Raw genomic sequence first — 56,219 nt, forward strand, 5'->3', positions numbered from 1 at the left:
TTCGACGGTGGCACGCGGCACCGGGTCGGCGCGAAAGCCGCGGCAGCTGCGGCGACCGGCGAGCCAATGCGCCAGCACGTCGGCGTTCGATGCAGTCTCCTGCGTCATGGGCGGACTCCTCCTGTGACCCGCGGCCCCTCCCCGCCCTGGCGGGTGCGGCGCGCGAGCGCCGATTCCAGCACATGCCCGGCGCCGGCAGGGATGGCCAGCGTGAACCATTTTCTCGCCCGCGTGATGCCGGTGTAGACCAGTTCGCGCGTCAGCACGCGGCTGGCCTCCTGCGGCAGCAGCAGCGCCGCGTGGCCGAACTCCGAACCCTGCGACTTGTGCACCGTCATCGCGAACACCGTCTCCACTTCCGGCAGCCGGCTCGGCAGGATCCAGCGGATCCCGCCGTCGCTGGCCTCGAAGGCCACGCGCAGCATCGTGCGTCCGGGCTCGCCGGCGACCGGCAAGGGCAACGTGATGCCGACATCCCCGTTCATGAGGCCCAGCGCGTAGTCGTTGCGCGTCACCATGACCGGCCGGCCCGCGTACCAGCCGCTCGCTGCGGGGGTGAGCTTCTCGGCGTGCAGCAGGGTGGCGATGCGCGTGTTGAGCCCTTCCACGCCGTAGGGTCCGCGGCGCACCGCACACAGCAGCTGGAAGCTGCCGTAGGCCTTCAGCACCGAGCGCGCCCACGCATCGAACTGCTCGCGCGGCGCGTCCGGCGCCGGCGGCTGCGCAGCCCCTTCCAGGTAGTGGCGATAGCCCTCGAGCACGAGCCGGCGCAACACGGCGTCGCGGTCATCGAGTTCCACCCAGAGCACGTCGTCGTGCCCAGCGCGCAGGATCCGCTGCGTATCTGCCGCGTCGCCGCGGTTGACGGCGTCGGCGAGCTGGCCGATGCCGCTGGCGGCATCGAAGCGCCAGCTATGCCGCAGCTTCACCACGCCCTGGTCCAGCGGCTCGCCCTGCGGGTCCACGAGTGTGGCCGGAATGGGCTCGGCGGTGAGCGCCTCGAGCCATTCCCGCGTGGCCGGCCGGTAATGGCCATCGTCGGCGCGGGCGCACAGTTCGCCCAGCACGTTGCCGGCTTCCACCGAAGCGAGCTGGTCCTTGTCCCCCAGCAGCACGAGGCGGGCGTGCCCTGGCAGCGCCGCGACCACGGCCGCCATGGTCTCCAGGTCCACCATCGACGCTTCGTCGAGCACCAGCACGTCCAGCGGCAGCGGATTCGACGCGTCGTGGCGGAAGCGCCGCGTGCCGCCGAAGCTCCCCAGCAGCCGGTGCACCGTGCTCACGTCGGTCGGGATGGCCTGGCGCACGGCTTCCCCGTTGGCCAGGCGCGCCAGCTTCAGGACGCCCACCGCGTTGGCGATCGAGGCATTGAGGCGCGCCGCCGCCTTGCCGGTGGGTGCCGCGAGGCGGATGCGCAGGCGGCGAGCACTGCCGTCCGGCTGCGAAAGCGCCAGGTGCTGCAGCAAGGCCAGCAGCCGCACCACGGTCGTCGTCTTGCCGGTGCCCGGGCCGCCGGTGACGATGGCGAAGCGGGATCGCAGCGCGATGGCGCAAGCAACCTTCTGCCAGTCCGGTTGCGGCGGGGGCTCCTCGCGTGCAAACAGTTCGGCGAGCGCCACGCGCGCGCGCTGCAGCGCCTCCGCGCTCCAGGGCTCGACGCTCGCGAGCCGCTGCGCGATGCCGGCGCGCACCGTCTGCTCGTGCTCCCAGAAGCGCCGCAGGTACAGGCGCGTGCCCTCCAGCACGAGCGGCGCACTGCCCTCGCCCCCGGTGACGAGCCGCGGATCGGCGAGGACGCGCTGCCAGTCGCCCAGCGTCACGTCCTGCAGCAACGCCACCGGCTCCAGCGGAGGCGCCACCGGTTGCGGCGCCAACGCGTGCTCCTCCGGCGGCAGGGCCAGCGCTTCGGCCGGATCTCTCACCAGCGCGGCGAGTTCGAGCGCGACGTAGCCGCGCCCCAGCTGGTGGCTCGCCAGCGCCGCGCCCAGCAGCAGCAGCGGATCGGCGCCGGCCACTTCACGCGCCAGGAAGGCTGCGAACACGAGGTCCAGATCGCGCAGCCAGCCGGCCGCCACCCAGGTTTCGAGCACCTGCAGGCACCCCTCGCGCGTGCGCAAGGCTTCGTTCATGCGGGCACCTCCTGCGTGAACAGGCGGTCCAGCGCCTCCATCAGCGCGAGCGGCGGCCGCTCCAGGTGCAGGCCTTGCGAGGGCGCGGCATGCCCGCGCAGGAACACGTAGACCGCGCCGCCGACGTGACGCTCGTAGTCGTAGTCCGGCAGGCGCGAACGCAGCAGGCGGTGCAGAGCGAACAGGTACAGGCAGTACTGCAGCTCGTAGCGGTGGTGCAGCACCTCGTCGCGCATCGCTTCGATCGTGTAAGCGGCGTCGCCGGGGCCGAGCCAGTTCGACTTGTAGTCGACGACGTAGTAGCGCCCCTCGTGCTCGAACAGCAGGTCGACGAAGCCCTTGAGCATGCCATTGAGTTGCTGCGCCTCCAGCGGCGCGCGCGCCAGGCCCTGCAGCGTGTGCTGGGACACCAGCGCATCGAGGGCCTGCGCCTGCACGTGCGAGGCCGCGAGCCAGAACTCCATCTCGGGCTGGATGGCCTGCAGCTCGCGCGGCGCGACCGGACGCGCGCCGGGGGTGAGGCGCCGCAGGTCCAGCGGCGTGGCGAGCCAGCGCGTGAGCCATTCGCGCAGGGCTTCGCGGTGCGGCGCCCAGCGCGCCGGCCGGCAGCGGCGCGCCAGCAGGCGCTCCATGTCCGCGTGGCCGTCGGCTGCCGCGGCGAAGCCTTCGCGTGCGGCCCATTCGAGCACCCCGTGCAGGAAGCTGCCGGCGGCGGGCCCGCGCGGGAAGTCGTGCAGCGTGCCCGCCGAGGGCGGCGGCGCCCCATCGGCCCGCCGTTCCTCCGCCGACTCGAGGTACGTTTCCTCCTGCGCCGTCTCGGGGATGCGCTGTTCGCGCACCACGGCCCCGGCCACGCGCCGCAGCCGCGAATAGCTGGCGATCCACCAGGGCTCGGGGGCCTGCGGGGGCAGCGGGCGCGGCAGCGCGAGCTGCAGGGCCGGCCCGTCGGCCCGGTACGACTCTTCCGAAGGCTGGGGCGCCGGCGTGACCGCGATCCCCGGCTTGCCTGCGAGCGCCCCTTGCACCGCCGCATGCACCTGCCCCGGCGCGACACCGTTGCCGCCGGCCAGCAGGTAGCCGAGCGCGCTGCCTGCCAGGTGCTCGGTGGGTGCCACCGCGATCCAGGTGGCGAAGCGCGCGCGCGTCATCGCGACATAGAGCTTGCGCAGGTCCTCGCCCAGGCGCTCGCGCTCGGCCCGCGCCACCACTTCGTCGCTGGCGCGCAGCGACAGGCGCAGCACGCCTGCGTCGTCATGCCACTTGATCGGCAGGTCCTCGGGTTTCACCGGCCGGCAGGCGCAGGCAAAGGGCACGAACACCAGCGGGTACTCGAGCCCCTTGGACTTGTGCACCGTCACCACCTTCAGCAGGTCCGCATCGCTTTCGAGCCGGAGTTGCCGGCTGTCCGCGGCGACCGTGCCCTCGGCGCGCTGCTCCGCGAGGTGGCGCACCAGCGCATGCTCGCCATCGAGCAGCATGCTGGCCTGCTGCAGCAGTTCGGCCAAGTGCAGCAGGTCGGTGAGCAGCCGTTCCTCGCGCAGCGCGATCAGCCGCTGCGGCACCTCGAAGTCGTGCAGCAGCCGCCGCAGCATCGGCAGCACACCCTGCCGCTGCCAGCAGTTGCGGTAGCCGCGGAACTGCTCCAGCCGTTCTTCCCAGTGCACCTCGTCGTGGTTCAGGCGGTCCAGCGCCGCCCAGTCCTGCGCCAGCAGCGCTGTCGCCAGCGCCGCGCGCACCAGGGCGCCGTCGTCCGGCGAGGCACAGGCCTGCAGCAGCCGCTGCAGCTCGCCCGCCGCATCGCTGCAGAACACGTTGCCGCGGTCGGAGAGATAGACGCTGTGCACGCCACGCTCGCGCAGCGCCTGGCGCACGGCGTCCGCTTCCTTGCCGTCGTTGACCAGCACGGCGATGTCGCGCGGGCACAGCGCCTGCAGCCTGCGCTTGTCGTCGACGAAACCCGCCTTGCCCTGCTGCGCCAGGCGCAGCAGGCGCACGATCTCGGTCGCGGTGGCCGCCGCCATGGCCTCGCGGTATTCGCCGGCGCGCAGCACGTCACCCGCGTCCAGCCACCAGCAGCTCAGGGCGGGTGCGTCCGCGCCGGACACGCGCCAGCGCTGCTCGCGCCCGTGCGCCTGCACGGGCAGGAAGGGCAGCGGGTTCTCGCGCGCCGTGCGGAACAGGAACGCACCCTCGCCCATCGGACGCTGCTCCGCCTGCAGGAACAGGTGGTTGACGGCGTCGACCATATCCGTGGTGGAACGGAAGTTGGTGCCGAGCGTGGTGTGGTGCCCCGCCGTATCGCGGCGGGCCTGCAGGTAGGTGTGGATGTCGGCGCCGCGGAAGGCATAGATCGCCTGCTTCGGATCGCCGATCAGGATCAGCGCGACGTCCTCGTGCCCCTGGTACACGGTGCGGAAGATCTCGTACTGGACCGGGTCGGTGTCCTGGAATTCGTCGATCAGCGCCACCGGGAACTGGCGGCGGATCAGCGCCGCCAGCCGCCGGCCGCTGTCCGGCCGCCGCAGCGCATCGCGCAGTCGCGTGAGCAGGTCGTCGAAGCCCATCTCCGCGCGGCGATGCTGCTCGAAGACCATGCGCGCGGCGACCCAGCGTGCCGCGTGGGCCAGCACCGTGTCCCTGCATTCGGGCAGGCACCCGAGCTGGCCGCGCAGCAGTTCCAGCGCCTCGAGCGCCTCGTGCCGCGGTGCGTCGTCGGGCACCCTCCACGCCTGGCGCAGGCCGGCATGCGTGAGCCGGTCCCACGCCGTGGTGCTGAGGTCGGGAACCGGCTCGGTCCCTGCGCACCACTCCCGCAATTTCTGCAGCCAGCGGTGGTAATCGGATTTCTTCAGTTTGCGGCCATCGACCTTGCGCGCATCGACGGCTTCGTCCAGCAGCGCCTGCAGCGCGTCGCACCAGCTCCCCCAGGGGCCGCGCAGGTCGGCGAGTTGCTGCGCCCGGGCCTCGCGCGCCTCGCGCAGCGCGGTCGCCGGTTCGGGCGCATCGTCCACGCGCTCGGCCTGCGGCAGCAGCTTGCGCAAGGCGAGCCGCAGCGCATCGGGCGTCTTCCACCAGCCGGCGACGCATTCGGCGTCTTCGGGCGGCAGCGGATAGAAGAAGGTCCGCCAGTAATCGCGCACCGCCTCCTGTTCCAGCTCGGTCTGGTCCGCCTCCAGCGTCTGGCTGAACAGGCTGCCGCTGTCGAAGGCATGCTCGCGCAGCATGCGGTGGCACCAGCCGTGGATGGTGGAGACGGCCGCTTCGTCCATCCATTCGGCCGCCAGCCGAAGGCTTTGCGCGCAGGCCGGCCACTCCGCCGCGGGGTAGCTCGCACGCAGCTCGCGCAGCAGCGGCTCGGCCTCGCGCTCGCCATCGGCGAAGGCCTCGGCCGCTTCAGCCAGGCGCGCGCGGATGCGGTCACGCAGCTCCTTGGTCGCGGCCTCGGTGAAGGTCACCACCAGGATCTCGGGCGGCGTGAGCGGGCGGGGGAAGGCCGCCTCGCCACCGTGACCCAGCACCAGCCGCAGGTACAGCGCGGCGATGGTGAAGGTCTTGCCCGTGCCGGCGCTCGCCTCGATCAGCGCGTTGCCGCGCAGCGCAAAGCGCAAGGGATCCAGCAGCGCGGGTTTCATGGCGCATCTCCCTTGGGCGGCGCGCCGACGGCGTCGCGCAGCGGCCGCAGCAGCGTCACGGCCCAGTGGGCGAATTCGTCGCCGTGGAACGCATCGAAGTCGGGGAAGGCGCGCGCCAGGTAGGGGTCGCGGCCGCATTCGGCTTCGTGGCACTTGCGCGCCTCCTCGCGTGCGCGCTCCGGCGCCGGCTCGCCCTTCTCCGGCGCGATGAAGCGCAGCCACGCCGCGGCGCTGTCGACGCAGAACGGCAGCGGCCTGCGCATGCCCTCGCGCCAGGCCTGCAGCAGTTCCTGCCACCACGCCAGTGCGGCGGCGTGCGCCATGGCCGGCAGGGTCGCGCAGCCGGCTTTGCTCACCACGATGGTCGTGAGAGGCTGTCCGGCGAGATGGCCTGCAACGTGCGCCACCCAGTGCGGCAGCAGCCGCGCGAGGCGCCAGCGCCTGTCCTTCACCAGGCCGCTGCTTTCCAGCACCAGCCGGCAACGGGCACCGTCACCGTTGCCGCGCAGTTGCGACAGCCAGTCCTCGAACAGCAGCGGCGGCGGCCCGCCTCGATCGGCAAAGGCCAGCGGTTCGTCGGGCAGCACGCGCGGCCAGTCCTGCAGGAATTGTGCGTAGCGCGCGAACAGACTGTCCATCGGCTCGGCAAGCTGCGCCGCCACCTGCGCCGCGAAGGCGCCGTGCGGCAGTTCGCCGCGGGCCGCGAAGCGTGCCAGCCGCTCCTGCAAGGCGGGCTCGCGCGGCGCGCCGGCATCGATGGCGGCCCGCTGCACGCGGATCAGTTCGTCCTGCAGGCTCCAGTTCTCCAGGGCGTCGAGGCCGAACGGTTCCTGGTCCTGCGCCGCCACGTCCTCGTCGGCGAAGCGCACGGCCAGCCGATGTTCGAAGAACGCACGCACGGGATTCCTGGCGAAGCGCCCCAGCATCGCGAGCGTGAGCGTCGCCTGCGCCGGCGCCGCATCGAGGACCCCCCCGCTCGCGCCGGCGGCGGGCGCCTGCAGGCTGCCGCCCCATTCGCTGGCGTAGCTGAAAAGCCGCGGGTCGCCGCCGTCGAAATACGCGCGATGGAAGGGCTGCAGCCGGTGCTGCACCGTGAGCGCCGCCACCAGCTCGCGGCCGGCCTTGTCCGGCTTCGCGCCCTTGGCGCGCCAGCCGGCGGCAAGGTGGTCGCGCAACTGCGCCACCAGCACCGAAGGCGGGCGCTCCTCGTTGTCGTGGATGCTGCGCCCCACCCAGCTCACGTGCAGGTGCTCGCGCGCGGACAGCAGGGCTTCCAGGAACAGGTAGCGGTCGTCCTCGCGCCGGGACCGGTCGCCGGGCCGGTACTCGTGCGCCATCAGGTCGAAGTCCATCGGCGGCCGCGAGCGCGGATAGTCGCCGTCGTTCATCCCGAGCAGCGCGATCCGGCGGAAGGGGATCGCGCGCATCGGCATCAGCGAGGCGAAGGTCACGCCGCCGGCGAAGAAGGGCTGGCCCAGGCCCGGCGCTTCCAGGCTCTGCAACCAGTGCTCGCGCACCACGGACAGCGGCAGCGGCTGTGCGAGCTGCGCCTCCTCGCAGGCGAGCTGCCAGTCGTCGAGCGCGGATTGCGCGCGCAGCAGCGTGAGGCCGTCCACGCTGCCTTCCCGCGCGGCGAAGAAATCATCGAGCAGCTGCTGCAGCCGCGCCACCCACACCGCGGGCGGCGCCGGCTGGTCCAGCAGCGCCCAGTGCGCCTCCAGCTTTTCCATGAGGCGCACCAGCGGCCCGAGCAAGGCGGCGTCGAGGCCGCCCACTTCGGCCAGCGGCTCGATGCCGTTCCAGGCTTCGCCCTGCCCGGCGGCGTATCCGAGCAGCATGCGGCGCAGGCCGAAGCGCCAGCTGTTGCGCTCCAGGTCCGGCGGCAGGCCCAGCGAGGCGCGGTGCTGCGCGTGCAGCCCCCAGCGGATCCGCGCCGAGGCGATCCAGGTGTGCAGCAGCGCCAGGTCGTCCTCGGCGATGCCGAAACGCGAGCGCAGCGCGGGCACGTCGAGCAGGTCCAGCACTTCGCTGACCGCGATGCGCTCGCGCGGCAGGTTCAGCAGCTTCTCCAGTGCGCCGAGCAAGGGGTCCTGCTGGCGCTGGCCCTGGTCGGCGACGTTGAAGGGAATGTGGCGCGGGTCCTTGTCCTCGGCCAGGCCGAACACCGCGCGGATGTGCGGCGCGTACACGGAGACGTCCGGCACCATGACGATGACGTCGCGCGGGCGCAGCGTCGGATCCGCGGCGAAGGCCGCCAGCAGCTGGTCGTGCAGCACCTCCACTTCGCGCTGCGGGCTGTGCGTGACGTGGAAGGCGATCGAGGTGTCGCGGGCCGGGTCCACCGGCGGCCAGCGCGATTGCGTCTCGGCGATCGGACGCAGGTCGAGGATGTCGTCCTGCAACTGCCGCAGCAGCGTGTCGCCCGCGGTGCGCTCGAACAGGTCGATGCGCTGGCCGATCTCGCCGAAGCGCTGGCGGTAGGTGTCGGGGCGGTCGTATTCCTCCAGCAGGCCGACGAAGTCGCGGCCCTGCTTGCCCCAGGCGGCGAGCAGCGGCTGCGTCTGCAGGTGCAGGGCATCGAGCCCAGGCTCGCCGCGCAGGCCCGGGCGCGGCTGGTGCCGGCGGCGCCGCATCGCGTCCTGCGGCGCGACGATGCCGGACCAGTCGTGCTCCGAGGGGTTGTGCACGAACAGCAGCACCTGGCTGAAGCGCGCCAGCGCCGCCAGCGCGTCGAGTGCCTGGCGCGGCAGCGAAGAAATGCCGAAGACGCTGATGCGGCGCGGCAGGCCGGCGGGCGGCGCGCCTTGCCAGCCCTGCACCGCGTCGAGGAAACGGCGATGCACCTCGGCCCGGCCGCCGGCAGCGCCTTCGTCGCCGACATCCGCGAGCAGCGCCTGCCACAGGCGCGGCTGCCAGCGCAGGGTCTCCGGCACCGGCGCCAGGCCGCCGCGCGCGAGCGTCAGCACGGCGTCGCCCGCGGCCCAGCGCGCCAGCCAGTCGGCGCGGTAGACCTGGTACTGGTCCAGGAGGTCCGCCACCCGCAGCGCGAGCTGGTGCAGCTTGCGCCGGTCCGCGTCGTCGTGCAGGAAGCCGCGCAAGGGCGCGAACTCGGGTTCGGGCAGCAAGGCGGGCAGCAGGCGCATCAGCCGCCAGACCACCCGCGATTCGTCGAGGGCCGAATCGCGCGGCACGGCGTCGGGCCCGAGCACCGCGCGATAGGCGTCCCACAGCGCATGGGCGGGCAGCTGGGTGCGCAGTGCCGCGGCCACCCCGATGCCGCCCTGGCGCGGGTCCGCGGCCAGCGAGAGCTTGAGCCACTGGGCGACGCCGTTGCTCTGGACCAGGATGCGTTCGTCTTCCAGCGGCGCCAGCGGGTGCCGCGCCATCCAGGCGACCATCAGGTTGCGCAGGGCTTCCGGATGGTTGCCGTGGACCACCATGAAGCCGGGGGGAAGGGACTGCGGGCCGTCGTTCATCTGCCTGCGCGACTTTACTTGCTCTCGAGCCAGGCCCACCCGCGCGAGGCCTGCGACGAAGACGCGGCAGCGCCGGCGCGGAAAATGTTCCGCAGTCCGTCAGCGCGCGCCAGCGTGGCTGCGCGGCATGAACAGCACGTGGCAGCCCTGCATCTCGTCGGCCTCGCCCGCGATCACGTCGGCGTAGCCGAGGTCCCCCATCGCGAGCGCAAGACGCTGCACCTGGACGAAGCTGGCCACCATCGCGCCGGCGCGCACCGTGCCGGCGTCATCGCAGATCCCGATGCGAAAGCCCGGGCCCGGCTCCGGACATCGCTTGACGCGGCGCAAGGCGGCCGCGACGTCGCGCAGCGAGGGGATGGCTTCGGGAAGGGGGTGCGCCCAAGCGGCGCCAGGCGGGGTGTGCTGCAAGCTCAGCATGGACCCGCAGTTTAAGCCGTCAGGCTTACAGCCGCCACCCCGCTGCTTCAGGACCAGGCGCTCAGGTGCTTCCGAGGACGGTCATCATGCCGTCGTCGTCGTCGAGGTCGTCCAGCAGGTGCAGTTGCACCAGCCGCAGCCGCAGGTAGCGCAGCTGGCTCGGCCCGTACAGGAGCGCGAAGCGGTACATCTCGCCGGACTCGTTGCGGAACGCCACCAGCACCGGCTTGCCGGAGACCGGCATGGCGCGGGCGCCCTTCAGGGCCGCCGCCAGTTCATGGTCGCGACCGTGGGCGCTGCGGTTCACGTAGCGTTCCGAGTGCATGCGTACTGTTTCCACGGAACGCATTCTGGGGTGGGCCAGGCCCTCGCGAGGGGGCGGGGAAACAATCATTACCCGCCTATGGCGTTCTTGCGCCCGGTAGCGGCTGGAAACGTGTTTCCAACATGGACGGCGCACGACGGCGTCAGTCGAACGCGCCGCGTTGCGCGAAGCTGTCGGCCGCGGCCCGCATCGCGGCCAGCATGCGGGGATCCGTGGCCTGGTGCCCGGCGCCCTCGACCCAGTGCACGCGCGCCGCGCCGCCGGTGTGCTGCTGCAAGGCCGTTGCGCCTTCGGGTGGGCAGATCGCATCCTGCGTTCCGTGCACGATGCACAGCGGAATGCCGGGCAGGCCGTGGCAGCGCTCCAGCAGCGGCGGAGGGTCGAGCCAGCACGCGTGCTCCAGGTAATGGCTCTGGATGCGATAGCGCTGCACGAGGCGGGGCACGGTTGCATCGTCGGGCATCCGCTCGGGCTCGCCGGACAGGCGCTGCTCCCACCGGGCCCAGGCGGTGGCCATCGTCCGCTGCTGTTCGCTGGTGCCGGCTGAAAACACACCGGCGAGTTGCGTGAGCAGCGGCACGCCTGCCTCGCGCGCGTGCTGCGCGAGCGCCTGCCAGGGCGCGCCACCCTGCTGCACCGCGCGCGCGAAGAACGCATCGATGTCGCTGCGGCGCGCCAGGAACACGTTGCGCAGCAACAGCCCCGAAACCGCCGTGGGGTGATCGAGGGCGTGCGCCAGTGCCAGCGTCGCGCCCCAGGAGCCGCCGACCACGAGCCACTGGCGCACCGCCAGCGCCGACTGCAGCAGGCGCAGGTCGGCCACCAAGTGGGAGAGCGTGTTCGATGCGACGGACCCGGCCGGCGTGCTCTGCCCTGCCCCGCGCTGGTCCGGGCAGAGGATGCGGTAGCGGGCGGGATCGAGAAAGCTGCGCAGTGCCGGCGACTGCCCCGATCCCGGACCGCCGTGCAGGACCAGCGCCGGGATGCCGTCGGGATCGCCGTGCTCCTCGACGTGCATCGCATGGCCGTCGCCGACCGGCAGGCGATGCACGATCATGGCGGCGGCGCGCCCGCGCGTTCCCAGAGCGTCCACGACCTGCGCTCGGTGGAACGCTCGGCCTGCGCGAATGCGTCCGTGCGAAAGCCGGGCAGCCTGCGCTCGAGGGCCGGTACGAGGGCGTGGCTCTTCGCCACGCTGCCCGGCACGGCGACACCGCTGCCTTGCGTGCCGTACAGGAGCAGCAGGAGATCCTTGCGACCGGCGCCGGTCTCGTTCGTGAGCACTTCGACCTTGACCAGTTCGTCCCAGCGCACCGATTCCGTCGAGGTCTTGCGCAGCCTGGAGCCATGCTGGCGCGAGACGCCCTCCTCGGAGAGGAACAACTCGTCGCGGTAGCGGTCGACGTGGGCGAGCAGGCGGGTCCCGATGGCCAGCGCCGCCACCACGGCCCACACCCAGAACGGCAGCGCACCCGCCTGGACCAGCAGCAAGCCGCTGGCGACGAGCGCAGCCAGCATCCAGGTCTTCCTGGATCCGGAGAAATGGGGTCTCATGGCGTGGGCGTCGCGCGCTGCAGTGAAGCGCCACGATACCCGAACGGCGCCGGTTTCAGCGCTGGTGCGCCTCGTGCTCCTCGTGCGCGTCGATGAGCGACTTGGCCTCCTCGATCGCGGCCAGGGCCAGCTTCCGGCGGCCCCACAGCGGCTTGCCCGCATAGTGCGTCAGCGCGGTCACGCGCTTGAGCACGGTGCCCTCACGCCGGATCGTGTAGCTGCCATGCCAGTCCGCCTCGATCTCGTAGCTCGGGCCGGTGCCGTTGCGGCTCACGTAGTCCACTTTCATCTTCACTTCTCCGCCGCGGAACGATGTCCGCTCGCCGGCTCAGGCCAGGGCCGGCGTCTGTGCGCCCATCATGCGCAGGCAGCGGGCCCGCAGGCCTTCGACCGCCGCCAGGTGTTCCTGCAGAGCCGCGAGCACCGAGCCGCTGCGGCCGCACAGCGAGCGCAGCAAGCGGTTGCGCGACACCATCACGGCCACCCAGGACACCGAGAGGCGCGGCAGCGCCGCGCCCAGGACGCGCATCGCGCCGAACTCCTGCTGCAGGCGCCGGAATGCGTCCGCATCGAGCCAGCCCTCCGTGAGTGCGCGCAGGTCCAGTTCGTACTGTTCCAGGGCGGCGGCAAGCTTGAAGGTCACCACGCGCGGCGAAAACTCCTTGATGTTCATTCAATACCCTTTCGCGCCGCGAATGTAGTCCAGGAATGCGGCCGCGCCGGGACGAAAACGTGCCGTTACGGCTCAGGATGTAAACGGCCATGCACAATGGGCGCGCGTGAAGAAAGGGCGACCCATGCGCAAGATCGGCCTGATCGGCGGAATGAGTTTCGAGGCATCGGCCATCTACTACCGGCTGATCAACGAGGCGGTGCGCCAGCGCCTCGGCGGCCTGCATTCGGCCGAGGTTCTGCTGCACTCGGTCGACTTCCAGCCTATCGTCGAACTGCAGCAGGCCAGTGACTGGGCGCGGGCCGGCGAGCGCCTGGCCGATGTCGCGCGCGGACTGGCGCGCGCCGGCGCGGATTGCTTGCTGATCTGCGCCAACACCATGCACCTGGTGGCGGATGCGGTGGCCGCGGCGGTGGACCTGCCGCTGATCCACATCATCGACGAGACCGCCGCGCGCCTGAAGGCGGCCGGCCGCCAGCGGCCGCTGCTGATCGCCACGCGCTACACGATGGAGCACGGCTTCTATGGCGAGCGCATGCAGCGGCACGGCATCGAACTGATGGTGCCCGACGCGCAGGGCCGCACCGTCACGCACGACATCATCTTCGACGAACTGTGTGCGGGCAAGGTGGTGGATGCCTCGCGCGAGGCGCTCCTGGCGCTGATCGCGCAGGCAACATCGCAGGGCGCGGATTCGGTGATCCTCGGGTGCACGGAGCTGTGCCTGATCCTCGACCCGGCGCGCCTGCCGGTGCCGGGTTTCGATTCGACGGCGATCCATGCGGAGGCGGCGGTGGAGTTCGCGCTGGGAGCGCGCGAGGGCGGCACTCAGGCGAGGTAGCGCTCGCTCCAGGCCGCAATCATGTTGGCGGCGTAGGCGGCGTCGCTGCGGCGGGTGAGCAGGTGGTCGGCATCGGCGAGCGAGACGAAGCTCTTGGGATGCTGCGCGTTGACGAAGATGCCCGTCGCGTTGCCGATGGCGACTGTCGCGTCCACGGGCGAATGCAGGATCAGCAGGGCGCGCCCGAGTCCGGCGATCTTCTCGCGCAGGTTCTGCTGCCCGATGTCGGCCAGGAACTCGCGCCGGATGCGGAAGGGCCGGCCCGCCAGTTGCACCAGCGCCTCGCCGTGGGCTTCGATCTCCGGCACGTGTTCGCGGAACAGGCCCGCGACGTGGCTGGGGTCGCTGGGCGCCCCGATCGTGGCCACCGCCCGCACTTCCGGGATCGCTTGCGCTGCGGCGAGGACCGCGGCGCCGCCCAGGCTGTGGCCGATCAGCAGGGCAGGTGGCTGCTTCGTGTCGCGCAGCCAGTCGGCCGCGGCAACGAGGTCAGCGACATTGGAGGAGAAGTTCGTGTTGGCGAACTCGCCTTCGCTGTGGCCGAGGCCGGTGAAGTCGAACCGCAGCACCGCGAGGCCGTGCTCGACCAGTGCCTGCGAGATGCGGCTGGCGGCGAAGATGTCCTTGTTGCAGGTGAAGCAGTGGGCGAAGAGCGCGAAGGCGCGCGGGGCTGCGTCGGGGGTGTCGAGCCGGGCGGCGAGCAGGCTGCCGTGGGCGCCGGGGAAGGAGGCGTGCTCGGAGGGCATGCGGCATTGTGCGCCACAGGGGGAGCGAGGGTGGTAGGCCGTGCTGGACTTGAACCAGCGACCAAGGGATTATGAGGGCGGCTGGCGTTTTGAGCACTGGCGCGGGTTTCCGGTCCATTCTTTCCGGCATCAGTATCCGAGAACGACCGCTCTTGCGAAGACTTTTTGCGGAAACGCTTTGCGTCGCGGCGAACTCGCCAAAAGCCGAACGCCGCGCAACGCCAAGGCGCAGAGGATCTGGTGCCCATTGCGCTACAGCGGCTTGAAAATCGTCGCCCCGCTCTCCTTCAGCCGAGCGTAAAACTCCACCGCGTACCTGTCCGTCATACCGGCCACGAAGTCGCAAACCAGCCGGTGGCGCGCACCGGCATCCTGCAGACGTGAATAGGCCTCCTTGACGTCGTCCGGCAACAGTAAGGGCCCTTGGGAGGACGTTAGCGTTGCGAACAGTGTCTGAACGACGTCATATCCCCGGTACTCCACCACCTTGAGGCGGGGAGACATGATGGTCAGCAAGTAGTTGAGATGCTTCAGCGCCTCGATCTTGATACGCGTGCCGCGCTCTACCGAAAGGGATGCGAAGGTCAAGCCCTCCGGATCTGAAGGCCCCACCGAGACCCCGCGCATGAAACCGCCAACGAGCTCTGATGTGAACTTCGAGCGCAGGACCGAGCTAGACGCCACCATTTTTGACTGTACGTATGCCTCAATCGGTGTCGAGTTATCTTCATACAGCTGCAGTAGGTCCACAAGCGCCTGAAAGACCTCCTCACGCGCGACATCCGAAACCTCGCGCTTCGTCTTCGCGGTGATTTCGTCCAGAAGCTTTTCGTCGCCGACTTGCGCGAGCAGATCGAGAGGATGCGTGAACCCGCCCTTCATCGCATCTTCCAGGTCATATGTGGAATAGGCGATGTCATCCGCGATGTCCATCACCTGGCATTCAATGGTCTTGAACGGCCTGCCCTCCGGAGGCTTTCCAACACTAGCCTTCACCTTCTCCACAAGGTCCTTCTCTGACACGTAGTAGCCCTTGCACAGTTTCTCTCCTTCACTCCGTTGGGCTGGAATGAGCGAGTCATACTTGAGAACGGCAGCCAACGAGCGGAAGGTGAGATTGAGACCGAGGCGGAGATCCCTTCCGTCTTCCGCGATCGGGCACGGGTCATCTCCAGAGCCAGCCTGTGTGTCGTAGACCTTCTTTTCTACCCGCGACACGATCCTGAGCGTTTGAGCATTGCCCTCGAATCCTCCATGCTGCTTCATGCAGTCATCGAGAGCCCGCTCGCCGTTGTGCCCGAACGGCGGGTGCCCTAGATCGTGAGCAAGTGCGGCGAACTCCACCAGATCCAGGTCGATCGCGTTTTCACCTTTAAACCGACCATCGGTGGTGTTGATCTGCTGCGCAATCCCTTTCGCGATCTGGGCCACCTCCAGCGAATGCGTCAGACGGTTGCGAAAAAAATCGGATTCATGGCCCGGGAACAACTGCGTCTTGCCCTGCAAACGTCGGAAAGACGCTGAATGCAACAGCCGACCGTAGTCTCGTCGGAATGCGGAGCGTCCGACGTCATTCTCTTCTTCTTCCTTCTGAACGCGCTCGAGGTCGCCAGGCTTGTACAGCACGATTCCTCCCAAAGAAAAAAGCCACCCGCAGGTGGCTCGCAGTGGCCCGTGGCCCTTACTTTTTTTGATTATTGCCTTGGCCCTGCCCCGGCTGATGTGGCTGGGGCTTGCTGGGCTGGCGCGGACCATGCGATCGACTCGCCTGATGCATAGAGTGAAAAAAGCTCAGCTTCTTGTCCGTCGCGCGTCGTGCATCGGCCACAGATTGAAAATCCGCTGCTTTCATGTAGGCCCCCAAGAGTCACGTCATTCTATGAGGTTAGGGCTCCTCGTCAACGAACTTGTCAGCCTCGAGCGACATTGGCGGTAGCCAGCTAGCCTGCTGTCGGCGAGCGACGCGAGCCAAGTGCCGACCACAGGCGTCGCGAGCGGAGACGTGCCAGTGAAAGGAACCTTACCGTGTTAGCTGTGTTTTTGAACAGTATACCACCTTCGACGGGACTGACGCCACTAGGATTACTTAAGCCCTGCCTGTGGTGCTCCTGGGTTGATAACAGGGCCTATAGCCACGAAAACGCCGGCGCTCGCGCACGCGAGGCTCGGAACAACGGGGGCCACCTACACGTCGACTAAGGGTCAGGAAGCGTCTGCGCCCGCTCGATAAAGGTGCCGCTGGAATCCGACGAATACCTGTCGCACCTGTTCGGGCCGGCCCAGTTCGGCGAAAGCATCTGGTAGCGCGCGGTACTTCAGTTTCAGCAGGGAAGCCAGTTTTTCCTGCTCCAGTTCTTCTACTCCTTGCGCCACGTACTGCGCGAGGACGAAGTCAATGAACGCACGCTGCTTGTCACTCAGTTCCGTTGCCGCCGCGTGGCGCGCCGCCTCGGCGCGGGCTTGGCGTGACAGCGGCCTGGAGGCAAACGCCACGTAAGCCAGGACGTCGTACAAGTCGCTACCCTCCGCATCAATGATGCGCTGCATCTCAGCCAAGGGGTCTCTTCCAAATCCGCGATCCGCCAGATCGGCGAGTAGCTTCTTCCGAGTATCCGGATCGCTCCACAGGCTGCGCAACTCGTCCTCGTCTCTGAAGAACTCGGGCAAGGTGCCGAACAGCGACTCCAGAAACTGCGCCGCCGACATCGGCCGGCCATCGGCACTCCAAAATCGGGCGGGTACTCGCCGAAGTACGGCGCCCCGCCCGGGCCGCTCATGAAGGTCTGGAAGATCGTGAAGAAGATGCTGCCGTTCTTCGGTACCCGGCCTTTTCTGCGAATGTCGTCGGGAGCAATGCGCACTAAGGCGTCATCGGGGAAGGCCGAGAAGGCGTTGTATGCTTGGTCGGCCAGGATGTTGCGGTCGGCCAGGAACAGGATGCGTGGACGGCGAGCGGGCTCGCCCCCGCTCTTCCAGTCCGCCAGATTCCAGCGACTCTGGAACAGCTTCCATGCGAGCTGGAACGCGATGAATGTCTTACCGGTGCCGGTGGCCAGCGTGAGCAGGATGCGGTCGCGGCCTGCCCCAACGGCTTCCAGCACGCGCGTAATGGCTATGTCCTGGTAGTAGCGCCCCTGCCAGGTGCCTCCCTTGTCTTCGAAGGGCACGGCCGCGAAGCGGTCGCGCCAGGCGCTCGGATGGACGTTGGTCTGCTTCCACAGTTCTTCTGGGCTCGGGTAGCTGGTCACGTCGCCTTCAGCGCCAGTGACCATGTCGATGCCGTAGATCGCCTGGCCGTTAGTGGCATAGGCGAATCGCACCGCCAGCTTCGCGGCGTAGCTCTTTGCCTGGCCGACCCCTTCGCTGTGCGGCTTGTCCCAGGCCTTGGCCTCGATCACCGCCAACTTGGTGTTGCGGTAGACGAGCACGTAGTCGGCGATTTCGGCGTTGGCTCGCGCGCCCTTGCCGCCGCTACCCTGCAGCCTGCCCAGCGTTATGCCGTGCTCGCGCAAGACACGACTGCCTTCGACCAAGCCCCAGCCGGCGGCTTTCAAGGCGGGATCGATATGCTCGGCGCGGGTTTCGGCTTCGTTCATGCGACCTCGGCTAATTGCTTATCAGCGGCCTTTGTGGTCAGTGCGCCAGTGAAGGCTTGGTGGAGCAGGGACCTACTTAGCTCTTCGAGAGCGGCAAGTTTGCCGGCGTAGACATTGCGCAGGCTGTCCGCCGTTTCCTGCACAGCATCCAATTTCTCGACGATCTCTGCCTGTCGATCGGTCGGTGGGAAAGGCAGGACTAGCTTTCTGAGGTCTCCGATATTGATCTGCATGAGGGCCGTCCCGTAGGTCTTGGCACGGATCTGAGCCTGGAGAGGCTCAGATCTCAGCAGGTAGTACCCGAAGGCTTGGGTGATGAACTTCAAGTCGAACCTGATCGGCACGATGCCCCGAGTCACGTTGGCCCCGGCTAGTTCGGGGTCTGCAACCGCGACCGTTCCGGTGGTTCCGCGAACACACAGCAGCAGGTCACCGCCCGCGAGCGTCGTACGTGTGTACGAGCGCGCCAACGCGGGATCAATGCGTTTGAGTCCCTCGATGCATACATTCTTATCGCCTAGGTCCACGGGCCGCACCACTGGAAGCCCCCCGGGCACTTCGTCGCCTGGTTGCACGATTCCGTAAGACAGGGTGCAGCCAGGTGCCACAACGGCCTCCAACGCGCGGGACATGCCAGTCGCCGACGCCGCATCCAGCACCACAGCGAGTTGCCTGTCAGCCCACTCGCGGGCGTTCTGCACGTTCCTCTCGGTGTTGGCCTTGGCGATGGCGATGGCCTCGAAGGCTTCGTCGAGTATGGCTACGATGCGGCGCTGCTCTCGCAGCGCCGGCACTGGAAACTCAACCTGCCGAAGCGCTTCGGCATCGATCTTCAGCGTCCCATGCGCTGCCGAACTCAGTACGCCCTTTCCGCCATCTGCAAAGCGGTGGCGGAGCGCCAGCAGCAGGAATCTGGAGTCAACCGTCGCTGGTGGCACGATGGCCCGTATGTCCTGGTTAAACGCGACGGGCGATGTGACCTCGCCGATGGGGATGCCGTTCGCGAGGCCCATCCCTCGCACAAGCATCAGCAGCGATCCAACCGCAGCCATCTTTGCTGCCGACTCGTCGCACGCTTTCTGTGAAATGTGAAGTTCGGCATCGAAAATTCGGTCCGCCTTCAGGTCCTTGGCGGAAACCCACGGAATGGGTCCATGCCAGTAGGTGGGGTCTCCCTTAGATGGGGTACCTCCGCTAAACACCATACAAGCGTCGCCTATGGTTGCTCTTGGCCAACCACTCACACCAGCTCCCGAATCGCTGCTAGCACTTCGGCGCTCTCTGCATCAAGCGCCGCGATCTCGTCGAGGATGTCCTGCGGTGTGCGCAGCACAACCTCCTCGCCGCCGCTCGGGTTGTTAACTGACAGGTCGAAGGTGGCGATGTCGATACCGGCTACGTCGAGCGACCAGCTCTGTGCCGAGTCGGCGAACGACTTCTGCCGCTCAACGAAGTCGCCCAGATCGTCGTCGCTGAGCGGGTTGGTCTTGCCCATCTTGCGCCCAGGGTTCAGTTGGTAGAACCAAATCCTGCGCGTGGGCGCTCCTTTCTCGAAGAACAGCACCACGGTCTTGACACCCGCGCCCTGGAAGGTGCCGCCGGGCATGGCCAGCACCGTGTGCAGGTTGCAGCTTTCCAGCAGCAGCTTCCGGATGCTGGTGCTGGCGTTGTCGGTGTTGCTCAGGAACGTGTTCTTGATCACGACGGCCGCGCGTCCGCCAGCCTTCAGGGTCTTGATGAAATGCTGCAGGAACAGGAAGGCCGTCTCGCCGGTCTTGATCGGGAAGTTCTGCTGGACCTCCTTGCGCTCCTTGCCGCCGAAAGGCGGGTTGGCCAGGATCACGTCATACCGGTCGCGGTCCTGGATATCGCTGATGTTCTCCGCCAGCGTGTTGGCGTGGATGACATTGGGCGCCTCAATACCATGCAAGATCATGTTCATGATCGCGATGACGTAGGCCAGGCTCTTTTTCTCCCTTCCATAGAAGGTGCGCGTCTGCAGCGTCTTCAGGTCGTCGGCCTTCGTAGCCTTGGGCAGCATGTAGTCGAAGGCCTCGCACAAAAAGCCAGCCGAGCCGCAGGCGCCGTCGTAGATCCGCTCACCGATCTTCGGGTCCAGCACCTTGATCATGGCGCGGATCAGAGGGCGTGGCGTGTAGTACTCGCCGCCATTGCGCCCCGCGTTGCCCATGTTCCTGATCTTGGCTTCGTACAGGTGCGACAGCTCGTGCTTTTCAGTTTGCGAGCCGAAGCGCAGTTCATCGATCAAGTCGATCACGTCGCGCAGGTTGTACCCGCTCTGGATCTTGTTCTTGATCTCGCCGAAGACCTCACCGATCTTGTATTCAATGGTGTTAGGCCCACTCGCGCGCTGCTTGAAGCCGGCGAGGTAGGGAAAGAGCTTGCCGTCGACGAACTCACGTAGGTCGTCGCCGGTCATCGCGGTGTTGTGGTCCACGCGGCCGCCGACTGTCTTCGGTGCCGCCCACCTTGACCAGCGATATGGCTCTCCCAAGATGAAGGTGTAAGCCTTCCCCTCGAGCTCGGCCTCCGCGGCCTTATCCGCCTCAAGCGCGTCCAGGTACTTGAGGAACAGCAGCCAGGAAGACTGCTCCGTGTAATCCAGTTCGCTGGTGCAACCGGCATCCTTGTGAAGGACGTCGTCAATGTTCTTGAAGGTTTGCTCAAACATGCGGTCGTTCTCGATGCTGCTAAGGACGCAGAATTCCCGTCCCCCCGCAGATTTTTTGCCGCCGACCGGCGCCCTGTCCAGGTTCCGCGCGGTAGCTTTGCTTCCTATACGGCGGTCGCGGCCGAGGCGCACGCTTGCGGCCATGAGAGAGTCGCGTGAGCACAACACACTCTTCCTTTTGCGGAAAGTCTCGCGGAAAGAGATGCGGAAACGCTACGTTTCTGGTAGCGGCAAGGCGTGTATTGGTGGTAGGCCGTGCTGGACTTGAACCAGCGACCAAGGGATTATGAGTCCCCTGCTCTGACCAACTGAGCTAACGGCCCGCCAGAGGGGATTGTAGGAGTGCGGGGGCCGTCGAGCCCTGGAGCGGCGCGTTGCGCCGTGGATTCCCGCCTTCGCGGGAATGACGAGAGGGGCGGCAATGACGAGATGGGCCGCGGGAATGACGAGAGGGGACGCGCCGGAATGACGGGAGAGGCGCGAGGACGACGAGGACGGCGCCGGGGATGCCCGCCTCGCCCGATCAAGACCCCCCACCCCCCTTGCCATGGCTCAACGCATTGCTCACCAGCCGCGAGGTGATGTCCACGATCTGGATCATGCGGTCGTAGGCCATCCGCGTGGGCCCGATCACGCCCAGCGTGCCCACCACGTGCCCGTCCACCTCGTACGGCGCGCTGACCACCGACAGTTCCTCGAAGGGCACGATGTGGCTCTCCCCGCCGATGAAGATGCGCACGCCGTCGGCCTGGCTGGAGACTTCCAGCAGGCGCATCAGCTGCGCCTTCTGCTCGAACAGCTCGAAGGCATGCCGGAGGTGGCTCATGTCGCTGGCGAAGTCGGTCACGGCCAGCAAGTTGCGCTCGCCGGAGATCACGACTTCCTCCTGGTCCTGCTTCATCGCCTCGGAGCTCGCTTCCACGGCCGTCTGCATCAGCGTGACGATCTCGCCGCGCAACTGCTCGACCTCGCCCTTGAGCCGCTCGCGCACTTCCTCGATGCTCATGCCGGCGTAGTTGCCATTGAGGAAGTTGGCTGCCTCCTGCAGCTGCGACTGGCTGTAGTCCACCGTGGTGTGCACCACCCGGTTCTGCACGTCGCCCTCGGGCGAGACGATGATCACCAGGAAGCGTCGTTCGGACAGCCGCAGGAATTCGATGTGGCGGAACACCGAAGTGCGCCGCGGCGCCACCACCACGCCCACGAACTGCGACAGGTTGGACAGCAACTGCGCCGCATGGGCGATCACCTTCTGCGGCTGGTCCGGCGGCAGCGAGGGCGCGGCGAAGAGCTCGTCACGGCGTGCCGTGAGCATGGTGTCGACGAACAGGCGGTAGCCGCGCGCCGTGGGCACGCGCCCGGCGGAGGTGTGCGGGCTGGCGACCAACCCCAGTTCCTCCAGGTCGGACATGACGTTGCGGATGGTCGCCGGCGACAGCTCCAGCCCGGAAGCCCGCGACAGCGTGCGCGAGCCGACGGGCTGGCCTTCGGCGATGTAGCGCTCGATCAGCGTTTTCAGCAGCAGCTTGGCGCGGTCATCGAGCATTGGTGGGAGAGGGTAAGGCTTGCCCGGCAATTTTAGTGATGTAATTTGCCGATGAAATCCATCTTCCGGCAGGTCGCCCTGATCGGCAAGTACCACGCCGCCGTGGCGCCGGCACTTGCCGCATCGATGCGCACCGCGCTGGAAGAGATTGCGGAATTCTTGACGTCCCAGGGCTGCCACGTGGTGGTGGAACGCGACACCGCCGCCGTGGCGCAGATCGAGGGCTACCCCACGGCCGATGTGCCCGGCATCGGCACCCAATGCGACCTGGGCGTGGTGGTGGGCGGCGACGGCACCATGCTGGGCATCGGCCGCCAGCTCGCCCGCCACGGCACGCCCCTGGTCGGCATCAACCAGGGCCGGGTGGGCTTCATCACCGACATCCCGCTGGACCAGTACCGCACCGTGCTGCCGCCCATGCTGGCCGGCGAGTACGACGAGGACCACCGCACGATGATGCACGCGATGGTGCTGCGCGACGGGCACGCCGTGTTCGACGCCCTGGCCCTGAACGACGTGGTCGTCAACCGCGGCGCCACCTCGGGCATGGTGGAACTGCGCATCGAGGTGGACGGCCATTTCGTCTCGCGCCAGCGCGCCGACGGCCTGATCGTGGCCACGCCGACCGGCTCCACGGCCTATGCCCTGTCGGCCGGCGGGCCGCTGTTGCATCCGTCCAACCCCGGCTGGCTGCTGGTGCCGATCGCGCCGCACACGCTGTCGAACCGCCCGATCGTGCTGCCGGATTCGGCCGAGATCGCGATCGAGTTGGTCGCCGGCCGCGACGCCAGCGCCAATTTCGACATGCAGTCGCTGGCCTCGCTGTTGCACGGAGACCGCATCACGGTGCGCCGCTCGCAGCACCGGGTACGATTCCTCCACCCGCGGGGGTGGAGCTACTTCGACACCTTGCGCAAGAAAATGCACTGGAATGACGGGGCCTGAGCGCCCACACTGCGGACCATGAGCCTCAAACGCATCGCCCTGCGCGACTTCGTGATCGTCCGCGAGCTGGAACTCGATCTGGCGGACGGCTTTTCCGTGCTCACCGGCGAAACCGGCGCGGGCAAGTCGATCCTGGTCGATGCGCTGCAGCTCGCGCTCGGCGCCCGGGCGGAGGCGGCCGTCGTGCGCGAAGGCGCCCCCCGTGCCGAGATCAGCGCCGAATTCGACCTGCCCGCATCGCTGCTGCCCTGGCTGCAGGAGGCCGGCTTCGACGCCGGCGAGGCGCTTTTGCTGCGCCGCACCGTCGACAACCAGGGCAAGAGCCGCGCCTGGATCAACGGCAGCGCGGCCACGGCCACGCAGCTGCGCGAAGTCGGCGACCACCTGGTCGACATCCACGGCCAGCATGCCTGGCAAAGCCTCACCCGGCCGGCTTCGGTGCGCGGCCTGCTCGATGGCTATGCGGGCGTCAACACCGACAAGCTCCAGCAGCTCTGGGCCCACTGGCGCGCCGCCCAGAAGACGCTCGCGGACGCCCGCGCCGCGCAGGATTCGCTGCAGCGCGAACGCGAGCGCCTGGCCTGGCAGATCGGCGAGGTCGACAAGCTCGCGCCGGGCGCGGACGAGTGGGAGGAATTGAACGCCAGCCACACCCGGCTGTCCCACGCGCAGGCGCTGCTCGATGCGGCGCAGGCCGCGCAGGAACTGCTCGATGGCGACGAAGGCGGCGCCCGCGCGCCGCTGGCGCAGGCGGTGGATGCCCTGCGCGCGCAGGAACACCTGGAGCCGCAGTTCCGCGACGTCGCGGAGGTGCTGGGCTCCAGCCTGGCGCAGCTCGAAGACGCCGCGCACTCGCTGCAGGCTTACCTGCGCAAGACCGACCTCGATCCGCAACGCCTGGCGGAACTCGACGAGCGCATGGCGTCATGGGTGTCGCTGGCGCGGCGCTACAAGCGCACGCCGGCGGAGCTGCCGGCACTGCTCGCATCCTGGAAGGACGAACTGGCGAAGCTCGACGCCGCCGCGGACCTGGCGGCGCTCGAGGCGGCGGAAAAGCGCGCGCTGGAGGCCTTCCAGTCCGAGGCCCGGGGCCTGTCGAAAGCGCGTGCCAAGGCCGCGCCGCAACTGGCCAAGGCGGTCACGCTGGCGATGCAGGGCCTGGGCATGCAGGGCGGCCGCTTCGAAGTGGCGCTGGAAAAGGCCGAGGCGCCGACGGCGCATGGCCTGGAAGAAGTGAGCTTCCAGGTCGCCGGCCACGCCGGCAGCACGCCGCGGCCGGTGGGCAAGGTCGCCTCGGGCGGCGAGCTGTCGCGCATCGCACTGGCGATCGCCGTGACGACCAGCCGGCTGGGCGAGGCGCAGACGCTGATCTTCGACGAGGTCGATTCGGGCGTCGGCGGCGCGGTGGCGGAAACCGTGGGGCGGCTGATGAAGCAGCTCGGACGCGACCGCCAGGTGCTCGCCGTCACGCACCTGCCGCAGGTGGCGGCATGCGCGGACCACCACCTGGTGGTTGCCAAGCAGGCGCAGGGCCGGTCGGTGGAAAGCAGCGTCGCTGGCGTCGAAGGCGAGAAGCGCGTCGCCGAGATCGCCCGCATGCTGGGTGGCGAGCGCCTCTCGGGCACCACGCTGGCCCACGCCAAGGAAATGCTCGGCGACGCCGCAGCCGCCCGCGAAAGCTGAGGCATGGCCCTGGAGCTCGTCCTCATCACAGGCATGTCGGGCTCCGGCAAGTCGGTGGCGCTGCGCGCGCTCGAGGACGCCGGCTACTTCTGCGTCGACAACCTGCCGCCGGAACTGCTGCTGGATTTCACCGAGCTGGAGGTGCGCAACGGCCGCCGCCGCGTGGCGATCGCGATGGACGTGCGCACGGCCAGTTCGCTGCCGCTGGTGCCCGGCCACCTGCGCGAGCTGGTGCACCGCGGCATCGCGGTGCGGCCGCTGTTCCTGGACGCCAGCACGGATACGCTGGTACGCCGCTTCTCCGAGACGCGCCGCCGCCACCCGCTGTCGAAGACCGCCGTGGAGACCGATGGCGACCAGCACCGCGCCGTGGTGGAAGCGATCGAGCTGGAGCGCGAACTGCTGGCGGACCTGCGCGAGCGCGCGCACGTGATCGACACCAGCGTGCTGCGCGCCTCGCAGCTGCAGGAGTACGTGAAGTCGCTGCTCTCGGCGCCGCTCGCGCAGCTCACGCTGGTGTTCGAATCGTTTTCCTACAAGCGCGGCATCCCGCTCGACGCCGACTACATCTTCGACGTGCGCATGCTGCCGAACCCGTATTACGAACCGGAGCTGCGCGAACTGACCGGCATGGACGCGCCCGTCATCGAGTACCTGGAGAAGATCCAGGAAGTGCAGGACATGTTCGCCGACATCGCCGGCTTCCTGGACAACTGGATGCAGCCGCTGGCGCGCAACCACCGCAGCTACGTCACGGTGGGCATCGGCTGCACGGGCGGCCAGCACCGCTCGGTGTACCTGGTGGAGCGGCTGTGCGCGGAATTCGCGGATCGGTGGACGACGCTGAAACGGCATCGCGAGATGGGGAGCCGGCGGGCGTCGGATGCGCAGGCCTGAACGCCGTTCCGCGAAGGCCGACCCAAGACGTCATTCCCGCGAAGGCGGGAATCCAGGGCATTGAAGACTCGCCGCGCGCGGCGAGCATCGGGAGCCCGGGATTCCCGCCTTCGCGGGAATGACGGGGCGTCAGGCGTTCTCCAGGAACCTGCGCACCGGCGCCGGCAACCCCAGCCCCGGCCACTCGCGCGCACCGAACCACGCACCCTCCCCCGTCTTCCACTCCGCGGGCAGCACCGCCTGCACCGGATGCAGGTGCAGGTCCTTGTGCGTGAGCACGTGCACGAAGGGCTGCACCTCGCGCAACTTGCCACGCGACGCGACCGGCAGCACCTCTTCCAGCGCATCGCGGCTGGCGAACACGGGCAGGCAGTACAGCCCGGCCCACACACCCGGCGTCGGGCGCTTCTGCAACCACACCGAGCCATCCCCCGCCTGCGCATGCAGCAACCACAGCGACTCGGCGCTGCGTCGGAGCTTGCGCGTCTTCACCGGATACGCCTGGGGCTGGCCCTCGTGCGAGGCGAAGCATTGCGGCTGCACGGGGCACAGCAGGCAAGCCGGATTGCGCGGCAGGCACAGCGTGGCGCCGAGGTCCATCAGGCCCTGCGTGTACCGGGGCATGTTCTCGTTCAATTCGCGCGCCGGCAGCAGGGCACGCGCGTGGTCCCACAAGGCGCGCTCGTTGCCGGCGACGCTCAGGTCCGCGCCGAAACCGAGCACGCGCGTGAGCACGCGCTTGACGTTGCCGTCCAGGATCGCCGCCCGTTCGCCGAAGCAGAATGAGGAGATCGCCGCGGCCGTCGAAGGGCCGATGCCGGGCAGCGACTGCAGCTCCAGCGCGGTGCGCGGAAACGCGCCGCCATGCCTGTCCATCACCTCCTGCGCGCAGCGATGCAGGTTGCGCGCACGGCTGTAGTAGCCCAGGCCGCTCCAGAGCGCCAGCACGTCGTCGAGCGGCGCCGCAGCCAGCGCGGCGACATCAGGGAAGCGGGCGAGGAAGCGTTCGTAGTAGCCCAGGACGGCGGCCACCTGCGTCTGCTGCAGCATGATCTCCGACAGCCACACGCGGTAGGGATCGCGCGTGTTCTGCCAGGGCAGTTCATTGCGCCCGTGCGTGCGCTGCCAGCGCACCACGCGGCCGGCGAAACCGGCCGGAAGCTGCGTCATGCGGTCTTGAGGGCGAGCTGCGCCGCTTCCGCATGCCCCAGGGGCGTGTGCGAGAGGTGCGAGGTCAGTTCGGCCAGCTTCAGATCGAGCTGGTCCAGGGCGATTTCCTGGGCCTCGATTTCGGCGATGCGGTCGTCCAGGCCGCTGGCCGCCTGCTGGATGCGCTCGATGGCTTCGAGCCGGCGGCCGAAGTTGCGGCGGCGCTCGCGCAGCTGCGCATCGAGCTGCGCGGCCGCCGACTTGTTCCACAGCTCCACCTCGCCCAGCGCCGATTCGTAGATCACGCGCAGCCGCGTGGCGAGCGCCCGCACCAGGCGGTCGGCGAATTCAGGTTGCGCCAGCCGCAGCGCGTTGCTCACGCCCAGGTACTGGTTGTGGCTGCGCTCGACGAGGTCGAGGTCGCGTTCGTAGCGGGCGAGGTCCGGCTCGCGCGGCGCCTGCAGCGAGAAGCCGTATTCGGCATTGAGCTGGCGGAAGGTGCCCGTGAGCATGGTCTGGATCTCGTCGCTCACCTTGCCGGCCTTGCGCAGGCCGTCGCGCAGCCGGTCGAAGGTCTTCGCGTAGGCCTTGCGCACGCCCAGCTTCAGGCCCGGCTGCCGCAGGGCGTCCGTGAGCTCGGTCATTTCGGTCTTCAGCGCCGCCGTGCCCAGCAGGTTGAACACGTCGCGCAGCAGCTTCAGGTGCACCGAGCGCACGGCATGGATCTTGGCGCCGCTGGCGTCGAAGTCGGCCTGCTCCTGCTCGATGCGCGCGCGCATGTGCTTGATGACCGACATGTTCTTGCCGCGCAGCCCCTTGAGTTCCACCATCTGCTCGGCGAGGTCGCGCCGGCGGATCGCCAGCACGCGCGTGGCCTCGCCGCGCAATTCACCGATGTTGGCGGAAACCGAGGACCGCAGGATCTTCTGCCGCTGCCCCAGCACGCCATGCGCCAGCGCCTGCTCCAGCACCGGCAGGCGGCTGGCCTTGAGCAGTTCGGCGTCGTCGTTGACCTTGGCGACCAGGCCCTTCTGCCCCGACACCGGGATCACCTGGTGCCGCTGCAGCCCGAGCACTTCGGCGGTGGTGGCGCGCTGGCGGTCGATCTGCGCCTGCACCTGCGTGGGGGTGCTCAGCGCATCCCACATCGTGTCGATCTTGTTCAGGACGACGAGGCGCGAATCGGCGTCGTTGTCCTCGGAGATCAGGTGCTCGCGCCAGATCTGCAGGTCCGACTTGGTGACGCCGGTATCGGCCGCCAGGATGAACACCACGGCGTGCGCCTGCGGAATCAGGTTGACGGTGAGTTCCGGTTCGGCGCCGATGGCGTTCAGGCCGGGCGTATCGAGGATCACCAGCCCCTGCTTGAGAAGCGGGTGCGCGATGTTGATCAGCGCGTGGCGCCACTTGGGGATCTCGATCAGGCCGTCGGATCCCATCATCGGGTTGTCCTCGGGCGTGTCGTCGTGCCAGAAACCGAGTGCGCGGGCCTCGTCGACGGTGGCGCGGCGCACTTCCGAAACCTTCTCGATCGCCTGCGCGAGCTGCTGCGGATCGTTGACGTCGAGGTCCACGCGGTGCCACTTCTCGGGCACCATGCGCCATTCCATCAGCGGCTGCGTGTGCAGGCGCGTCTCGATCGGCAGCAGCCGCAGGCAGGGCGGCACCTCGGCGTCGTAGCCCAGCTCCGTGGGGCACATGGTGGTGCGCCCGGCGGCAGCCGGCATGATGCGGCGCTTGTAGCCGGCGAAGAAGATCGCGTTGATCAGCTCCGACTTGCCGCGCGAGAACTCCGCGACGAAGGCCACCATGACCTTGTCGGTGCGCATCTGGGCTTCGAGGCGGCGCAGGCGCTCCTCGACCGCGCTATCGAGCAGGTCGTGGTCCTTCAGCCATTCGGAGATCAGCTTCAGGCGCTGCGCGAATTCGCGCCGCCATGCGCCGTGCTGGTCAAACTGTTCGTTGAAGGATAGTGCCACTGAGAGAGTCCCGCCCAAATTGACTATAGCATCGGCGATTGACGCCCCCTTCAGCCTTTCTGGCAGTTCCGGCAGAAATATGTCGCGCGTTGGCCCTGGCGCAGCATCCGGATGGGCGCTCCGCAGACCCGGCATGGCTCGCCGGCCCGGTCGTACACCATCGCCTCGAACTGGAAGTAGCCGGATTGGCCGTGGGCATTGGTGAAGTCGCGCAGCGTGCTTCCACCTTTTTCCACCGCCTTGGCGAGCACTTGCCGGATGGCGGCCTGCAGCCTGGCCGCACGGGGCTTGCTGATGCGAAAAGCCGGCATCGTGGGGCGAATGCCGGCCAGGAACAGCGCTTCGGATGCGTAGATGTTGCCGACGCCTACGACGACATCGCCGGCCAGCAACACCTGCTTGATGGGTGCGCGGCGCTTCTTCAGGGCCGCGTGGAAGGCCTCCAGCGCGAAGTCCTCCCCCAGCGGCTCGACGCCCAGGCCGCCCAGGAGCTTGCGCGCCGGCGCGGAAGCCTCGCCTTCGCAGAACACCGCGGCACCGAAGCGCCGGGGGTCGTTCAGGCGCAACACGCCCTGCGTGGTCACGAGGTCGAAGTGGTCGTGCAGCGCCGCCTCCGGCAGGCCGGTGTCGAAGCGCAGGCTGCCGGACATGCCCAGGTGCAGCAGCAGCAAGCCCCGGTCCAGGTCGATCAGCAGGTACTTGCCCCGGCGCCGCACGGCCGTGACGGTCCGGCCCACGAGGTCGGCCGCTTCGCAGCCGAGGGGCCAGCGCAAGGGTTTGCCGAGCCGGACCTGCTCGATCCGGGCGCCGACGATTCGGTCGGCAAAACTGAGGCGCGTGACCTCGACTTCCGGCAGTTCGGGCATGGAAACGGGGCGGGGGGATGGGCGGCGGGAAAAGGGGCGTGCGCCCGGGGCCGCAAAATCACGTAGCGGCTTTGCGGGACGGGCCATTATCATGATTCGATGAAAAGATTCTTGAAGGCAGGGCTGCTGCTTGTCTGCTGCGCACTGGGGGCTCCCGCCCTGGCGCAGGGCACCTCGCCCCTGGTCGCCGCCGCCCCCGACAACAGCGGCATGGATGCCGAACTGTTCTACCAGCTGCTGCTCGGCGAACTGAACGTCCGCGGCGCCGAACCCGCCGCCGGCTTCGCGCTGATCCTCGACGCCGCCCGCAAGACCACCGATCCGTCGCTGTACCAGCGCGCCGTGGAACTGGCGTTCGAGGCCCGCAACGGCGATGCGGCACTGCAGGCCGCCCGGGCCTGGAAACAGGCCTTCCCGAAGTCGCGCGAGGCGAACCGCTATGTGCTGCAGATCCTGGTCGCGCTCAATCGCATCCCGGAAAGCACCGAGCCGCTGAAGACCGAAATCGCCCTGGCCGATGCGGGCGACCGCGCGGCGGTGATCTCGATGGCGCCGCGCATCTACGCGCGCGCCAGCGACAAGAAGCAGGCCGCCACGGTCATCGAGCAGGCCCTCGCCGACTACCTGAACCAGCCGGCCACCGGCGCCGCCGCCTGGAGTGCCGTGGGGCGCATGCGCATGGCCGCCGGCGACACGACGGGCGCCCTCGAAGCCGCCAGGCGCGGCCAGGCGTCGAATCCGAAGGCCGAAGGCCCGGTGCTGCTGGCCCTGGAACTGATGGATCCCAAGCTGCCGCAGGCGGAAGTGCTGGTGCGCAACTACCTGCAGGCGCAGCCGCTGCCGGAAATCCGCATGGGCTATGCGCGCGCGCTGCTCGACGCGCAGCGCCAGCAGGAGGCCCTGCAGCAGTTGCAGCTCGTCACCCGCGAACGCCCCGAATTCCCGGAGGCCTGGCTCGCGCAAGGCGCGCTGCTGGTGGGGGACAACCAGCTCACCCAGGCCGAGACCTCGCTGCAGAAGTACATCCAGCTGGCGCAGGCGCAACCCGCCAACGAGGAACGCAGCCGCGGCCTGGCGCAGGCCTACCTGTCGATGGCGCAGGTGGCGGAAAAGCGCAAGGACTTCACGGCCGCCGGTGCCTGGCTCGACCGCATCGACAACTCGCAGGACCTGATCGCGGCGCAGAACCGCCGCGCCTCCATCCTCGCACGCCAGGGCAAGATGGCCGAGGCGCGCAAGCTGATCCAGGCCATCCCGGAGCGCACGCCGGCCGACGCGCGGCTGAAGCTGTCGGCCGAGGTGTCGCTGCTGCGGGACAACAAGCAGTACAAGCCCGCCTACGAGCTGCTCGCCAAGGCCGTGGCGGCCAACCCGAAGGACGCCGACCTGCTCTACGACCAGGCCATGATGGCGGAGAAGCTCAACGACTTTCCGGAAATGGAAAAGCTGCTGCGCCAGGTGATGGTCCTCAAGCCCGACTACCACCACGCCTACAACGCGCTCGGTTTCTCGTTCGCCGAGCGCGGCGTGCGGCTGCCCGAAGCCAGGCAGTTGATCCAGAAGGCGCTGGAATACGCCCCCGGCGACCCCTTCATCACCGACAGCCTGGGCTGGGTCGAATTCCGCATGGGCAACCGCGCGGACGCGCTGCGCATCCTGCAGGGCGCCTACAAGGACCGGCCCGACCCGGAGATCGCCGCCCACCTCGGTGAAGTGCTGTGGACCATCGGCGAGCGCGCCCAGGCCGAGAAGGTCTGGCGCGAAGGCATGCTGCTGAACAACGAAAACGAGACGCTGCTGGAGACGATCAAGCGGCTGCGGGTCCAGCTGTGAGGGCGCGGTCCTGGTCCGCGTGGCTGCTGGCCGCGCTGTGCGCCTTCCTGCTCGCTGCCTGCGCCACGCCGCCGCGGTCGGAGGTCCCCCCCGGCACGCAGGTCTGGACGGGGCGGCTCGCGCTCACCGTGGAAGGACAGGCCAGCCAGTCCTTCTCCGCTTCCTTCGAGCTCAAGGGCGCACCCGAAAACGGCGAGCTGAGGCTGTTCAATCCGCTGGGCGGCACGGTGGCCGTGCTGGCCTGGGCGCCGGGCAGCGCCACCCTGCGCTCGGGCGGCAACACCCGCCAGTTCGATTCGCTGGAAGCGCTGGCGCAGGAAGCCACCGGCGCGCCGATCCCGATCGCCGCCCTGTTCGACTGGCTGGCGGGCAGGGCCACCCCGGTCGCCGGCTGGCAGCCGGACGTGAGCCAGGTGGCCGAAGGCCGGCTGCGGGCGCGCCGCGTCGAGCCGCCGCCGGTCGCCGACCTGCGCGTCGCCTTCGAGCGCTGAGAAACCGGCCGCATGCGCGCGCTGTACGACGTCGCCGCGCCGGCGAAGCTGAACCTGTTCCTGCACATCACCGGGCGGCGGGCCGACGGCTTCCACCTGCTGCAGTCGGCCTTCATGCTGCTGGACTGGCACGACAGCCTCGATTTCGAGCTGCGCCCGGGCACGGCCCTGTCGCGCGAAGACCTCGGCCCTTCCCTGCCTGACGACGACCTGACGCTGCGCGCCGCCCGCGCCCTGCAGCAGGCCACCGGCTGCACGGCCGGCGCGCACATCCGGGTGACCAAGCGCGTCCCGGCCGAAGCCGGCATGGGCGGGGGTTCCTCCGATGCGGCGAGCTGCCTGCTGGCGCTCAACCGCCTGTGGGGCCTGGGCCTGGCGCTGCCGGCGCTGGAGGCGATCGGCCTGCAACTCGGCGCCGACGTGCCTTTCTTCCTGCGCGGACGCAACGCGTGGGTCGAAGGCATCGGCGAGAAGATCACGCCGGTAGCGGTGCCGGCGGCCCGGTTCGTGGTGGTCAAACCGCCCCGCGGACTGTCGACCGCAGACATCTTCCGTCACCCGGCGCTGAAACGGGACAGCAGTGGTGCTACAATCTCGGGCTTTGCTGCAGATCCCTGGGGTTTCGGTCACAACGACCTGGAACCGGTGGCCCGGCTCATCAACCCAGAGGTGGGGGAGGCGCTGGAGTTTCTTGGCCAGCAGGGCCTGCGAGGCCGCATGACGGGCTCCGGCAGCGCGGTCTTCGCGCTGCTGCCGCCGGGTAAGATGCTGGCGCAGGCGCCGGCACACTGGGCCCACGAGGGCTGGGTGGTGCGGGAATGCAGCAATTTGGAAGTTCATCCCCTGGTGGGGTGGGCGTCCAGCGACGTTTCGGTTGGCAGCTGATCCGGCTGTCGACCCGTGTAGGGGAGTCGCCAAGTTGGTTAAGGCACTGGATTTTGATTCCAGCATGCGAGGGTTCGAGTCCTTCCTCCCCTGCCAAACCAGTCGTTAAGACGTCGAGAGGCGGGCCGAACGGGCCCGGCCGTCGACTGACATAGGCGTCCGATCCTCATGCAGCAGGCTGCTCCTCCCACCCCCGACTTCATGGTCTTCACCGGCACTGCCAATCCGGCACTGGCGGAACAGATCGCGAGCCACCTGGGCATCTCGATCGGCGCTGCGAGCGTCGGCCGCTTCTCCGACGGCGAAGTCACGGTGGAGATCAACACGAGCGTGCGCACGCGCGACGTCTTCGTGGTGCAGTCCACCTGCGCGCCGACGAACGACACGCTGATGGAACTGCTGATCATGGTCGATGCGCTCAAGCGCGCCTCGGCCGAGCGCATCAGCGCCGTCATCCCCTACTTCGGCTACGCCCGCCAGGACCGCCGGCCGCGCTCTTCCCGGGTGCCGATCTCGGCCAAGGTGGTCGCCAACCTGCTGCAGACGGTGGGCGTCGCGCGCGTCCTGACCATGGACCTGCACGCCGACCAGATCCAGGGCTTCTTCGACATCCCGGTCGACAACATCTACGCCTCCCCGGTGCTGCTGGGCGACCTGCGGCAGAAGAACTACGAAGACCTGATCGTCGTCTCGCCGGACGTCGGGGGCGTGGTGCGCGCGCGGGCGCTGGCCAAGCAGCTGAACACCGACCTGGCCATCATCGACAAGCGCCGCCCGAAGGCCAACGTCTCGGAAGTGATGCACGTCATCGGCGAGATCGAGGGCCGCAACTGCGTGATCATGGACGACATGATCGATACGGCCGGCACGCTGGTGAAGGCCGCCGAGGTGCTCAAGGAGCGCGGCGCCAAGCACGTCTACGCCTACTGCACGCACCCGATCTTCTCGGGGCCCGCCATCGACCGCATCACCAAGGGCACCGCGCTCGACGAGGTGGTGGTCACCAACACGATTCCCCTGTCGGACACGGCCCGCGCCTGCACCAAGGTGCGCCAGGTCTCCGTCGCCTCGCTGATCGCCGAAACGATCCAGCGCATCGCCAAGGGCGAATCGGTCATGAGTCTGTTCTCGGAGCAGGTCGACCTGTTCTGAGGCTTTTCGCGCCTCCTCCACGGGGGCTTTTTGAACCGGAGCCGCACTGGTCGCGGTGGGCTCCGAATTGGAGAATGCAATGAAATTCGTCGCTTTCGAGCGCGCCAGGCAGGGAACGGGTGCGAGCCGCCGTCTCCGCAACGTGGGCAAGACGCCCGGCATCGTGTACGGTGGCGAGGGCCAGCCCCAGCTCATCGAACTGGACCACAACGCCCTGTGGCACGCCCTGAAGAAGGAAGCGTTCCACTCGTCGATCCTGGACATGGAACTGAACGGTGCGAGCGGCAAGGTGCTGCTGCGCGACGTGCAGTACCACCCGTTCAAGCAGCAGGTCGTCCACATCGACTTCCAGCGCGTGGACGCCAACACCCGCCTGCACATGAAGGTGCCGGTGCACTACAAGAACTCCGAGGAAAGCGACGCCGTCAAGGTGGACCACTGCCTGGTCAACCCGATCGTCAACGAACTGGACATCTCCTGCCTGCCGGCCGACCTGCCGGAATTCATCGAGATCGACCTGTCCGGCCTGAAGAAGGGCGCCGTGCTGCACCTTAACGACGTGAAGCTGCCCAAGGGCGTGAAGGCCGTGACCCACGGCAAGCCGAACCCGGTGCTGGTCTCGGTGGTGACGCCGGCTGCGGAAGAGTCAGCTGCCGATGCCGCCGGTGCCGAAGGCGCCGCCCCGGCCGCCGCCGCTCCCGCTGCCAAGGCCGCTCCGGCCAAGGGCGGCAAGGACGCCAAGCCGGCCGCCAAGGCCCCGGCGAAGAAGTAAAGACGTCGTCACCCCCGGATACGCCGTCACCAACGGATACGCGGTCACCCCCAAAAGCGCCGTCACCCCCCCAATGCGCCGTCACCCCCGCGCAGGCGGGGGCCCAGGGCGGGCGCGCAGCGCCCATCGTCAAAGCCCTGGATTCCCGCCTCCGCGGGAACGACGGTTCAGAAAGCCCGCGCCAGCGGGCTTTTTTTCGGCTCCGCTTGGCGACAATATTCCCTTCAGCGCCCGCGCGACTGCCACTATCTTCCTGCCATCCATGATCAAGCTGTTTGTCGGCCTGGGCAATCCGGGCCCCGAGTACGAAGCCACGCGCCACAACGCCGGCTTCTGGTGGGTGGACGCGCTCGCGCGCGAGCTGAAGCTCAACCTCGTGTCCGAGCGCAGCTACCAGGCCCGGGTGGCACGCGGCAACATCCACGGCCAGACGGTCTGGCTGCTGGAGCCGCAGACCTTCATGAACCTCTCCGGCCGGTCGGTGGCGGGGCTGGCGCGCTTCTACAAGATCCAGCCGGAGGAAATCCTGGTGGTGCACGACGAACTCGACGTGGCGCCCGGCCAGGCCAAGCTGAAGTTCGGCGGCAGCCATGCCGGACACAACGGGCTGCGTGACATCCACGCGCAGCTGGGCACCGATGACTACTGGCGCCTGCGCATCGGCATCGGCCATCCCGGCGTGAAGTCGGAAGTGATCAACTGGGTGCTCAAGAAGCCGGCGCCGGACCAGCGCACCGCCATGGAGGAATGCATCACCCGCACGCTCAAGGCCTTCCCGGCCCTGCTGGCCGGCGAGATGGAGAAGGCCACGCTGATCGTGCACACCCACAAGGCGCCGCGGCCCAAGCCGCCACGCCCGCAAGGCAGTCCCCATCCACCCCCAGAGAAGGCACCGTGACCACCAAGACCCTGGTACTCGTCCTGGCCCTGTGCGCCGGCTCGGCCGGCGCGCAGACGGTCTGGCGCTGCGGCAACAGCTACAGCCAGGAACCCTGCGCCGGCGGCAAGCCGGTCACGGTGTCCGAGCCGGTGACGGGCCGCGCGCTGGCCCTGCCGGTGGCCAGCAACCCCGACGCGAGGCTCGCCGCGGAGATGGAAAAGGCCCGCTTGGCCCAGGAGCGCAACGCGCCCAAGGCCCTGGTGATCGGGCCGGTGGAGGCGCCGCCGCTGCAGGATGCGGGCAAGGAGAAGAAGGACGGCGCCAAGGCCAAGGACGGCAAGCCGGAGCAGTTCACGGCCGTCTCGCCGGGGCAGCCGAAGGAGAAGAAGGCGAAGGGGAAGAAAAAGAAGTCGGGCTGATCCTCTTTCTCCGCCTCCCCCTCTGGGGGAGGGTCGGGGCGGGGGCGCTCCGGCGCTACCTTTTCACCGGGTGCTTCAACGAGCGCCGGCGTGCCCTCACCCCAGCCCTCTCCCGGAGGGAGAGGGAGGAACATCCGAGGAAGAGGCTTCCGGAGGCGAAACACCCGCGGCGGCAACTTCCTTCTTCGCCTCCCCCGTCAGCCGCTGGTACTTCTGCCACAGCGTTTCCCGGCTCTCCATCCTTTGCGGGTCCACCGGGATGCAGGCCACGGGGCAGACCTGCACGCACTGCGGCTCGTCGAAGTGGCCGACGCACTCGGTGCAGCGATCCGGGTCGATCTGGTAGATCTCGGGGCCGAGGAAGATGGCCTCGTTCGGGCACTCCGGCTCGCAGACATCGCAGTTGATGCACTCGTCGGTAATCATCAATGCCATGACGCGCGGACTCCGGGGAGGGGAAGACTACTTCTGGCATTATCGCGCGCGGCATGAGTCTCTTCCTCGCCAAGCGGCTGATCACCCTCATTGCGACGCTGGCAGGTACCTCGGTGGTGGTGTTCCTGGTCCTCGAGGTCCTGCCGGGAAACGCAGCCCAGGTCCTGATGGGCCCCGACGCCTCGCCCGAGGCCGTCGCCGCCCTGGCGCAGAAGCTGGGACTGGACCGCCCCGCCATCGAACGCTACGGGCACTGGATCGCCGGCATGCTGCACGGCGACCTCGGACTGAGCTACGCCTACAGCACGCCGGTGGGCGAGCTGGTGCGCGAACGCCTGGCCCTCACCGTGCCGCTCGCCCTGATGGCGATGACGCTGACTACGCTCCTCGCGCTGGCCGCCGGCATCTACGCCGCTTCGCGGCACAACAAGCCGGGTGACGTCGGCGTCATGGCGCTCACGCAGATCGGCATCGCGATCCCGAACTTCTGGTTCGCGATCCTGCTGATCCTGCTGTTCTCGGTGCACCTGAAGTGGTTCTCCGCCGGCGGCTTCCCCGGCTGGGAGGAAGGCATCCTGCCCGGGTTGCGCGCGCTGATGCTGCCCGCGCTGTCGCTGGCCGTGGTGCAGGCGGCGATCCTGGCGCGCATCACGCGTTCCTCGGTGCTCGAAGTGCTGCGCGAGGATTTCGTGCGCACCGCCCGCGCCAAGGGCGTGTCGCAGCGCGGCGCCCTCTGGGGCCACGTGCTGCGCAACGCGCTGATCCCGGTGATCACGGTCATGGGCCTGCAGTTCGCGGAGCTGCTGGCCGGAACGATCGTGGTCGAGAGCGTGTTCTACCTGCCGGGGCTCGGGCGCCTGATCTTCCAGTCGATCGCCAACCGCGACCTGATCGTGGTGCGCAACTGCGTGATGCTGCTGGCCGCGATGGTGGTGATCGTGAACTTCGCGGTCGATGTGCTGTACGCCGTGATCGACCCGCGCGTGAAGGCGGCGGACCTGTGAGCGCCGTGCTGGAAGCACCGCTGGCGGCGAGCGCGGGCCCGGGGTTCTGGCACCGCGCCCTGCGGCACCCGAGCTTCCTGATCGGCCTGGTGCTGAGCGTGCTGGTCGTCCTGGCGGCGGCGCTTTCCTTTGCGTGGACGCCGCACGATCCCTACGAGATCGACATGGCGCTCAAGCTCAAGGCACCGGACGCGCGCTACTGGCTCGGCACCGACGCCTTCGGCCGCGACGTGGCCTCCCTGCTGCTGGTGGGCGCGCGGGCTTCCATCGCGGTGGGCATCATCGCCGTGGGCATCGGGCTGGTGATCGGCACGGCGCTGGGCCTGCTCGCCTCCGCCCGGCGCGGCTGGATCGAAGAGGCGATCATGCGGCTGTCGGATTTCGGCTTCGCGTTTCCCGCCATCCTGTCCGCGATCATGCTCACCGCGGTGTTCGGCCCCGGCATGGTCAACGCGATCATCGCGATCGGCCTGTACAACATCCCGACGTTCGCGCGCATCACGCGCGCCTCGGCCAACGCGGTGTGGGGCCGCGAGTTCGTGCTGGCGGCGCGCGCCTGCGGCAAGGGCCGGCTGGCGATCACGCTGGAGCACGTGCTGCCCAACATCCTCTCGGTGCTGATCGTGCAGGCCACCATCCGCTTCGCGATCGCCATCCTCGCCGAAGCCGCGCTGTCGTACCTCGGGCTGGGGACGCAGCCGCCGCAGCCCTCGTGGGGACGCATGCTGAGCGAAGCCCAGACGCTGCTGTTCCAGGCGCCGCTGCTGGGGGTGTTTCCCGGCGTCGCCATTGCCATTGCGGTGCTCGGACTCAATCTGCTCGGGGACGGCCTGCGCGACCTGTACGACCCGCGCCTGGCGCGGCAACGATGACGCCCCGCCCGGATCACCGTCATCCCCGCACAGGCGGGGACCCAGGGCCTGCAGGCGCCGCGGATGCGCGCTCCCTGGATGCCCGCCTTCGCGGGCATGACGGAAAACTCCTCGAAGTCAGGAACCTCTCCGTCGAACTGCGGACGCACCGCGGCCCGGCCTTCGCGGTGCGCGACGTGAGCTTCGCGCTCGAGCCGGGCGAGACGCTGGGACTGGTCGGCGAGTCGGGCAGCGGCAAGTCGCTCACCGTGCTGGCGCTCATGGGGCTGCTGCCGGAAAGCGCGCGCGTCACCGGCAGCATCGTGTTCGAAGGCCGGGAGCTGGTCGGACAGCCCGAGCGGGCCATGTGCGCGCTGCGCGGCGACCGCATCGGCATGATCTTCCAGGAGCCGATGACCGCCCTCAACCCGGTGCACACGGTGGGCCACCAGGTCGCCGAGCCGCTGCGGCTGCATCGCGGCATGACCGCCGCCGCGGCGCGCAAGGAAGCGATCGCGCTGCTCGATCGCGTCGGCATCCCGGATGCGGCGCGGCGCATCGACGCCTACCCGCACCAGTTCTCGGGCGGCCAGCGGCAGCGCATCACGATCGCGATGGCGCTCGCCTGCGGGCCCGATCTGCTGATCGCCGACGAGCCGACCACCGCGCTGGACGTCACGATCCAGCGCCAGATCCTGGACCTGATCCGCGAGCTGGTCGCCGAACGCCGGATGGCGCTGATCCTCATCTCCCACAACCTCGGCGTGATCGCGCAGAACGTGCAGCGCATGCTCGTGATGTACGGCGGCAGCGTCGTGGAGAGCGGGCCGACCGCAGCGGTGTTCGCCCACCGCATGCATCCGTACACGCTGGGCCTGTTCGCCGCACGGCCGGGGCTGCGGGCAGCCAAGGGCCAGCGGCTGGTGACGATCCCGGGGACCGTGCCGGAACTGGTGGACCTGCCCAGGGGCTGTCCGTTCGCGGGGCGGTGCCAGTGGACGGTTCCGGAGTGCGACGCGGGGCTGCCGCCAGCGGTGGAGGTGGAGGCGGGGCACGAGGCGAGGTGCATCCGGCTGGAGGTGGTGGCGAAGGAGCGGGATGCGGTCGCGCCTGGCCTCACCCCTGTCCTCACCCCGACCCTCTCCCAGAGGGAGAGGGAGGAAGACCGATGAACGCGCCGCTGCTGGAGGTCGAGAACCTCGTCAAGGATTACGCCCTGCCGCGCGAGAAGCTGCTCGAGGCGCCGGGCAAGGTGCATGCGCTGCGGGGCGTGAGCTTCACGATCGAGGCGGGGCGCAGCCTCGGCGTCGTCGGCGAGTCCGGCTCGGGCAAGTCCACGCTGGCGCGCCTGGTCATGGCGCTGGACCAGCCGACCTCGGGGCGCGTGCGCCTGCTCGGGAAGGACCTGCACGCGCTGCCGCGCGAGGCCTTGCGCAGCGCCCGGCGCGACTTCCAGATGGTGTTCCAGGATCCGTACGGCTCGCTCGATCCGCGCCAGGCCGTGGAGCGCATCGTGAGCGAACCCCTGGCCGCCCAGGGCGCCAGCCGCGAGGAGCAGCGCGAACGCGCCAGCGAGGCGCTGCAGGCGGTCGGCCTGCGGCCCAACGACCTGCGCAAGTACCCGCACGAGTTCTCCGGCGGCCAGCGCCAGCGCATCGCGATCGCGCGGGCGCTGATCACCCGGCCGCGCCTGATCGTGGCCGACGAGCCGGTGAGCGCGCTGGACGTCTCGGTGCAGGCGCAGGTGCTGAACCTCATGCAGGACCTCCAGGCCGAATTCGGCATCACCTACATGCTGATCAGCCATGACCTCGCGGTGGTGCAGCACCTGTGCGACGACGTGGCCGTCCTCTGGCAGGGCCGCATCGTGGAACAGGGGCCGCCCGGGCGCCTGTTCGCGCAGCCGCTGCACGAATACACGCGCTCCCTGGTCGAGGCGGTGCCCGAACCCGAGCCCCCCGCGGGCAGCCCTCTTGCCACGCGTTTCCAAAGTCGGGGATGATCCCTGAAGTTGCATCCCCCGCTTCCAGCCTCTAGCCCCGGAGTTCCCAAGACATGCTGAACCGCCGCAATGTTCTCGCGCACAGCGCCTCGCTGGCCGCCCTGGCCACCCTGCCCCCGGGCGTGCTGGCCCAGGGCCGCAAGAACGCGATCGTGATGGCCATGGCGCTCGAGCCCAGCCCCGGCCTGGACCCCACGGGCGGCGCCGCCTCGTCGATCGGCGAGGTCACGCTGTACAACATCTACGAGACGCTGACCAAGATCAACCCGGACGGCGCCGTCACGCCGCTGCTGGCGGAAAGCTGGGAGGTCTCGCCGGACCTCACCACCTACACCTTCAAGCTGCGCCAGGGCGTGAAGTTCCAGAATGGCGAACCCTTCAACGCCCAGGCGGTGAAGTTCTCCTTCGACCGCGCCGGCTCGGAGAAGAGCACCAACAAGGACAAGCGCACCTTCGCCAACCTGAGCACGCGGGTGGTCGACGAGCACACCGTCGTGATCCTCACCAAGGAGGTCGACCCCGACTTCCCGTTCCTGCTCGGGCAGGCAACGGCCGTGATCGTGGAGCCGAAGAGCGCGGACAGCAACATGACCAAGCCGGTCGGCACCGGCCCCTTCATGCTGGAGAACTGGGTCAAGGGCTCGTCCATCACGCTGAAGAAGTGGCCCGGCTACCGCAATGCTTCGGCGATCAAGCTCGAACGCGCCACCTTCCGCATCATCGCGGACCCGGCGGCGCAGGTGGCCGCGCTGCTCGCGGGCGACGTGGACGCCTTCCCCCGCGTCACGCCCCGCAGCGTGGAGCAGTTCAAGGGCAATCCGCGCTTCCAGGTGATCGTCTCGGGCTCGCGCGCCAAGACCATCCTGGCGATCAACAACAAGAAGAAGCCCTTCGACGACGTGCGCGTGCGCCGCGCGGTGGCCATGGCGATTGACCGCAAGGCGGTGATCCAGGGCGCGGGCGACGGCTACGGTGCGCCCATCGGCAGCCACTATCCGCCCAGCGCGCCGGGCTATGTCGATCTCACCGGCGTGAATCCGTTCAACCCCGACAAGGCGCGCGCACTGCTGAAGGAAGCCGGCGTGACGACGCCGCTGGAAGTCACCATCACGCTGCCGCCGCCGCCCTACGCGCGCCAGGGCGGCGAGGTGATCGCCTCGGAACTGGCCAAGGTCGGCATCCAGGCCAAGCTGCAGAACGTGGAGTGGGCCCAGTGGCTCTCCAACGTGTACGGCAACAAGAACTACGACATGACGATCATCTCGCACGTCGAACCCTTCGACCTGGGCAACTTCGCCAAGCCGGACTACTACTGGAACTACCACTCGGCCAGGTTCGACGAGGTGTACGCCAAGTACAAGACGACGGCCAACGCGAAGGACCGCCTGAAGCTGCAGGCCGACCTGCAGCGCATCCTCGCGGAGGATTCGGTGCATGCCTTCCTGTACCAGCCGCAGTGGGTGACGGTCGCGAACAGGAACGTGAAGGGGCTGTGGAAGGACATGCCGATCTTCGTCAACGACCTGTCCTCCATCTCCTGGGCCTGACGCGATGGCGGATGCACTGCACGAGCTCTCCGCGCCCCGGCTGGTGGAGCTGTACCGCCGGCGCGAAGTCTCGCCGGTGGAGGTCGCGCGCAGCGTGCTGGGTCACGTGGAGCGCTGGGAGCACCACATCCACGCGCTGTACCTGCTGCGGCCCGACCACGTGCTGGAGCAGGCGCGCGCCAGCGAGGAACGCTGGCGCCAGGGCGAGCCGCTGGGCCTGATCGACGGCGTGCCGGTCACGATCAAGGACAACATCGCCACCCGCGGCGACCCGACGCCCCTGGGCAGCGCGGCCAGCGAGCTCGTTCCGGCCGCGGCCGACGCGCCGCCGGCGGCGCGCGTGCGCGAGCACGGCGGCGTGCTGCTGGCGAAGACCACGATGCCGGACTACGGCATGCTGTCCTCGGGGCTTTCCAGCTTCCACCCGCTGGCGCGCAATCCCTGGAATCTGGCGAAGACGCCCGGCGGCTCCAGCGCGGGCGCGGGGGCGGCCGCCGCGGCCGGCTATGGGCCGCTGCACATCGGCACCGACATCGGCGGCTCGCTGCGCCTGCCGGCCGGATGGTGCGGCATCTTCACCTTGAAGCCCAGCCTCGGCCGGGTGCCGATCGACCCGCCCTATACCGGCCGCGCCGCCGGCCCGATGACGCGCACCGTGGAAGATGCGGCGCTGTTCATGCAGGTCCTCGCGGGCGCGGACGAACGCGACGCCATGAGCCTGCCGCCGCAGGACATCGCGTGGTCCGGCTTCGACATCGGCGTGTCGCGCCTGCGCGGCCTGCGCATCGGCCTGCTGATGGAAGCCGGCTGCGGCCTCGCCGTGGACGCGGGCATCCGCGACGCGGTGCAGAAGGCGGCCCTGCTGTTCGAGCGCGCCGGTGCGGTGGTCGCGCCGATGAAGCCCTTCATGACGCAAGCGATGCTGGATGGCATGGACCATTTCTGGCGCATGCGCTCGCACGTCGACCTGCGCGGCCTGCCGCCGCAGGAGAAGGCGCGGGTGCTGCCCTATATCCAGCAGTGGGCCGACAGCGCTGGCGGCCTCGGCGGCGAAGCCATGTTCCGCGCCGCCCACCAGTTCCACCTCACGCGCGTGGCGGCGGTGCAGGCCTGCCGCCCGTTCGACTACGTGCTTTCGCCGGTCTCGCCGGTGCCGGCGTTCGCGGCCGAACTGCCCTCACCCACCAACGACCCGCTGCGGCCGCTGGAGCACATCGGCTTCACGGTGCCCTTCAACATGTCGGAGCAGCCGGCCGCGTCCATCAACTGCGGCTACACCGACGAAGGACTGCCGATCGGCCTGCAGATCGTCGGCAAGCGCTTCGACGACCTCGGCGTGCTGCAGGTGGCGCGTGCCTTCGAATTGATCCGCGAGCCCCAGAGGCCCTGGCCGCAGCCGCCCTCGGAAGCGATCCACCACGTGGACTGAGTGGGCAGCGGTGGCGTCATTCCCGCGCAGGCGGGAATCCAGGGCGTCCGGGCTTGGCGCGCTGCGCGTGGCTAAGCCGCGGTGCGGCTCGCCTCGCCGGCCACCAGCTTGCGCTGGTCGTACACCGGTTGCGGCGGCAGGTCGGCCAGGTGCTGCGTGTCGGCCCAGCTCATGATCTCGTACGTGCCCTGGCGCACGCGAATGCGGTTGAGGCCGGCGTTCGGGATCTCGCTCTGGCGCGGGCCGTCCAGGCCCAGCGAGCGCGCGGTGCGGTAGATCATGTCCAGCACGCCACCGTGCGTGACGATCACCACGGTCTGGTGCGGGTGCGCGGCGACCACGCGTTGCACGGCATCCATCACGCGCGTGTGGAAGGCGCGGGTGGACTCACCCTCCGGCATGGCGAAATCCTGCTCGAAGCGCAGCCAGCCTTCCCAGGCCTCGGGGTGGTCGCGCTTGATGTCGTCGACGCGCATGCCATCGACCCGGCCGAAGGCCTGTTCGCGCAGGCCGGCGTCGGCCACCGGCTGCAGCGCGAGTTCACCGGCGATCGGTTCGGCGGTCTGCCGGGCGCGCAGCAGGTCGCTCACGTACACCGCATCGGCCTTCTCGCCCGCCAGGCGCGCGGCGAGCCGGCGCGCCTGCGCCAGCCCGATCGCGTTGAGTCCGACGTTGACCTGCCCCTGGAAGCGCAACTCCCGGTTCATGTCCGTCTCGCCATGCCGCACGAGCACCAGCTCCGTCGCATCCACCGTCATTCGCATTGCGAAATTATGGCTGGCCTTGCGCAATGCGGGATGGCACTAAGGCACGAAAGCGGACAGCCGAACGCAAAGGCCGCAAAGGTTTCGCAAAAACCGCAAAAGGGGACACCTTCAAGAAGCGATGTCCTTTCGCGGCTTTGCGTAACTGCGGCTTTTGCGTTGGTGGTTCTGTCTTCCTACTCCCGCCCCAGCCCGCGCACCTTCTCCATCAGGCGCTGCTGCACCGAGGCCGAGACGAACTGGTGGACTTCGCCGCCGAGGACGGCGATTTCGCGCACGAAGGTGCTGGAGATGAACTGGTACTTGTCGCTGGGCGTGAGGAAGACGGTTTCCACGTCCGGCATCAGGTGGCGGTTCATGCCGGCGAGCTGGAATTCGTAGTCGAAGTCGGTCACCGCCCGCACGCCGCGCACCATCGCCTTGCCGCCGCGCGCCACGACGAAATCGCGCACCAGGCCGCTGAAGCCTTCCACGCTCACCTGCGGGTACTTCGCCAGCGCCTCGCGTGCCATGTCGATGCGCTCCTCCATCGTGAAGAGCGACTTCTTGTGGTGACCGGCCGCCACCGCGACGATCAGGCGCCCGAACAACTGGCAGGCGCGATGGACCACGTCCTCGTGACCCAGCGTCATCGGGTCGAAGGTGCCGGGATAGACGGCGAGGACGTCGGTGGCCATTTAACTCTCCTGGACGCCGGCGGCGCCGGCACGCGCTGTGCGCCGGATTATGCAGCGCGACGCAACAGGTGCCCGTGCACCGCGCCGGCCCGCAGGTGCCGCTGCACCTCCAGCCCGTGCCGCGCCAGCGCTTCGCCTTCCCATGGCGTGGGCGCTTCCAGGTAGATCAGCCCCTGCGGCGCCAGCGCCGGCAGCGTGGCTGCCAGCGCCTTGTCGAACAGGTCGGCCTCGAAGGGCGGATCCAGGAAGACGAGGTCGGTCGCGCCGGCGGGCAGGCCCGCCAGCAGCGTCAGCGCGTTGCCTCGCTGCACCCGCACGTGGACGGCGTCCAGGCGCTTGATCACGGCCCGCAGGGCATCCACCAGCGCGCCGTCGGCCTCCACCAGCAGGACGTCCGCGGCACCGCGCGAAGCCGCCTCCAGGCCCAGCGCGCCGGTGCCGGCAAAGGCGTCGACGCAGCGCCAGCCGGCCAGGTCCTGCCCCAGCCAGTTGAAGAGCGTTTCGCGCACCCGGTCCGGCGTGGGCCGCAGGCCCGGCCGGTCGGGAACCTCCAGCTTGGTGCGCTTCCAGTGGCCCCCGATGATGCGGACCTGGTGGGGAAGGCTGCGGCGCGCGGGGGGCGAGGCGGGACGGGGCATCGTGGAAGCTTATCGGAGCCGGCGCCGCAAAAAAAACGGGCACGGCTTTCGGCCGTGCCCGAGTCTCTCCCTGTGAACTCTCCCGCGTGTTCGCAAGCAATGCGTGACAGCGCGTTTGAATTGTTGAGGGTCTTGCAAAAGTCTGCAGGCCGGCCCCTGTCAACATTGACAGGTGGGCAGGAATTTCCCCTGTATTACTGTCGGGCCGACGCCACGTCGCCGCCCACCACCACCGTCACCATGCGGTCCGGCTGCACCTTGCGGGCGAAGGCGGACTTGATCTCGGCGGCCGTGACCTTCTCGATCTGCTTCGTCCACGTGTCCAGGTAATCCAGCGGCAGCTCGTACCACGCGATGTTGGCCAGGTTCTCGACCAGCTTGCGGTTGCTGTCGATGCGCAGCGCGAAGCCGCCGATCATGAAGTCCTTGGCGGCCTTCAGTTCGGCCTCGGTCGGGCCTTCGGCGACGAAGCGGCGCAGCACGTCGCGCGAGACCTGCACGGCCTGCGCGGCCTGGTCCGGCCGGGTCTGCAGGCCCAGGGTGAAGGCGCCGGCATGCAGCCCGGGGGCGAAGTAGCTGTAGACGCTGTAGCTCAGGCCGCGCTTTTGCCGCACCTCCTCGGACAGGCGCGAGACGAAGCCCCCGCCACCCAGGATGTAGTTGCCCAGGAGCAGCGGGAAGTAGTCCGGATCCGAACGCTTGTAGCCCGGTTGCCCGATCAGGACATGGGCCTGGGCCGAGGCGAAGGGGATGCTGCGTTCGGCGGCGGCGCTCAAGGCCGGAACCTCGCCCACCGGCGGCAGCGGCTCGCAACGGCCGGCCGGCAGCCGCGACAGCAGCGTGGCCGCGATCTGGTCGGCCTGCTGTCGCGTGACGGCGCCGACGATGCTCACCTTCGCGCGGCAAGGCAGGATGGCAGCGTAGAAGTTGCGCATGTCCTGCACGGTGATGCGACCGAGCGACTGCTCCGTCGTGTCGTAGCCATACGGGTGGCCACCGTAGACCGCGGCGCCGAAGGCCCGTGCAGCCACGGTGCCGGGACGCGTGTTGGCCTCGCGGATCGAGGCCACCATGCGCTGGCGTTCGCGCTGCCAGATCGCGTCGGGGAAGGACGGCTCGCCCAGCTCGCGCGCCGCCAGCTTCACCGCCTTGTCCAGCAGGTCGGGGTAGGTGAGCGATCGCAGCGCATAGCTCATGCGGTCGAGGCTCGCGCCGCCACCGAAGGAGGCGCCGAGGTCGGCCCAGGCTTCGCCGAGCTGGTTCTCGTCCAGCGCCGGCTCGCCGTTGCGCGCGGCGATGCCCTTGGAGGTCATGTCCGCGGTCACGCCGGCCAGGCCGGCCTTGTCGGCGGGATCGCGCCGGTCGCCGGCATCGAAGTCGATCTCGACGTCCACCATCGGCAGGCTGGGGCTCTCGATCAGCCAGACCTGCGCGCCGCTGGCCTGCTGCCATTTCTGGATCGGCAGGGCGGCCGAGGCGGGAGCGACGAAGGCGCAGGCCAGGAAGCCGGCCAGCGCGCCGTGCGCCAGGAAAGTCGGAAAACGCATGGGAACCTTTCAGTGGCGCAGGGGGACGGCGGGGGTGCGGGGCTTGCGGTTCGGGTCCACGGGCAGCGGCCGCAGGATGCCCACGGTGAGCTGCTCGTCGCCGAAGTAGCGGGCGGCGACGGACTGGACCTGTGCGGGCGTGACTTCGCGCAGTCGTGCCATCAGGCGGTCCTCGGCGTCGATCGGCAGGCCCATCACCCAGGCGCTGCCCAGTTCGCGGGCCTGGTTCATCACCGAGTCCAGCTTGTAGATCTCGCCGGCGATCCAGCGCGTCTTCACCCGCTGCAGTTCGGCCGGGGTCACGCCCTCGCGGGCCACCCGCGCCACCTCGGCGCGCAGCGCGGCCTCGACCTGCTCCGGCGTCTTGCCCGCCGCCGGCACGCCGGCCAGCGTGAACAATTGCGGGCCGCGGCCCCACAGGCCGTTGCCGGCATCGACGCCGTCGGCGACCCGGTCGGGGCCCTGCGTCAGCGCGCGGTCCAGGCGTGCGCCCTCGTAGCCATCGAGCACGCCGGAGAGCACGGTGAGCGCCAGCGCGTCGTCGTTCTCGGGCGTCTTGTCGAAGGACGTGAGCTGCGGCACCTTGAAGGCCAGCGCCACGTACGACTGCTCCGCGGGGGCCTTGAATTCGATCCGGCGGATGCCCTTTTGCGCCGGCTCCTCGCGCGGCTTGCGCGGCGGCACCGGCTTGGCGGCGATGCTGCCGTAGTACTTGTCGACCAGCGTGCGGACCTTGGCCGGGTCGACGTCGCCGGCGATGATCACGGCGGCATTGGCCGGCACGTACCAGCGGCGGTAGAAGTCGCGCGCGTCGGCGGGCGTCATCGCCTCGAGGTCGCTCATCCAGCCCACCACGGGGCGGCGGTACGGCGAGGCCTGATAGGCCGTGGCGCTGAGCTGCTCATAGAGCAGGCCGCGCGGGTTGTCCTCGGTGCGGGTGCGCCGCTCCTCCTTGACCACCTCCAGCTCGCGCTTGAATTCGTCGTCGGCCCACTGGTTGTGGGCGAAGCGGTCCGATTCCAGCCGGATCACGTCCTCCAGCCGGTTGGCCGGGATCTGCTGGAAGAAGCCGGTCTGGTCGCGGGTGGTGAAGGCGTTCTCGCGGCCGCCGAGGGCGGCCACCTTGCGCGAGAACTCGCCCGGCCCGGTGGTCGGCGTGCCCTTGAACATCATGTGTTCCAGCACGTGGGCGACGCCGGTCGTGCCATCGACTTCGTCCATCGCGCCGACGCGCACGTAGACCATGTGGACGGCGGTGGGAGCGCGACGGTCGGGCTTGATGATGACCGTCATTCCATTGGGGAGCTTGTATTCCAGCGGCTTCTCCTGGGCCGGTGCGGGACCGGAGATCTGGCCGTGGGCGGGGGGCAGGAGCGCCAGCGGAAGCGCGGCCGCGAGCGGAAGGAGCAGGGAGCGCAGGTGTCGTTTCATAGAATCCTCTGATTCTAGAAACCTCCCTGATGTTCAGCTTCTTCCGGAAAAAGCCACCCGCCACGCCGGCGCCCGTCGCCGCGCCTGCCCCCGCCCCGGTCGTCGAAGCGCCACCGGCCCCTGTCGCACCGCCGACCGTGGCTGCGCCGGCGCCGGTCGTCGTGCCGGTTCCCGCGCCCACGCCGGCCCCACCACCGCCCCGCAGCGGCGGCGGCCTGATCGGCAGCGCCTTGGTCCAGGCCATCGAGATCCCGGTCGTCCCCGAGGTCGCCCCGGAGCGCCAGAACTGGATGGAGCGGCTCACCGAGGGCCTGAAGAAGACGGGGACCAACCTGTCGCAGGTCTTCACCGGCGCCCAGATCGACGAGGCGTTGTACGAGGAACTCGAGACGGCGCTGCTGCTGGCCGACACCGGGGTGCCGGCGACCGACTACCTGCTCACGGAGGTGCGGCGCAAGGTGGCCGCCACCGGCGCCACGCGCCCGGTGCAGGCCAAGAACATCCTGGTCGACGCGCTCACGCAGCTGCTGCGTCCGCTGGAGAAGCCGCTCACCATCGGCGAACACCAGCCGACCGTGATCATGGTGGCCGGCGTGAATGGCGCGGGCAAGACGACCTCCATCGGCAAGCTGACCAAGCACCTGGCCGACGAGGGCGAGACGGTGCTGCTGGCCGCCGCCGACACCTTCCGCGCCGCCGCGAAGGAGCAGCTCGCGGTCTGGGCCGACCGCAACAAGGTGGAGATCGTCAGCCAGGAAGGCGGCGATCCGGCGGCGGTGAGCTTCGACGCCGTTTCGGCCGGCAAGGCGCGTCGCAAGAACGTCGTGATCGTCGACACCGCCGGGCGCCTGCCCACCCAGCAGCACCTGATGGAGGAACTGCGCAAGATCCGCCGGGTGGTGACCAAGGCCGACGCCACGGCGCCGCACGAAGTGCTGCTGGTGATCGACGGCAACACCGGCCAGAACGCCGTGCAGCAGGTCAAGGCCTTCGACGCCGTCCTGCAGCTCACCGGCCTGGTGGTGACCAAGCTGGATGGCACGGCCAAGGGCGGCGTGCTGGCGGCGATCGCGCAGGAAAGGCCGGTGCCCGTCTACTTCATCGGCGTGGGGGAGCGGCTGGAGGACCTGGAGACCTTCAATGCGCGGGAGTTCGCGCTGGCGTTGTTGTCGTAGCGGCGGCGCTGCGCGCCATCGCTGGGGTTCCGGCGCTGACGCGCGTCACCACCAGCCTACCAGACTCGCCAGCGTTCCCCTGTAGGCTGGCGGTGAGCCGCGAAGCGCGCGAACCCCAGCGATGGCGCGCAGCGCCGCCCCCTCACAATCCGAGCGTCTCCCGCGGATCCTCGGGCACGGCCACCTCGCCCCGCACCCACGCGAAATACCCTTCCCCGGCCTGCATCCGCACGGCGACAAACTGCGGCAGCTCGTAGGGATGCTGCTCGCGGAACAGCGCCTGCAGGGCGGCCTCGCACCCGGGCAGCGTCTTGACCGTGAGCCGCAGCTCCGCGTCCTCGCATTCCTTGCCCTGCCAGCGATAGAAGGACGTGAGCCCCTCCTCCACCTGCACGCAGGCGGCCAGCCGGGCCTGCATGATCGCGCGCGCCAGCTTCTGCGCGTCGTCCCGTGAACCGACGGTCGTCGTCACGGTCAAAATGTCGCGGCCTTGACTGTTTTCCATGGGGCACGCCCTCCAGAATCTGCCGATTGTCCACCGGGAGCCCGCCATGACCGCCGCCTTCACCGATTCCTCCGCCTCCGCCCCGGCCCGCCGGGTGGACCAGCTCCTGGCGCACTACGAGGAAAGCCACCGCAACCCCGTGAACGAGGCGATCCACTTCGTGGCCATCCCGCTGATCATGCTCAGCCTGCTGGGCCTGCTGTCGGCGGCCCATCCCTGGCTCGCCTACGCCTTCGTGGCCGCCAGCATGGTGTACTACCTTCGGCTGTCCGGCGTGTTCCTGGCCACCATGGCCCTGGTCTCGGCCGCTATGCTGGCCGCGGTTCACGCGATGGGTGAGCACGTACTCAGTATCTCGCTGGCCATCTTCGTGCCGGCCTGGATCGCCCAGTTCATCGGCCACAAGGTGGAAGGAAAGAAGCCTTCCTTCTTCGAGGACTTGCAGTACCTCTGGGTCGGCCCCATGTTCGTCCTGAGCAAGCTGTTCCTGAAGCTCGGCATCCGCTGGTAGGCGGAGGCGTCCTCCGGGGCAGTGCAACACGCTCCCTGGAAGCCCTCGCCGACCTCCTGTCGGCGCTCATGCCTACGGAACCAAGGCCTTAGCACTCTGTCTAACAGAGTGCTAATATTTCACGAGCAAAAGGAGTTTCCGGTATGTCCTCAACCAATGGAGCCTCGGGTACCACGGCGTTGGCGCTGTCCAACCCCTGGGCCGTCGTTCCGTCGCTGGGCAACCTGGACGCGTACATCTCGGCGGTCAACCGGCTGCCGATGCTGACGGCGGAGGAAGAATACGAGTTCGCGAAGAAATTCAGGGACCAGAACGACCTCGAAGCGGCGGGGAAGCTGGTGCTGTCGCACCTGCGGCTGGTGGTCTCTGTCTCGCGCAAGTACCTGGGTTACGGCCTGCCCCACGGCGACCTGATCCAGGAAGGCAACATCGGCCTGATGAAGGCGGTGAAGCGCTTCGACCCCGAGCAAGGCGTCCGGCTGGTCAGCTACGCGCTGCACTGGATCAAGGCCGAGATCCACGAATACATCCTGAAGAACTGGCGCATGGTCAAGGTGGCCACCACCAAGGCCCAGCGTAAGCTGTTCTTCAACCTGCGCTCCATGAAGCAGGGCTTCAAGGACGAGGAAGACGCGCAGACCCACCGCGAGACGCTCACCGACGCGCAGATCGAGGTCATGGCGCGGGAGCTGAACGTCAAGCGCGAGGAAGTCATCGAGATGGAAACGCGCATGTCGGGCGGCGACGTCGTGCTGGATCCCGGTCCGGCCGATGACGGCGAGGAAGCCTTCGGCCCGATCGCCTACCTCGCCGACGCCACCCACGAGCCGACGGCGGAACTCGAGAATCGCGAGCGCGACGTGATGGCCTCCGACGGCATCCAGGCTGCCCTGGAGCAGCTCGATCCGCGCAGCCGCCGCATCGTGGAGGAACGCTGGCTGAAGGTGAACGACGACGGCTCCGGCGGGATGACGCTGCACGAACTGGCGGCGGAATACGGCGTCTCGGCCGAGCGGATCCGCCAGATCGAGGTGGCCGCCATGAAGAAGATGAAGAAAGCCCTGACGGCCTTTGCCTGACGGGCAGGAGCAACGCGAAACGACCTGAAGCCCGGCCCCCGCCGGGCTTTTTGTTGTATCCGCGCCGATACGCTGTCTTTTCAAGCCCCCACTGCCGGACTGCTCTGCCGTGCGCCGCGACAATCCCGGGATGACAAGGAGGGGACCGACGCTGCGCTGCTGGTGGGCGCTCTGGCTGTGGCTGGTACTCGCCTGTTCCGGCCCCGCCGCGCACGCCGAGGCTCTGATGCCGGGCGGAGGACTGCCGCCGGTGGTGGTCGGCAACCAGCAGGAAGCCAGCCTGGCGGAGCACAGCCTGTACTGGATCGACGAGAGCGGCACCATGTCGGTCGACCTGGTGGAAGCGCGGGCCGCGGAGATCCCCTGGCGCGTGCGCAAGCGCGAGAACCAGCGCGCCCCCGTCGGCGCGCTGTGGATCGTGTTCGACGCGGCCACGCCGCCCGGCCAGCCCTGGTTCCTCGAAGTCGGCTCCTCGGTGAACGACCGCCTGGAGCTCTTCTACCGCGATCGCGCCGGTCGCTGGGTGCTGCAGGAGGCCGGCTCCGGCATCGACGTGTCCGCCTGGCCCGTGCCGGGCCGGCTGCCCACCTTCACGCTCGCTGCGGACAGCGTCCAGCCGGTGCGCTACTGGCTGCGCGTGAACGACAGCCACGGCGACTTCGTGGCGCCGCTTTCGCTGCTGCGCCACGACGCCTTGCAGGTTCACCGCGAAGGCGAGGAATTCGTCCTGGGCTGCTATTTCGGCGTGCTGGCGCTGGTCGCCCTGGGGGCCTTCGTCAACGGGGGGGTGTTCCGCGACCGGGCTTCGGTGACGCTCGGCGTGTGCATCGTGCTGCTCGTGTTCGGCCAGCTCGGGCGCAGCGGGCTGGGTGGCCAGCATCTCTGGTCCGGTTCGAGCGCGTGGAACGACGTCGTGCTGGAACTCTGGCCGGGGGCTGGGGTGGCGGCGGGCCTCTGGCTGGTCAAGATCCTGACCGATCCCGCCCGCCTGTCGCGCGGGCTCGACCTCGGTGTGGAGGCGCTCATTGCCGCCCTCCTCGGCGCCACGGCGCTGCACCTGGTGATCAACAACGCGGCCAGTCTGACGCTGGTGCTGTCGCTGACGGGGCTGGCGCTCGTTGCGGTGCTGAGCATGGTCTTGTGGGGCTGCATCGCCGGCCGGGAACGGCATGTGCGGCTGGTGGCGATCGCCTTCGTGCCGGTGGCGGTGCTCGCGGTGTTTCCGCTCGGGCGCGACATGGGCCTGCTGCCGGCCAACGTGCTCACCCGCTTCGGCCTGTACCTGGGCGCGCTGCTCGCCGTGCCCATCCTCTACTACGCCGTGAACTCCCGCCTCATGGAGCGGCGCGAGGCCGAACTGCGGGCCAGCGCGCTGGTGCGGGCCGATCCCCTCACCGGCCTGCCGCACCGCCAGGCCATGACGGAGCGCCTGGACAGCAGCCTGACCCACGCCCGCACGCAGAAGCAGCAGTGCGCCCTGCTGTGCATCCGGCTGTCGAACCTGGAGGCGATCGGCGAGGAGTTCGGCCGCGAGGCGGTGGACAAGGCGCTGGTGGTCACGGCCTCGCACCTGCGGCGACTGAGCCTGGGCTACGACATGGCGGCGCGGCTCGGCCAGCGCGAGTTCGCGCTGCTGATCGAAGCGCCGACCACGCGGGAGGCGGCGATCTCGCGCGCACAGCAGCTGGTGGCCAGCGGCCTGCGCGAAGTGGCCGCGCTGCCCGGGGTGACCTTGCGCTACCACGTGACCTGGACGCTGCTGCCGCGGCCGCAGCTCGATGGCGCGGCCACGGTGCAGTGGGCGGTCGACGGACTGGACCTGATCACGCCCGAAACGCGCAAGGCGATCCGCTCGCTCGAGGTCGTCGAGGAAAGCGTGTTGCGCTGACCGGGGCGCAGGCCGCGCCGGCCGCCTTCAGGCCTGCAGGATCAGCTTGAGATCGTCCGCCAGCGCCTGCGCGCCGGCGCCGTAGCGCACGTACAGGCGCAGCCGGCCCTTGGGGTCGTACACGTAGCTCGCCGCCGAGTGGTCCAGGGTGTAGCTGCCCGGCGTGCTGCCCGGCGCCTTGCGATAGAACACCTTGAAATCCTTGGCCACGGCAGCGGTCTGCTCCGGCGTGCCGCGCAGGGCGATGAAATCCGGCCCGAAGTTGCCGACGTAGGCCTTGAGCAGCTCGGGCGTGTCGCGCTCGGGGTCGAGCGAGATCAGCACCGGCTGCACCTTGGCGCCATCCGCCCCCAGCAATTTCTTGGCCTCGGCGATCTCGGCCAGCGTGGTGGGGCAGGCGTCGGGGCATTGCGTGTAGCCGAAGAACACGATCACGGCCTTGCCCTGGAACTCGCCCACGCTGCGCACCTTGCCCGCGGTGTCGGGCAGCTTGAAGTCGCGCGCGTAGTCGGCGCCGGTGATGTCCACCGCCTTGAACGCCGGCTTGGGCTCGTCGCCGCAGGCGGCCAGCAGCGCGGAGGCGCCGGCGAGGGAAAGGAAGTCGCGTCGCAGCATGCTCACAGCAGGTAATGGTCCACCAGCAGGGCCGCGAACAGCACGCTCAGGTGGATGAGCGAGAAGCGGAAGGTCTTGCGCGCCAGCGCGTCGGAATATTCGCGCCAGAGGCGGAAACCGTACCACGTGAAGCCGACGCTGAGAACCAGTGCCGCCGCGAGGTACAGCCACGAGCTCATGCCGTAGGCGAAGGGCATGAGGCAGGCCGCGAACAGCACGATGGTGTAGAGCAGGATCTGCAGGCGCGTGAACTCGTTGCCGTGCGTCACCGGCAGCATCGGCAGGCCCGAGCGGCGGTAGTCCTCCACCCGGTACAGCGCCAGTGCCCAGAAGTGCGGCGGCGTCCACAGGAAGATGATCAGGAACAGGATCAGCGCTTCCGGGCCGACGTCGCCGCGCAGCGCGGCCCAACCCAGCACCGGCGGCATCGCGCCGGATGCGCCGCCGATCACGATGTTCTGCGGCGTCAGCGGCTTGAGGATCACGGTGTAGATCACGGCGTAGCCGATGAAGGTGGCCAGCGTGAGCCACATCGTCAGCGGATTGACCCAGGCATAGAGCAGCCAGGACCCCACCGCGCAGAGTGCGGCCGAGAAGACCAGCGTCTGCATGTCATTCAGTTCGCCCTTGGCCGTGGGCCGCCAGGCCGTGCGGCGCATCTTGGCGTCGATGCCCTTTTCCACCAGGCAGTTGAAGGCGGCGGCGGCGCCGGCGACCAGCCAGATGCCGAACGATGCGACGACGCCGACGCGCAGGTCGTCCAGCGAGGGCAGGCCCGGCACCGCCAGCACCATGCCGATGATGGCGCAGAAGACGATCAGCTGGATGACGCGCGGCTTCATCAGCGCGTAGTACTGGCGTGCGACCACGGCGTTCATGCGGACACCTCGCGCACGCCGGCGGGCTCGCGCGCCACCGCGCGCTCGCCCCGGCTTTCACGCAGCGCCCAGGTCAGCGCCACCACGAGGGCGGCCGCGCCGCCGGTGTGGGCCACGGCTGCCAGCAGCGGCCAGCCCAGCACCACGTTCGACAGCCCGCTCGCGAACTGCCACAGCAGCAGCAGCCCGATCGCACGCGCACTGCGGTGCAAGGGCCCGCCCCGCAGCCGCCAGGAGGCCACGCCGATCACCACGAACACGGCATAGGCCACGAGCCGGTGCGCATAGTGGATCGCCGTCAGGGCCGCGAAGTGGATCGTCTCGCCGGCACCGGTCATCCCGAGCGGCCGCCACAGCTCGAAGCCCTGGCGGAAATCCATCGCCGGCCACCAGCTGCCCTGGCAGGCCGGGAAGGTGCTGCACGCCAGCACCGCATAGTTCGTGCTGACCCAGCCGCCCAGCGCCACCTGCAGCCACAGGAGCACGTAGGCCGCGAGCAGCCAGTGGCGGGCAACCGCGGGAATGACGGACGCACCGCTGCCACGCTGCGCCTGCCGGTACGCCACCGCCTGCATCGCCAGCAGGGCCAGCAGCACCATGCCCCCGAGCAGGTGCAGGGTGACGATGGCGGGGAACAGCTTCATGGTCACCGTCAGGGCACCGAAGGCGCCCTGCAGGCAGACCCACGCCAGCGTCAACGCGGGCCAGCGGGGCTGCACCGGCACGCCGCGCTTGCGCTGCAGCCAGGTGGCGATGGCCAGCGTGGTGATCAGCACGCCGACGCCGGTGGCAAGATAGCGGTGGACCATCTCCACCCAGGCCTTGCCGTGCGTCACGGGCCCGGTCGGCATGCGCGCCTCCTCGGCGCGGATCTGCGCGATCGCGCCGGTGGGGCTCGCGTTGCCGTAGCAGCCGGGCCAGTCGGGGCAGCCCAGGCCGGAATCGGTCAGGCGCGTGAAGGCACCGAACAGCACGAGGTCGAAGGTGAGGAACAGGGTCAGCAGCGTCAGCGCCGCGAGGCGCTGCGCCGGCGCGGCCTGCTTGTTGCGCAGCCAGACCCAGGCGAGCGGCCCCGAGGCGACGGCGATGCCCAGCAGGGCCAGCCGCAGCACGGGGCTGAAGTCGTACAGCGAAGCGTCGACCATGTCAGTTCGCCGGCCGGCCGGGCTGGTCCCAGCCGGCGGAGGCGCGCATCAGGCGTTCGAGGTCCTTGCGCACCTTGGTGGCGCCGGCGACGTCCTGCGTGGGAGGGAAGCGCATCATCCAGTGGCCCATCGGGTCGACGACGTAGAGGTGGTCGGCCAGCTGCCGGCCGCGCGCGGGCGCCAGCCACTGGGCGAGCTGCGCCGCGTCGACGCGCAGCACGGTGGCCTGCACCAGCGCGGGCTTCAGCGCATCGCGCAGCGGCGCGTCGTCGGCCACCAGCCAGACCCAGTCCAGGCGCTCCTTGTCGCGGCCCAGCGCCTCGCGCAGTTGCCGCTGCAGGTACAGGTGGCGCTCGCAGGCGGCGTCGCAGGCGCCCCCGGCCACGCTCACCAGCAGCCACTGGCCCTGCAGCGTGGGAAGGCTCACGGGCCGGCCGGCGAGGTCGGTTCCGGTGATGGACGGAATCGGCCGCTGCGGCTCGATCAGCTCGCCGTAGCTGCTGCGCGTGCCGGGGCG

At 69.0% G+C, this 56,219-nt stretch carries 50 protein-coding genes, 2 tRNA genes and 1 pseudogene (2 of these 53 running past the window's edge); 22 read left to right on the forward strand and 31 right to left on the reverse strand.

Features of this window, described 5'->3' with window-relative positions; translation table 11 throughout:
- From JI746_RS16135 to JI746_RS16180, 10 genes are all read right to left on the reverse strand, one after another.
- Positions 1-108, reverse strand: partial view of a nitroreductase gene (locus JI746_RS16135; protein WP_201690863.1) — the beginning only. The gene continues 579 nt to the left of window position 1, outside the view; the window shows 108 of its 687 coding nt (coding positions 1-108); its start codon is at positions 106-108; its stop codon lies beyond the left edge, outside the window.
- Positions 105-2,129, reverse strand: a complete 2,025-nt coding sequence (recD, locus tag JI746_RS16140; RefSeq protein WP_201690864.1) for an exodeoxyribonuclease V subunit alpha — start codon at positions 2,127-2,129, stop codon at positions 105-107. Before recD ends, JI746_RS16135 begins: the two co-directional genes overlap by 4 nt.
- Positions 2,126-5,761 (reverse strand): exodeoxyribonuclease V subunit beta, encoded by a 3,636-nt coding sequence (gene recB / locus JI746_RS16145; protein ID WP_201690865.1) that lies wholly within the window; start codon positions 5,759-5,761, stop codon positions 2,126-2,128. The genes recD and recB overlap by 4 nt, the downstream gene beginning before the upstream one ends.
- Entirely contained in the window at positions 5,758-9,237 is a 3,480-nt protein-coding gene (gene recC / locus JI746_RS16150; protein ID WP_201690867.1) for an exodeoxyribonuclease V subunit gamma, read from the reverse strand. Before recC ends, recB begins: the two co-directional genes overlap by 4 nt.
- Before the next feature lie 99 nt (positions 9,238-9,336).
- A complete protein-coding gene (locus JI746_RS16155) occupies positions 9,337-9,657 on the reverse strand; it encodes a hypothetical protein (protein ID WP_201690869.1) in 321 nt (106 codons plus the stop codon).
- 61 nt (positions 9,658-9,718) lie between these two features.
- Positions 9,719-9,997 (reverse strand): hypothetical protein, encoded by a 279-nt coding sequence (locus JI746_RS16160; protein WP_201690870.1) that lies wholly within the window; start codon positions 9,995-9,997, stop codon positions 9,719-9,721.
- A 127-nt stretch (positions 9,998-10,124) separates the two neighbouring features.
- On the reverse strand, positions 10,125-11,075 hold the full coding sequence (locus tag JI746_RS16165) for an alpha/beta fold hydrolase (protein WP_330893015.1): 951 nt from the start codon (positions 11,073-11,075) through the stop codon (positions 10,125-10,127).
- Positions 11,036-11,500 (reverse strand): hypothetical protein, encoded by a 465-nt coding sequence (locus JI746_RS16170; protein WP_201690872.1) that lies wholly within the window; start codon positions 11,498-11,500, stop codon positions 11,036-11,038. Before JI746_RS16170 ends, JI746_RS16165 begins: the two co-directional genes overlap by 40 nt.
- Before the next feature lie 91 nt (positions 11,501-11,591).
- Positions 11,592-11,825: a hypothetical protein gene (locus JI746_RS16175; protein WP_201690874.1), complete on the reverse strand. Its 234-nt coding sequence runs from the start codon at positions 11,823-11,825 to the stop codon at positions 11,592-11,594.
- A 39-nt stretch (positions 11,826-11,864) separates the two neighbouring features.
- Positions 11,865-12,209: a hypothetical protein gene (locus JI746_RS16180; protein ID WP_201690875.1), complete on the reverse strand. Its 345-nt coding sequence runs from the start codon at positions 12,207-12,209 to the stop codon at positions 11,865-11,867.
- A gap of 106 nt (positions 12,210-12,315) precedes the next feature.
- On the opposite strand from JI746_RS16180, the gene JI746_RS16185 reads away from it, so the two are divergent.
- Positions 12,316-13,050: an aspartate/glutamate racemase family protein gene (locus tag JI746_RS16185; protein ID WP_330893016.1), complete on the forward strand. Its 735-nt coding sequence runs from the start codon at positions 12,316-12,318 to the stop codon at positions 13,048-13,050.
- Here the strand turns inward: JI746_RS16185 and JI746_RS16190 are convergent.
- The 7 genes and pseudogenes from JI746_RS16190 to hrcA all read right to left on the reverse strand — a co-directional run bounded on the left by JI746_RS16190 (position 13,038) and on the right by hrcA (position 21,630).
- Positions 13,038-13,796 carry an alpha/beta hydrolase family protein gene (locus tag JI746_RS16190; protein ID WP_201690877.1) on the reverse strand — a complete coding sequence of 253 codons (759 nt, stop codon included), beginning with the start codon at positions 13,794-13,796 and terminating at the stop codon, positions 13,038-13,040. The genes JI746_RS16185 and JI746_RS16190 overlap by 13 nt on opposite strands.
- A gap of 252 nt (positions 13,797-14,048) precedes the next feature.
- Complete coding sequence (gene dgt, locus JI746_RS16195; RefSeq protein ID WP_201690879.1) at positions 14,049-15,422, reverse strand: dGTP triphosphohydrolase; 1,374 nt, start codon at positions 15,420-15,422, stop codon at positions 14,049-14,051.
- 576 nt (positions 15,423-15,998) lie between these two features.
- Positions 15,999-17,392 (reverse strand): annotated as a pseudogene (locus JI746_RS28365) (type I restriction-modification enzyme R subunit C-terminal domain-containing protein).
- Positions 17,389-18,636: a restriction endonuclease subunit S gene (locus tag JI746_RS28210; RefSeq protein WP_330893017.1), complete on the reverse strand. Its 1,248-nt coding sequence runs from the start codon at positions 18,634-18,636 to the stop codon at positions 17,389-17,391. Before JI746_RS28210 ends, JI746_RS28365 begins: the two are co-directional and overlap by 4 nt.
- A complete protein-coding gene (locus tag JI746_RS16215; RefSeq protein ID WP_201690884.1) occupies positions 18,633-20,228 on the reverse strand; it encodes a type I restriction-modification system subunit M in 1,596 nt (531 codons plus the stop codon). The genes JI746_RS28210 and JI746_RS16215 overlap by 4 nt, the downstream gene beginning before the upstream one ends.
- A 102-nt stretch (positions 20,229-20,330) precedes the next feature.
- Positions 20,331-20,407 (reverse strand) — tRNA-Ile (locus JI746_RS16220).
- A 200-nt stretch (positions 20,408-20,607) separates the two neighbouring features.
- On the reverse strand, positions 20,608-21,630 hold the full coding sequence (gene hrcA / locus JI746_RS16225; protein ID WP_201690886.1) for a heat-inducible transcriptional repressor HrcA: 1,023 nt from the start codon (positions 21,628-21,630) through the stop codon (positions 20,608-20,610).
- Between the two features lie 51 nt (positions 21,631-21,681).
- On the opposite strand from hrcA, the gene JI746_RS16230 reads away from it, so the two are divergent.
- From JI746_RS16230 to rapZ, 3 genes are read left to right on the forward strand one after another with little or no spacing between them, the layout of a single operon-like run.
- Positions 21,682-22,575 (forward strand): NAD kinase, encoded by an 894-nt coding sequence (locus JI746_RS16230; RefSeq protein WP_201690888.1) that lies wholly within the window; start codon positions 21,682-21,684, stop codon positions 22,573-22,575.
- A gap of 18 nt (positions 22,576-22,593) precedes the next feature.
- Positions 22,594-24,258, forward strand: coding sequence for a DNA repair protein RecN (gene recN, locus JI746_RS16235; protein ID WP_201690889.1), 1,665 nt, complete (start codon positions 22,594-22,596; stop codon positions 24,256-24,258).
- A gap of 3 nt (positions 24,259-24,261) precedes the next feature.
- A complete protein-coding gene (gene rapZ / locus JI746_RS16240; protein ID WP_201690891.1) occupies positions 24,262-25,155 on the forward strand; it encodes an RNase adapter RapZ in 894 nt (297 codons plus the stop codon).
- 129 nt (positions 25,156-25,284) lie between these two features.
- Here the strand turns inward: rapZ and mutY are convergent, their stop codons facing one another.
- From mutY to mutM, 3 genes are read right to left on the reverse strand one after another with little or no spacing between them, the layout of a single operon-like run.
- Complete coding sequence (gene mutY, locus JI746_RS16245; RefSeq protein ID WP_201690893.1) at positions 25,285-26,325, reverse strand: A/G-specific adenine glycosylase; 1,041 nt, start codon at positions 26,323-26,325, stop codon at positions 25,285-25,287.
- On the reverse strand, positions 26,322-28,283 hold the full coding sequence (locus JI746_RS16250) for a dynamin family protein (protein ID WP_201690895.1): 1,962 nt from the start codon (positions 28,281-28,283) through the stop codon (positions 26,322-26,324). Before JI746_RS16250 ends, mutY begins: the two co-directional genes overlap by 4 nt.
- A 50-nt stretch (positions 28,284-28,333) precedes the next feature.
- On the reverse strand, positions 28,334-29,149 hold the full coding sequence (gene mutM / locus JI746_RS16255) for a bifunctional DNA-formamidopyrimidine glycosylase/DNA-(apurinic or apyrimidinic site) lyase (protein WP_201690897.1): 816 nt from the start codon (positions 29,147-29,149) through the stop codon (positions 28,334-28,336).
- A gap of 99 nt (positions 29,150-29,248) precedes the next feature.
- Between mutM and JI746_RS16260 the strand changes: the two genes are divergently transcribed.
- From JI746_RS16260 to JI746_RS16295, 8 genes are all read left to right on the forward strand, one after another.
- Positions 29,249-30,982: a tetratricopeptide repeat protein gene (locus JI746_RS16260; protein ID WP_201690899.1), complete on the forward strand. Its 1,734-nt coding sequence runs from the start codon at positions 29,249-29,251 to the stop codon at positions 30,980-30,982.
- Positions 30,979-31,473 carry an outer membrane lipoprotein LolB gene (locus JI746_RS16265; RefSeq protein ID WP_201690901.1) on the forward strand — a complete coding sequence of 165 codons (495 nt, stop codon included), beginning with the start codon at positions 30,979-30,981 and terminating at the stop codon, positions 31,471-31,473. Before JI746_RS16260 ends, JI746_RS16265 begins: the two co-directional genes overlap by 4 nt.
- A 12-nt stretch (positions 31,474-31,485) precedes the next feature.
- Complete coding sequence (ispE, locus tag JI746_RS16270; RefSeq protein ID WP_201690903.1) at positions 31,486-32,358, forward strand: 4-(cytidine 5'-diphospho)-2-C-methyl-D-erythritol kinase; 873 nt, start codon at positions 31,486-31,488, stop codon at positions 32,356-32,358.
- 19 nt (positions 32,359-32,377) lie between these two features.
- Positions 32,378-32,454, forward strand: a tRNA-Gln gene (locus JI746_RS16275).
- Between the two features lie 72 nt (positions 32,455-32,526).
- On the forward strand, positions 32,527-33,510 hold the full coding sequence (locus JI746_RS16280; RefSeq protein ID WP_201690905.1) for a ribose-phosphate pyrophosphokinase: 984 nt from the start codon (positions 32,527-32,529) through the stop codon (positions 33,508-33,510).
- A 79-nt stretch (positions 33,511-33,589) separates the two neighbouring features.
- Positions 33,590-34,282 (forward strand): 50S ribosomal protein L25/general stress protein Ctc, encoded by a 693-nt coding sequence (locus JI746_RS16285; protein WP_201690907.1) that lies wholly within the window; start codon positions 33,590-33,592, stop codon positions 34,280-34,282.
- A 262-nt stretch (positions 34,283-34,544) separates the two neighbouring features.
- Entirely contained in the window at positions 34,545-35,180 is a 636-nt protein-coding gene (gene pth, locus JI746_RS16290) for an aminoacyl-tRNA hydrolase (RefSeq protein ID WP_201690909.1), read from the forward strand.
- Positions 35,177-35,581, forward strand: a complete 405-nt coding sequence (locus JI746_RS16295) for a hypothetical protein (protein WP_201690911.1) — start codon at positions 35,177-35,179, stop codon at positions 35,579-35,581. Before pth ends, JI746_RS16295 begins: the two co-directional genes overlap by 4 nt.
- A gap of 96 nt (positions 35,582-35,677) precedes the next feature.
- Here the strand turns inward: JI746_RS16295 and JI746_RS16300 are convergent, their stop codons facing one another.
- Positions 35,678-36,016: a YfhL family 4Fe-4S dicluster ferredoxin gene (locus JI746_RS16300; protein ID WP_201690913.1), complete on the reverse strand. Its 339-nt coding sequence runs from the start codon at positions 36,014-36,016 to the stop codon at positions 35,678-35,680.
- 53 nt (positions 36,017-36,069) lie between these two features.
- On the opposite strand from JI746_RS16300, the gene JI746_RS16305 reads away from it, so the two are divergent.
- The 6 genes from JI746_RS16305 (at position 36,070) to JI746_RS16330 (ending at position 42,849) form a co-directional block, all read left to right on the forward strand.
- Entirely contained in the window at positions 36,070-37,020 is a 951-nt protein-coding gene (locus JI746_RS16305) for an ABC transporter permease (RefSeq protein WP_201690915.1), read from the forward strand.
- A complete protein-coding gene (locus JI746_RS16310) occupies positions 37,017-37,892 on the forward strand; it encodes an ABC transporter permease (RefSeq protein ID WP_201690916.1) in 876 nt (291 codons plus the stop codon). The genes JI746_RS16305 and JI746_RS16310 overlap by 4 nt, the downstream gene beginning before the upstream one ends.
- Before the next feature lie 167 nt (positions 37,893-38,059).
- Positions 38,060-39,043 (forward strand): ABC transporter ATP-binding protein, encoded by a 984-nt coding sequence (locus tag JI746_RS16315; RefSeq protein ID WP_330893018.1) that lies wholly within the window; start codon positions 38,060-38,062, stop codon positions 39,041-39,043.
- Positions 39,040-39,873 carry an ATP-binding cassette domain-containing protein gene (locus JI746_RS16320; RefSeq protein ID WP_201690920.1) on the forward strand — a complete coding sequence of 278 codons (834 nt, stop codon included), beginning with the start codon at positions 39,040-39,042 and terminating at the stop codon, positions 39,871-39,873. Before JI746_RS16315 ends, JI746_RS16320 begins: the two co-directional genes overlap by 4 nt.
- Before the next feature lie 53 nt (positions 39,874-39,926).
- Positions 39,927-41,420, forward strand: a complete 1,494-nt coding sequence (locus JI746_RS16325) for an ABC transporter substrate-binding protein (RefSeq protein WP_201690922.1) — start codon at positions 39,927-39,929, stop codon at positions 41,418-41,420.
- Between the two features lie 4 nt (positions 41,421-41,424).
- Positions 41,425-42,849 carry an amidase gene (locus JI746_RS16330; RefSeq protein ID WP_201690924.1) on the forward strand — a complete coding sequence of 475 codons (1,425 nt, stop codon included), beginning with the start codon at positions 41,425-41,427 and terminating at the stop codon, positions 42,847-42,849.
- Positions 42,850-42,920: 71 nt separating this feature from the next.
- Here the strand turns inward: JI746_RS16330 and JI746_RS16335 are convergent, their stop codons facing one another.
- The 5 genes from JI746_RS16335 to JI746_RS16355 all read right to left on the reverse strand — a co-directional run bounded on the left by JI746_RS16335 (position 42,921) and on the right by JI746_RS16355 (position 47,906).
- The gene (locus JI746_RS16335) at positions 42,921-43,613 is read right to left on the reverse strand and encodes a histidine phosphatase family protein (RefSeq protein WP_201690925.1); all 693 of its coding nucleotides are present in this window, start codon (positions 43,611-43,613) and stop codon (positions 42,921-42,923) included.
- Between the two features lie 176 nt (positions 43,614-43,789).
- Positions 43,790-44,290 (reverse strand): pantetheine-phosphate adenylyltransferase, encoded by a 501-nt coding sequence (coaD, locus tag JI746_RS16340; protein ID WP_201690927.1) that lies wholly within the window; start codon positions 44,288-44,290, stop codon positions 43,790-43,792.
- A 47-nt stretch (positions 44,291-44,337) separates the two neighbouring features.
- On the reverse strand, positions 44,338-44,928 hold the full coding sequence (gene rsmD, locus JI746_RS16345; protein ID WP_201690929.1) for a 16S rRNA (guanine(966)-N(2))-methyltransferase RsmD: 591 nt from the start codon (positions 44,926-44,928) through the stop codon (positions 44,338-44,340).
- 194 nt (positions 44,929-45,122) lie between these two features.
- The gene (locus JI746_RS16350) at positions 45,123-46,475 is read right to left on the reverse strand and encodes a M16 family metallopeptidase (RefSeq protein ID WP_201690931.1); all 1,353 of its coding nucleotides are present in this window, start codon (positions 46,473-46,475) and stop codon (positions 45,123-45,125) included.
- A 9-nt stretch (positions 46,476-46,484) separates the two neighbouring features.
- Positions 46,485-47,906, reverse strand: coding sequence for a M16 family metallopeptidase (locus JI746_RS16355; protein ID WP_201690933.1), 1,422 nt, complete (start codon positions 47,904-47,906; stop codon positions 46,485-46,487).
- Positions 47,907-47,935: 29 nt separating this feature from the next.
- Between JI746_RS16355 and ftsY the strand changes: the two genes are divergently transcribed.
- The gene (gene ftsY / locus JI746_RS16360) at positions 47,936-49,081 is read left to right on the forward strand and encodes a signal recognition particle-docking protein FtsY (RefSeq protein WP_201690935.1); all 1,146 of its coding nucleotides are present in this window, start codon (positions 47,936-47,938) and stop codon (positions 49,079-49,081) included.
- Positions 49,082-49,223: 142 nt separating this feature from the next.
- Here the strand turns inward: ftsY and cutA are convergent, their stop codons facing one another.
- Positions 49,224-49,553, reverse strand: coding sequence for a divalent-cation tolerance protein CutA (cutA, locus tag JI746_RS16365; protein ID WP_330893019.1), 330 nt, complete (start codon positions 49,551-49,553; stop codon positions 49,224-49,226).
- Between the two features lie 79 nt (positions 49,554-49,632).
- On the opposite strand from cutA, the gene JI746_RS16370 reads away from it, so the two are divergent.
- The 3 genes from JI746_RS16370 (at position 49,633) to JI746_RS16380 (ending at position 53,064) form a co-directional block, all read left to right on the forward strand.
- Positions 49,633-50,097, forward strand: coding sequence for an Mpo1 family 2-hydroxy fatty acid dioxygenase (locus JI746_RS16370; protein ID WP_201690939.1), 465 nt, complete (start codon positions 49,633-49,635; stop codon positions 50,095-50,097).
- 143 nt (positions 50,098-50,240) lie between these two features.
- Entirely contained in the window at positions 50,241-51,176 is a 936-nt protein-coding gene (rpoH, locus tag JI746_RS16375; protein ID WP_201690940.1) for an RNA polymerase sigma factor RpoH, read from the forward strand.
- Between the two features lie 130 nt (positions 51,177-51,306).
- The gene (locus JI746_RS16380; RefSeq protein WP_201690943.1) at positions 51,307-53,064 is read left to right on the forward strand and encodes a sensor domain-containing diguanylate cyclase; all 1,758 of its coding nucleotides are present in this window, start codon (positions 51,307-51,309) and stop codon (positions 53,062-53,064) included.
- A 27-nt stretch (positions 53,065-53,091) separates the two neighbouring features.
- Here JI746_RS16380 and JI746_RS16385 read toward each other — a convergent pair whose 3' ends face one another.
- The 4 genes in view from JI746_RS16385 to JI746_RS16400 are tightly spaced (at most 2 nt apart) and all read right to left on the reverse strand, a layout consistent with a single transcriptional unit that may run on beyond the window.
- On the reverse strand, positions 53,092-53,679 hold the full coding sequence (locus JI746_RS16385) for an SCO family protein (protein WP_201691015.1): 588 nt from the start codon (positions 53,677-53,679) through the stop codon (positions 53,092-53,094).
- A 2-nt stretch (positions 53,680-53,681) separates the two neighbouring features.
- A complete protein-coding gene (gene cyoE, locus JI746_RS16390; RefSeq protein WP_201690945.1) occupies positions 53,682-54,557 on the reverse strand; it encodes a heme o synthase in 876 nt (291 codons plus the stop codon).
- Entirely contained in the window at positions 54,554-55,702 is a 1,149-nt protein-coding gene (locus JI746_RS16395) for a COX15/CtaA family protein (RefSeq protein WP_201690947.1), read from the reverse strand. The genes cyoE and JI746_RS16395 overlap by 4 nt, the downstream gene beginning before the upstream one ends.
- Position 55,703: 1 nt before the next feature.
- Positions 55,704-56,219, reverse strand: the 3' portion of a protein-coding gene (locus JI746_RS16400) for an SCO family protein (protein ID WP_201690949.1). It continues 207 nt past the right edge of the window; 516 of the gene's 723 nt are visible here — the last part of the coding sequence; its start codon lies beyond the right edge, outside the window — the gene reads right to left on this strand; it ends in the stop codon at positions 55,704-55,706.

The sequence above is a fragment of the Ramlibacter alkalitolerans genome (assembly GCF_016722765.1).
GTDB lineage: Bacteria > Pseudomonadota > Gammaproteobacteria > Burkholderiales > Burkholderiaceae_C > Ramlibacter > Ramlibacter alkalitolerans.

Bases quoted from the DNA above. Each gene is read 5' to 3' on its own strand.
- recD (WP_201690864.1), bottom strand. From the start codon at position 2,129: ATGAACGAAGCCTTGCGCACGCGCGAGGGGTGCCTGCAGGTGCTCGAA.
- recB (WP_201690865.1), bottom strand. From the start codon at position 5,761: ATGAAACCCGCGCTGCTGGATCCCTTGCGCTTTGCGCTGCGCGGCAAC.
- recC (WP_201690867.1), bottom strand. From the start codon at position 9,237: ATGAACGACGGCCCGCAGTCCCTTCCCCCCGGCTTCATGGTGGTCCAC.
- JI746_RS16155 (WP_201690869.1), bottom strand. From the start codon at position 9,657: ATGCTGAGCTTGCAGCACACCCCGCCTGGCGCCGCTTGGGCGCACCCC.
- JI746_RS16170 (WP_201690872.1), bottom strand. From the start codon at position 11,500: ATGCTGGCTGCGCTCGTCGCCAGCGGCTTGCTGCTGGTCCAGGCGGGT.
- JI746_RS16175 (WP_201690874.1), bottom strand. From the start codon at position 11,825: ATGAAAGTGGACTACGTGAGCCGCAACGGCACCGGCCCGAGCTACGAG.
- JI746_RS16180 (WP_201690875.1), bottom strand. From the start codon at position 12,209: ATGAACATCAAGGAGTTTTCGCCGCGCGTGGTGACCTTCAAGCTTGCC.
- JI746_RS16190 (WP_201690877.1), bottom strand. From the start codon at position 13,796: ATGCCCTCCGAGCACGCCTCCTTCCCCGGCGCCCACGGCAGCCTGCTC.
- JI746_RS16215 (WP_201690884.1), bottom strand. From the start codon at position 20,228: ATGGCCGCAAGCGTGCGCCTCGGCCGCGACCGCCGTATAGGAAGCAAA.
- hrcA (WP_201690886.1), bottom strand. From the start codon at position 21,630: ATGCTCGATGACCGCGCCAAGCTGCTGCTGAAAACGCTGATCGAGCGC.
- JI746_RS16230 (WP_201690888.1), top strand. From the start codon at position 21,682: ATGAAATCCATCTTCCGGCAGGTCGCCCTGATCGGCAAGTACCACGCC.
- recN (WP_201690889.1), top strand. From the start codon at position 22,594: ATGAGCCTCAAACGCATCGCCCTGCGCGACTTCGTGATCGTCCGCGAG.
- rapZ (WP_201690891.1), top strand. From the start codon at position 24,262: ATGGCCCTGGAGCTCGTCCTCATCACAGGCATGTCGGGCTCCGGCAAG.
- mutY (WP_201690893.1), bottom strand. From the start codon at position 26,325: ATGACGCAGCTTCCGGCCGGTTTCGCCGGCCGCGTGGTGCGCTGGCAG.
- mutM (WP_201690897.1), bottom strand. From the start codon at position 29,149: ATGCCCGAACTGCCGGAAGTCGAGGTCACGCGCCTCAGTTTTGCCGAC.
- JI746_RS16260 (WP_201690899.1), top strand. From the start codon at position 29,249: ATGAAAAGATTCTTGAAGGCAGGGCTGCTGCTTGTCTGCTGCGCACTG.
- ispE (WP_201690903.1), top strand. From the start codon at position 31,486: ATGCGCGCGCTGTACGACGTCGCCGCGCCGGCGAAGCTGAACCTGTTC.
- JI746_RS16280 (WP_201690905.1), top strand. From the start codon at position 32,527: ATGCAGCAGGCTGCTCCTCCCACCCCCGACTTCATGGTCTTCACCGGC.
- JI746_RS16285 (WP_201690907.1), top strand. From the start codon at position 33,590: ATGAAATTCGTCGCTTTCGAGCGCGCCAGGCAGGGAACGGGTGCGAGC.
- pth (WP_201690909.1), top strand. From the start codon at position 34,545: ATGATCAAGCTGTTTGTCGGCCTGGGCAATCCGGGCCCCGAGTACGAA.
- JI746_RS16300 (WP_201690913.1), bottom strand. From the start codon at position 36,016: ATGGCATTGATGATTACCGACGAGTGCATCAACTGCGATGTCTGCGAG.
- JI746_RS16305 (WP_201690915.1), top strand. From the start codon at position 36,070: ATGAGTCTCTTCCTCGCCAAGCGGCTGATCACCCTCATTGCGACGCTG.
- JI746_RS16320 (WP_201690920.1), top strand. From the start codon at position 39,040: ATGAACGCGCCGCTGCTGGAGGTCGAGAACCTCGTCAAGGATTACGCC.
- JI746_RS16325 (WP_201690922.1), top strand. From the start codon at position 39,927: ATGCTGAACCGCCGCAATGTTCTCGCGCACAGCGCCTCGCTGGCCGCC.
- JI746_RS16330 (WP_201690924.1), top strand. From the start codon at position 41,425: ATGGCGGATGCACTGCACGAGCTCTCCGCGCCCCGGCTGGTGGAGCTG.
- JI746_RS16335 (WP_201690925.1), bottom strand. From the start codon at position 43,613: ATGCGAATGACGGTGGATGCGACGGAGCTGGTGCTCGTGCGGCATGGC.
- coaD (WP_201690927.1), bottom strand. From the start codon at position 44,290: ATGGCCACCGACGTCCTCGCCGTCTATCCCGGCACCTTCGACCCGATG.
- rsmD (WP_201690929.1), bottom strand. From the start codon at position 44,928: ATGCCCCGTCCCGCCTCGCCCCCCGCGCGCCGCAGCCTTCCCCACCAG.
- JI746_RS16350 (WP_201690931.1), bottom strand. From the start codon at position 46,475: ATGCGTTTTCCGACTTTCCTGGCGCACGGCGCGCTGGCCGGCTTCCTG.
- JI746_RS16355 (WP_201690933.1), bottom strand. From the start codon at position 47,906: ATGAAACGACACCTGCGCTCCCTGCTCCTTCCGCTCGCGGCCGCGCTT.
- ftsY (WP_201690935.1), top strand. From the start codon at position 47,936: ATGTTCAGCTTCTTCCGGAAAAAGCCACCCGCCACGCCGGCGCCCGTC.
- JI746_RS16370 (WP_201690939.1), top strand. From the start codon at position 49,633: ATGACCGCCGCCTTCACCGATTCCTCCGCCTCCGCCCCGGCCCGCCGG.
- rpoH (WP_201690940.1), top strand. From the start codon at position 50,241: ATGTCCTCAACCAATGGAGCCTCGGGTACCACGGCGTTGGCGCTGTCC.
- JI746_RS16380 (WP_201690943.1), top strand. From the start codon at position 51,307: ATGACAAGGAGGGGACCGACGCTGCGCTGCTGGTGGGCGCTCTGGCTG.
- JI746_RS16385 (WP_201691015.1), bottom strand. From the start codon at position 53,679: ATGCTGCGACGCGACTTCCTTTCCCTCGCCGGCGCCTCCGCGCTGCTG.
- cyoE (WP_201690945.1), bottom strand. From the start codon at position 54,557: ATGAACGCCGTGGTCGCACGCCAGTACTACGCGCTGATGAAGCCGCGC.
- JI746_RS16395 (WP_201690947.1), bottom strand. From the start codon at position 55,702: ATGGTCGACGCTTCGCTGTACGACTTCAGCCCCGTGCTGCGGCTGGCC.